The sequence below is a fragment of the Paenibacillus mellifer genome (genome assembly GCF_023195895.1).
Lineage (GTDB): Bacteria > Bacillota > Bacilli > Paenibacillales > Paenibacillaceae > Fontibacillus > Fontibacillus mellifer.
This window is the reverse complement of record NZ_JALPRK010000017.1, coordinates 1-57671: the sequence shown is the minus strand read 5'-3', so window position 1 is coordinate 57671 and position 57671 is coordinate 1. Positions and strand designations below refer to the sequence as shown.

Here is a 57671-nt window from a genome sequence, read left to right as displayed (position 1 = left end):
TTGCGGCGTAACGTACGGCTGCCTCCGCCAATTTCCTCTTCGTCCACAACACCGGTCATATTGTAGGTGCCTTTGCCCTTTTCAGCTGGAACAGCTGTCGCTTCGATCTCCAGCAATGTGCCCATGTTCGCGCCATATACGGCTAGGCCGTTGACAACGCCAACCGCAGGCTGTGCCGGGATTTTGCGGTCCGGACGCGGCGCAAGCTGGCTGCTTGTCGCCACCCATTCTAGATCCGACGCTAACAGATGGTCGCGCTTCTCGGTAAGGGCAAGACCGGCGGCCAATTGCACCATATTCACAGCTTCGCGGCCGTTGGTCGCGTATTTCTTGATGACCTCCACCGCTTCCGGACAAGGCTGGAACCCGATCCGCTTCACGGCATCGTCAGCAATTTGGGCTATTTCCTCCGGCAGCAACGGTCGGAAATAGATTTCCATGCACCGCGAACGCAAGGCGGCTGGAATCTCCTGCGGCGAGCGGGTTGTCGCTCCAACCAGACGGAAATCCGCAGGCAGACCGTTTTGAAAAATATCGTGGATATACGCTGGCGTATTTGCATCCTCTGAGTTATAATACGCACTCTCCAGAAAAACCTTGCGGTCCTCCAAGACCTTCAACAGTTTATTCATTTGAATGGAATGCAATTCGCCGATCTCATCAATAAACAATATGCCGCCATGAGCTTTCGTAACCGCACCGGGTTTGGGCTGCGGAATGCCGGCAACCCCCATAGCTCCCGCCCCTTGATAAATCGGATCATGCACTGAACCGATCAACGGGTCAGCGATCCCCCGCTCGTCAAAACGGGCGATGGTAGCATCAATCTCCATAAACTTGGCATCGGTTTTAAAGGGAGAGACCGGATTTTTCTTGGCCTCCTCCATGACGACACGTGCCGCTGCCGTTTTGCCTACGCCCGGCGGCCCGTAAATGATGACATGCTGCGGGTTGGCGCTGCACAGTGCCGCTTTAAGCGCACGCAATCCGTCCTTCTGCCCCACGATGTCGTTCATCGAGGCGGGACGGGTCCGTTCCGCAAGCGGCTTGGTGAGCGAAACGGCCCGTAGCTTGCGCAGTTTCTCCATTTCCTTGCGTGATTCCCGGTCTACCGCCATCCGGTTTCCTTTTTGACTGCGCAGCTGATTCCAGAAATAAAGCCCGATGACCACGGCAAAGAACATTTGGACCGCCATCAGGATAACATTCAAATCCATATGCGTTACGCCTCCCACACTTAGACTACTCATTGACTGATACTTGGTAGTATAGCCTTTTCGCTCCAAGGTAAAACAAGGAGTTTTAAAGTACGGCTGTACGGCAACTCCGAGAAACGTTTGGGCTTCTGATCGCTCTTGCCGCCAGGTTATTTGATCAACTAAATTCGGAATAGATAATAACCCGTACTTTAAAGAGAAAAGCCAAAAAAGCCGCAACCTGCTCGGAAAGGCAGGTTGCGGCTTTGGTTAAAATCTCACTATGCTTTCGCGTGGGCACGGTGTTCCTTGCGTCCCGGAATTTCGCCGGTCGCTTCGTACACCTCCACGATATGATCGATTTCTTTCTTCAATTCGTTCAGCAGCTCGTCTTCCGGCACTTTGCGAATCATTTCTCCGTAACGGAATAGCAGTCCTTCGCCGCGTGCACCGGCAATGCCGATGTCCGCTTCGCGCGCTTCCCCCGGGCCATTGACGGCGCAGCCAAGAACAGATACCTTGATCGGCACCTTCAGGTTCGAAATATAAGCCTCCACCTCATTGGCGATGGAGAACAGGTCGATATCCAATCGGCCGCAGGTTGGGCAAGAGACGAGCGTCGCCGCATTGGTGATCAAGCCAAACGTCTTCAACAGCTCGCGCGCTACTTTCACTTCCTCAACCGGATCCGCACTCAGCGAGATACGAACGGTTGAGCCGATCCCCATCGACAAGAGAGCACCGATACCGGCTGCACTCTTAACCGTACCGGAGAACAAAGTTCCGGCTTCCGTAATCCCCAGATGCAGCGGGTAAGGAATCACCTCAGCTGCTTTGGTGTAAGCTGCGATCGCCATCGGAACATCCGACGCTTTCAGTGAAACGATGATGTCATGGAAGTCAAGCTCCTCCAGAATGCCGATGTGGAACAAAGCACTTTCCACCATCGCTTCCGGTGTCGGATACCCGTATTTCTCAAGTAAATGGTTCTCGAGTGATCCGGCGTTGACCCCGATCCGAATGGGGATGCCACGCTCTTTACAAGCTTTAACAACGGCTTCGACCTTCTCCCGGCGTCCGATATTACCCGGATTAATCCGGACCTTATCGATACCGTTTTCGATCGCCAGCAGCGCCAGCTTGTAGTTGAAGTGAATGTCCGCGACCAATGGGATATGAATCCGTTTCTTGATTTCCTTGATCGCCGCAGCCGCTTCCTCATTGTTCACCGTCACGCGTACTAACTGGCAACCCGCTTCCTCCAACCGGAGGATTTCGGCGACTGTCGCTTCGACGTCCGCCGTTTTCGTCGTACACATGCTTTGAATGATCACTTCGTTGCTGCCGCCGATCGTCAGGTTCCCCACTTTGACCGGCCGCGTATCTTGTCTCAAGAATGTCATGTCTGGTCTCTCCCATAACGATCAAAGCTCCACCCCCGCGGGTCTTGCGCCTATTCTTGGGGCACGACATCCGCAAAGGTGGAGAACCTTGACCTTTATTTTACCGCGATAAAGCAGTTCTCCCGCTTACGCGCTTTCTTCTTGTTTCTTGTTTGGCTTAGCGGCCAATTCAGGAACGGTTTTCTCCTGAACGACCTTCTCGGTGATGACGCAGTCGGAAATATCGTCGCGGGACGGTACTTCATACATCACGTCAAGCATTATGCCCTCAATGATCGCACGAAGACCGCGCGCCCCGGTATTCCGCTTAATCGCTTCGCGAGCGATCGCTTCCAGCGCCTTCGGTTCAAACTGCAGGTTGACATTGTCCAGCTCGAGCAGCTTCTGGTATTGCTTCACCAAAGCATTCTTCGGTTCGGACAAAATACGCACCAGCGTCTTCTCATCCAGCGGCTCGAGGGTCGAGATGACCGGCAAACGGCCTACGAATTCTGGGATCAACCCGAATTTCAGCAGGTCTTCCGGCAATACCATCGACAGGTATTCGCCCGGTTTGAGTTCCTTTTGCCCGTCGCTGACCGCATTAAAGCCAATCACTTTCTTACCGATCCGGCGTTTGATCATTTGCTCCAGACCGTCAAACGCACCGCCGCAAATGAACAAAATGTTCGTCGTATCGATTTGGATAAACTCCTGATGCGGATGTTTACGTCCGCCTTGCGGAGGAACGGAAGCGACCGTGCCTTCGAGAATTTTCAGCAGCGCCTGCTGAACACCTTCGCCGGAGACGTCGCGGGTAATCGAAGGATTCTCCGACTTGCGCGCCACTTTATCGATTTCATCGATGTAAATGATGCCGCGTTCCGCTTTTTCCACGTCATAATCCGCAGCTTGAATCAGCTTCAGCAGAATATTCTCGACGTCTTCACCGACATAACCGGCTTCGGTCAAGGAAGTCGCATCGGCGATCGCAAACGGTACGTTCAGGATTTTAGCCATCGTTTGGGCAAGCAGGGTTTTCCCCGAACCCGTAGGACCCAGCAGCAAAATATTACTCTTCTGCAGCTCGACATCCTCAATTTTGCTTTGCGTGTTCACCCGTTTGTAGTGGTTGTATACCGCAACGGACAGCGATTTCTTCGCTTGCTCTTGGCCGATGACGTACTGGTCTAGAATATCGCGGATTTCCTTCGGTTTCGGAATTTCCTTGAGATCCAGCTCTTCCTCGTGGCCAAGCTCTTCTTCCACGATTTCCGTGCACAGCTCAATACATTCGTCGCATATATAAACGCCGGGTCCGGCAACAAGCTTGCGTACCTGTTCTTGCGATTTACCACAGAACGAACACTTCAGTTGTCCTTTTTCATCGTTAAACTTAAACATGTAAACACCCCTTTATAGATTAGTGGGCTTGGAGATAACCTGGTCGATAATCCCGTAGTCCTTGGCTTCATCCGCGCTCATGAAGAAGTCGCGGTCCGTATCGCGCTCGATTTTTTCAAGGGGTTGACCCGTTCGATCTACATAGATCTGGTTCAGCTTTTGTCTCGTCTTGATGATCCAGTCGGCATGGATCTTGATATCCGTAGCCTGACCGCGAACGCCGCCGAGCGGCTGATGAATCATCACTTCGCTGTTTGGAAGCGCGAAACGTTTACCCGGGGCCCCTGCTGTCAGCAGCAGCGATCCCATACTGGCCGCCATACCCACGCAGATCGTGGACACATCGGGTTTGATAAACTGCATTGTATCATATATACCCATCCCCGCGGTAACAGAACCACCCGGAGAATTGATGTACAGGTGAATATCTTTCTCAGGATCTTCGGCCGCCAGAAACAAAAGTTGGGCAATCACGAGATTGGCAACTTCATCATCAATAGCGTTGCTGAGAAAAATAATGCGATCTTTAAGGAGTCTTGAATAGATGTCGTACGACCGTTCTCCTCGATTCGTTTGTTCTACGACCATAGGTACCAGACTCATGCGACCAACCTCTTTTCCTTTTCAATTTCCCTTACGCTTACGTAAAACATTCTATCATGTTCGAAGCCCCATGTCATTTTTCGCCCCGTACAGTTTATGTTTGTTTTTACACATTATATAACCTAAGGCTTGTCCCGTGCGTAATGGAAATAAATGTATCGTTCGGAGATGAAAAATTAAGGCACGCATTTTATCATACGTGCCCTAACTTTTATCATGATGTATTCAAAGAAGCGGGTTCAAGGAAGGAGTGTATTACTCCTCGTCTTGGGCTTCTTCGGCTTCTGTTTTGTCGGCGTCAGCTTTTGATTCAGCTTTCGTCGATTTTTTCGTCGTTTTCTTTGCAGCCGGTTTAGCTTCTTTGGTCTTTGCTTCCGCTTGCTCGGCCGGAACTTCCTTGCTGTTCTCCAGCAGGAACTCAATCGTCTTGCGGATCAGAACTTCCTCGTTCAAGCTGCCCAAAGAACCGTTTGCCGCCAAAATGTTGCGGATTTCTTCCGGCGTACGCTTGTACGCTTCCGCCATATCGTTCAGTTCTTTGTTGATTTCGTCTTGAGTGACTTCAATCTTCTCAGCTTTCGCGATGGCCTCAAGCACCAGGTTGTTGCGAACGCGTTTCTCCGCGTCTCCCTGCATTTGTCCTCTGAGGTCGTCTACCGTTTGGCCGGAGAAGCCCAGGAACATATCCAGGTTCATGCCTTGCGAGCGAAGACGGTTATCAAAGTCACGGACCATGTTATCCACTTCGCCATTGATCATGGCTTCCGGAATTTCCACTTCCGCATTTTCACCGATTTTGTCAACGAGCGCACCTTCACGGGTTGCCTTGGCTTCTTGTTCTTTGCGGGAGCTCAGTTGTTTCTTCAGATCTTCCTTGAACTCGGCAAGCGTATCGAATTCGCTAACGTCTTTCGCGAACTCGTCGTCCAATTCAGGCAGTTGTTTGCGTTTGATTTCATGCACTTTCACTTTGAACACGGCTTCTTTGCCAGCCAGTTCTTCCGCATGGTACGTGTCCGGGAAAGTTACCGTTACGTCCTTGAAGTCGCCGGTAGCCAGTCCAACCACTTGCTCCTCGAACCCAGGAATAAACGTGTTGCTTCCAAGCTCCAGGGAATAACGTTCTGCTTGACCGCCTTCGAAAGGCACACCGTCTACGGAACCGTCAAAGTCGATAACAACCGTATCCCCGTTTTGGGCAGGTTCTTCATCAACCACAACAAGTTCTGCATGACGTTGTTGCAGACGCTCCAGTTCACTGTTCAGTTCCTCTTCGCTTACTTCAACGGTAACAGCAGGAACTTCAACGCCTTTGTATTCGCCAAGCTTCACTTCAGGTTTAACGGTGATTTTTGCTTTGAACTTGAAAGGTTGTCCTTTAGCAAATTGCTCAACGTCAACTTCTGGACGATCCACAGGGAAAATATCCGTTTGGTCGACAGCTTCGCTGTACACTTCAGGCAGCAAGATGTCGATGGCATCTTGATACAAGCTTTCCACGCCAAAACGCGCTTCAAAAATCGGCCGAGGCACTTTACCTTTACGGAAACCAGGTACGTTTGCTCTCTTTGCTACTTTTTGAAAAGCTTTATCCAGTGCGGCGGCTACACGGTCCGCCTCCACTTCAACCTCGAGAACGCCGAGGTTCTTCTCTATTTTTTCCCAAGTTGCTTTCATTTTATGCCTTCCCCTCCAAATTTCACATATACTTTAAATACTGAAACCGAATCGCGAATAAAGCAGCTATTTCGAGGCATCTTGCATTAGGGTTCCAGTATAGCTGTCTCTATGAGCACGATCAGAATAACCATTATATTATAAACAACAAAACATCTTTTTACAAGAGCGGATCCTCAGCCAGGTATTGGGTGAGACGAACGCATTTTGCAAGCTTCATAGATTGATCCTTTTAAGGTTCCATCCGCTATATTCCGCGAAGCCGACCCGAAGCGACGAATTTGCCAAGCGACCGGCAGATCTGCTCATAACGAAGCCGCAGCCCGTCGGTAATCCCGTACATCGCGCGAATCTCCTCATCGGTTTGACTGCCGGACAAGCTATCCGCCACCATCTGATGTAAAGCCGCAGCCCAAATATCGATCACCGTATCTTCCTCGCTAAGGAGCGAGCGATAATCCACCGTTCCGTATAAAACCATCACGAACTGCGACCATAACTCTTGGGCAAAATAAAAAAGAGTCGGATCGTGAACCTGCGTCTGATCTCCTACCCGGTCCAATACGGACTGTACAGCTGGGGGGAAGTCATCGGGCTTTAGCGGGACGGCTTCAATCTCCACTTCCACCCGTTCCCCTCCGCGTGTAAACACCAGCGTTCCCGTCGTTCCGCGGCGCCGCAGCGTTTGCAGCACCCGGTATTGGAGCAGCGGGTGAAGCTCTTCCCGGGTAATCCATCCGATCAGTGCATCGTCGACTTCTGGCCGATCCAGATAGGCGAGCTGTTCGAGAGCTAAGAACGTCTGCTCAGACAGCGGTTTATCCCTTACGGTATGTAATAATTTGTCCGCATAACCCGCATCTTCAGCCAATTTGGCCTCCGCGAGCCGGCGTGCCAGCATTTCTTCGGTTTCATCCTCTTCCTCGAGACCTTGTGAGTCCGACATGCCGTTCTTCAGCGCGGGAAATGCGCCGATCAGCCAGTCAAGCAAAGCCTGCCATTCCTCATAATGGCGAGGATCCTCACCTTGGCATTGAAGCAGGAATTGCAGAAGTTCTACGGCCTCCCCGTATCTTTCCGTCTCCAGCATGCGGGTTAATTCGATCTGATAGTAATCCAGTGTTTTTGGAAACAAGACGATGTTGTCTTTCTCATCGGGTCGTGAACTGCTAATAAGGGCACCTCCTTTCCTCCGAATAGCAATTAATTGAGATTATAGCATAGTCCCCGGCGAAGACAAAAACCCCCGGTTTGGGTGCCTAACCCTGACGCTTAGATTATTCATTTGTAACGCTCTTGCCAATTTTATCATATGGGTTATTGATCCCGAACACTTCCTATGATATAATATTTTTTGCTTGTGTTTTTCATATTTAAGGTGTCCCAGTAGCTCAGCTGGATAGAGCAACGGCCTTCTAAGCCGTCGGTCGGGGGTTCGAATCCCTCCTGGGACGTAACAAAAAGCACTCTCCTAATGGAGAGTGCTTTTTTGCGTTCCCATGGAGGGCGAGAACCCCCGATGGGGGGGGGGGGCGTCGGAGCGAGACCGCCCGCGCCAGCAGGGTGGTCAAGCGGAGCCTCGTGCGCTGCGAGAGTCCCCCGACTGGGACGACTCTCCAGAAACGTTGAGGCAACCAGCGATTTCGTCATACAGGGCGAAATGTATACGAAATTTCATATATATTGAGGCTTGTACGGCTAATAACGCGAATTCTATTCGATATTTCATATAGATTTCGGACTTCCGACCTCCGTCAGGCCAAATAGGTATGAAATTTCAGATATAATCCACCCAAAGTGCCGCAACCAAGCAAATTCTATTCGATTTTTCGCATACAATTCGAACAAAACTTCTTGGCTACCCTACTCGCCCCGCGTCCACCACTATCTCGATACACACACCGTTTCGCAGAAGGGCTAAGCGGAAGTAACCGGCTATTCGCCATCGTTCGGATATAGCCTATGGAGCAGCTCAACCGACTGCCGGATCAACGTACGCAGCACGTCCACATCAATGTCGCTGACTTTATTGATATAGACGCATCCCTTCCCTCGTGTGTGCTTCCCGAACGATTCGAGCAGGGCATCCCAACCCGGATCGTCCAGCGCGAGATAAAGACTGATCTTCGCCTTCCGAGGCGAGAAGCCAACCAGCGGCGCATCGCCTTCATGGCCGGAGGCGTATTTGTAATGATAGGAGCCGAATCCGATGATGCTGGTGCCCCACATACGGGCCGGACATCCGGTCGTTTCCGTAAAGACGTCGAGTAACCGATAGGCATCCTCCTTCTTCTTGGCATCGGCCACCTGTTCGATGAATTCGATGACGCTATTGTCGTTTTCTTTGGTCTTCAACTCGTACATTCCGGAACAACTCCTTCAAGAACCTTAACCGTTCGCCAATCTAGTCCCTGCGTAAGGCTAACCAGTCGCAATACATCCATTATTCCTTATCTCTATCTTCCTCAATCCGGTCCAGCCACTCGTTCATCAACGCATTAAACGCGCCTTCTTGTTCAATTTGTAAGTTGTGCCCCGCTCGATCCATGACGGCAAACGTGCCGCGAGGATACTGTTCCAATAGACGGAGCGCATCCGCGTAACCGACCGCCGCATCCTGCCTGCCGAGCAGGAATAACGAAGGAGCGCCAAACTCTTCTAGGTCGACCGGAAAAGAAAACCCGTACCGCGCCCGGATCTTGTCCAAAAAAGCCGCATCCGCCAGACGGCACCCGGGTACGATCTCGTTTGCATAACGCGTCCAGGTGTGTTGAGTCAAAACAGCTCCCATCGCGCGAAAATCCTCGTACTCCTCGGGTTGCAGTTCGACCTTCAGCGCAGGATCCTCATGCACGACTTTATGTATCGGCAGATCTCGTTGGTCGTTCTCCGCCACGATCATCGGACAAATGAACGCAGCCCCCTCGACTCGTTCAGGATTACGCGCTATGATTCCCCTCGTCAAGTACCCGCCGTACGACTCGCCGGCAACCGCAAACCGCGATTCCGGAACCAGCTTGTCGATCAACTCCAATACTGCTTCCAGCATCCCGTCCGTACTCTCGATATCCGCATAACTGCGAGAACGGCCCATTCCCGGCAAATCAAGGTAGATTCGCCGCCACCCCGGCCGTTCCTGGAACACCGGTTCCATACAGCCGCTCATCAGCCGGTGATCGGGCGTAAACCCGTGAATTAGCACGATGGGGTAGCCCGAACCGATTTCTTCATAGTACAATTCCGCTTGGCTAACCTTGCAATAAGGCATACAACCACTCTCCCTTACATCTTCTTCTCACATCATAAATCGAATGTATGTTCCTGTACAGACCTTTTTTCCCATCTCCATCCATTCAGGTCATCCCCTGCTTTGCATCCATCTCATATAGATCCGGGCGTTGAATCCAGCCTGCTTCCGAAAACAGCGCTGCGGCTTTCGCCGAAATTCGACGAACCCCAGTTTCTCGTACAACCGGATTGCAGCGGTATTGGTGTCGACGACCTCCAGAAAATAATCCTCATATCCCAAACGGGTTACGAGCTCGTCGTTCAACCGGCTGGCCCCCCCCCCGCCCCCGCGCTTCCTTCGCCGTTGCGACCGCCTCAAAATAGCACTGGCGATCCGCTAAATCCAATGGTTTTTCCAACTCTTTCCGAACTAAGTTATAGAACAAGGTCCCCCTAAGCCAGCCAAGCTCGCGCCGGAGCATCGCCCGGTGAAACCGAAAAGGGCGTTTCCGTCCCGCTGAATAAGCGAAGATTCCCAGCACTTTTCCCTCTTCCAGCGCAACGAAAAACTGTTCCCTGACCATCGCATGCATCAGCGCCTTCGCCAGCTTACCGGAATCCGCAGAGAAAATGCGCAGCGAGTCGTAAAATCCCTCCACAAAGATATCGGCCGCCTGCCTGGCCTCCTCGTCTCCCAGCTCCGCCAAGTTAGATATCACGAAGTCCCCCATCATTCCCGAGCCTCCTGCGTTTTTTTCTACTATATAATGAGGCGGTATGCCTGCAGAACCTTCTGGAGGATGAATTGACGCTCCTTCCCGAAACGGATCAACGATAAAAAGAGCACCGGTCCATTTGGACCGATGCTCTTGGGCCGCTTAACCGCCGGCAGCCTTGCGTTAAATGTGAAGACTGGCGATCGCCGTCTTCAGGATATCGCAGGAATGCGTGAATTTGCGCTGTTCCTCCCAGGTCAAATTCAGCTCCAGCACCTCCTCGATCCCCCCGTCCCCGATGATGGCAGGCACGCCGGTGCAGACGCCCGTCTGCCCGTATTCTCCCTCCAACACAGCGGAGACCGCGATGATTTTATGCTCGTCATTCAAAATAGATCTGACGATGTAGGCGAGCGCATTGCCGATCCCGAACTGGGTATTGCCCTTGCGCGTAAAAATCTCCCAGCCTGCGTCTTTGGTCTTCTGCGCGATTTCATCCAAGTTGACGTGGTGAAATCGCTCCTTGTGCTGCTCCAGAATGTGCAACAGCGGCTTTCCCCCGATCGTAACATGCGACCAGGCCACAAACTGCGATTCGCCGTGTTCGCCCATGGCGTACCCGTTAACACTGCGCGGGTCGATCGAAAATACCTCGGACAGCAGCGTTTTCAACCGGGCCGAATCGATCGAGGTGCCGGTACCGATTACACGATTCCGCGGAAACCCCGACACCTCGCGCACGATGTACGTTACGATATCGACCGGATTTGCGGCTACGACAAACACGCCGTCAAACCCTCCACCCACAATGCGGCTGACGATATCCCTCGTGATTTTCTCCGCCTCTTCCAAGACGTCCAGCCTCGTTTGACCTGCCTTAGGATTGGCTCCCGCCGTCAGTACAACCACGTCCATATCGCGGCAATCCTCTAGCCGGCCAGCCGAAACCTTCGTACGAGCCTGCGTAAAATCCATGCAATGTGACAAATCCAGCGCATGCGCCACCGCGCGATCGTACGTCCGGTCGATCATCATGATCTCGTCACAGACCGATTGGTTGATCATGGAATAGGCGCAAGCCGTGCCGACCAGACCGGATCCGACGATCGTCACTTTTCTAGCTTTTCTGGCCATCCCGCCGCCTCCTCATCCTTACTACTCTCTTTATCTTACGCCTAAATTATACCTGCAAAACTTAGAGCCGTATATTAGGCACAGCACACCAAAAAAACTGCCGGGATATACCTCCCGACAGTTCAATTAGGTTAATTTTAACTTTTCATCCGCGGATCCAGCGCGTCGCGCAAACCGTCGCCCATCAAGTTGAAGGCAAGCACGGTCAACATGATCGAAACCCCCGGGAAAATAACGGTCCATGGGGCGGTGGCGATAAACTGCCGCGAGTCGGACAGCATCTTGCCCCATTCCGGCGTTGGAGGCTGCGCACCTAGACCGAGGAAGCCCAGCGCGGCCGCTTCGATGATCGCGGTGGCGATACCTAAGGTGCCCTGCACGATAATCGGCGTCAAGCTGTTGGGCAGGATATGCCGCAGCAAAATGGCGCTGTTCTTCATCCCGATCGCACGAGCTGCGGTAATGTACTCTTCGTTCTTCAAGCTCAGCACCTTCGCCCGGACCAACCGTCCATAGGTCGGAATGTTAACGATCGCGATGGCGAGAAGCGCGTTCTGCAGAGACGGGCCAAGAATGGCCACGATCGCAATCGCCAACAGAATGCTCGGGAACGCCAGAAGGATATCGAACAGGCGCGAAATCACCATATCGATCCACTTTCCATAAAACCCCGCCAGAATCCCCAACAATGTCCCCAGGATAATCGATCCCACTACGGAAAAGGTCCCGACCCATAAGGAAATGCGAGCCCCGTACAGTACGCGGGTAAACAGGTCGCGGCCGAGATCGTCCGTCCCGAACCAATGAGACGAGGACGGGGCTTTCAAACGATCGCGCAGTGCCTGCGTATCGTATTCATAAGGAGCGATGACCGGGGCCAGCAGCGCGATCAGAATGAAGAATCCGATCATGACTAGGCCGACCATCGCAATTTTATTCTTGCGGAAGGTTCTCCACGCATCGCGCCAAGGTCCGGAAACCTTCTCGACGGAGACAGAGGTACTTCCGTTTGATGTTGCCGTAGTTGCTTGTGCCATGGTTTCCCTCCTTTATCGGTAACGGATGCGCGGATCCACCGCTGCGTACAGTAAATCCACAATCAGATTAATAACGACGAACAGAAAAGCAATAATCAGGATACCGGATTGAATGACCGGATAATCACGCGAGCTGATTGCCTCGTAGATGTACCGCCCTACGCCCGGCCAGGCGAAGATTGTTTCGGTCAGAACCGCGCCGCCAAGCAGCGCGCCTGTTTGCAGGCCGATGACCGTCAGCACGGGAATAAAGGCATTTTTCAACGCATGCTTATACACGACGATGAATTGCGACAAGCCTTTGGCTTTGGCCGTTCGAACGAAATCCGAGTTCATGACTTCGAGCATGCTGGATCGCGTCATCCGGGCAATGACCGCCATCGGAATCGTACCCAGCGCCACGCTTGGCAAAATCAAATGCTTGCATACCGTCCATAACTGATCCCAGCGCCCCGCGATGAGACTGTCGATCAGATAGAGATTGGTGACAGCTTCCACAGGATCCCGTTGATTCATGCGCCCGATCGAAGGCAGCCAATGGAGCTTGAGTGAGAAGATCCACTGTTCCATCAGCCCCAGCCAGAAGATCGGCATCGATACCCCAATGAGCGCGATCAGCATACAGATGTAATCGAACCAAGAGTTCTGCTTCCAGGCACTGATAATGCCGGCGTTCACACCGAAGAAAATCGCAAACGCCATGGCTGCCACGGTTAATTCCGCTGTTGCCGCCAGATACGGAGTGATCTCCTGGGTAATCGGCACTCTCGTGCGAATCGATTGCCCCAGGTCACCTTTCAGCAAATCCCCCATGTACGCGAAATACTGCTGATACCACGGATTATTCAGGCCCAACTGCTCGCGAAGCGCCTCTTTGGACTGCTCGGTCGCTTTCTGCCCCAGAATCGTTTCCGCGGGATCACCGGGAATCGCATGAATAATGGAAAATACGATAATCGTCATGCCGATCAGGACAGGAACCATGATGAGTATTCGTTTCAAAACATAAGCTTTCAAGATGAGGTTCACCTGCCAGAGGCGTTAAGATACCGCCTGTTATTCGAAATAGATATTGCTGTAGTACTCCGTACCTGTTGGCGCCGGAACATAACCTTTCAGATTTGCTTTCGCTGCCAGGAGCGGTGTCGTATGCACGAGCGGAATCCATGGTGCGTCGGCTTTGATAATTTCTTGAGCTTGTTTATACAATTCTTCGCGTTTCGATTGCTCGGTTTCTTTTTGCGCAGCAACCAGCAATTCATGCAGCTCGTCATTTGCATAGTAGCTGTAGTTGTTGGACGGAATCGCGTCTTTGTCCAGCAACGTGTACAGGAAGTTGTCAGGGTCACCGTTATCGCCGGTCCAGCCGAGCATGTACAGATCGTCTTTCTCGCCTGCTTGCGCATCGTCCAGATAAGTGGCCCATTCCGGAGACTCGATGACAACCTTCACGCCAACGACTTCGAAGTTCTGTTGAATGACTTCGGCAACTTTCTTGCCGTCTGGCATGTAAGGACGGGATACTGGCATGGCGTAGAAGACATATTCCCCTGGCAGGCCATTCGGATAACCTGCTTCCGCCAGCAACGATTTTGCTTTTTCCGGATCGAATTCGTAATCAGCAATGCTGTCATTGTAGCCCCACAGGGATGGCGGCATCGGGTTCTTGGCTGGTTCGGCTTGACCGGCGAAGAAAGCGTCGATGATCGCTTGCTTGTCGACCGCATAGTTCAGCGCTTGTCTTACTTTCACGTTATTAAACGGTTCCTTCTTCGTGTTGAAGCCGACATAACCAACGTTGTTGGAAGGACGTTCGATCTTTTGCAGATCCGGGTTGGCTTCCAGCGTCGCCAGATCGTCCGGGCTCAAATCTTCCATCAAATCGATTTCTCCGCTTTGCAAGGCGTTAAAGCGCGCAGAGTTGTCCGGAATCGAACGAACGATGACTTTGTTCAGCTTTGGAAGCCCTTCTTTCCAGTAGCTTGCGTTCTTTTCCAACGTGATCGAATCGTTACGTTTCCACTCTTTGAATACGAATGGGCCTGTGCCGACCGGTTCGTTCTTGAAGTTCTCCTTCTTCTCCTGGATCGCTGTCGGGCTGGCAATCCCGAAAGAGGTCATAGCCAGGTTTTGCAAGAACGGAGCTTGCGGTTGGTTTAACGTCATTTCTACCGTGCTTGGGTCAACGGCTTTCACTTCTTTGATGACGCGTTTGCCGTCCGGACCAAACATGGAATCATAATAATCGAAGGAGTCGCCTTCGAATTTGAATTCGCTGCTTGGATCTGTCCAACGGTTGAAGTTGAATACCACCGCGTCAGCGTTAAAATCAGTACCGTCATGGAACTTCACGCCTTGACGCAGCTTGAACGTGTATTTCAAACCATCGTCGGACACCGTCCAGCTCTCAGCCAGCGAGCCTTGAACCTCTGTTGTTCCTTCTTTATACTCCAGCAGGGAGTCGAATACTTGGTGCGCGATTTTCAGCGATTCGCCGTCTGTAACAATCGCCGGATCCAGGGAAGCAGAATCCCCGCCGCGACCAACAATCAAGGTGTCTTGGGCAGAATTAGCCGGAGCGTTCGCTTCCGAATTCGTCCCCGTGTTTGTTCCGCCAGTGTTGCTGCCACCGGCATTGTTTCCTCCGCAACCCGTTAAGGCAACGGCTGCGCTAAGCATCATGACTAAAACGACACTACTCCATCTCTTTGCTTTCATATTGTGGCTCCCTTCTGAAATAACGAAATATAATTTCTTGTTTATAAGAAGCCGGGCTTAGTTCCCAGCTATAAACCAAAGTAGTAGTTACGCTAAACCCGCGCTTTCTGCCGCCTTCGCGTCCGTGAACAGGTGGCAGGCCGTCAGATGGCCGTTATCCGTCTCGGCCAGCTCAGGGCGGTGCGTCCGGCAGACTTCCATCGCCATTGGACACCGGGTGTGAAACGCGCAGCCGACAGGCGCATTGGCCGGGCTAGGCACTTCACCCTGCAGGATGATCCGCTCCGACTTCTTGTCCGGATCAGGCTCCGGAACGGCGGAGAGCAACGCCTGCGTGTATGGATGTTGAGGCGCCGAATACAACTTGTGCTTATCGGCGATTTCAACGATTCGGCCGAGATACATCACCGCGACCCGGTCGCAAATATGCTTCACGACACTCAGGTCGTGGGCGATAAAGATGTACGTCAAGCCGAATTCCTCCTGCAGATCCTGAAGCAGGTTCACCACCTGCGACTGGATCGACACGTCAAGCGCCGAGACCGGTTCGTCAGCGACAATCAGCTTCGGCTGCAAAGACAATGCCCGAGCGATGCCAATCCGCTGCCGCTGTCCGCCGGAGAATTGATGCGGATATCGCTGCAAATGACTTTGCGTCAGACCCACGACATCAATCAACCGGTCGATCATAGCTTTCCGCTCCTTGGCACTCCCCACACCGTGCACAATCAACGGCTCTTCGAGGATACGCTGTACGGTGTGCCGGGGATCCAGCGATGAGAATGGATCCTGGAATACGATCTGCATATCTTTGCGTTTCTTACGCAGCGCTTCCGGAGACAATGCCGTGATATCTTCCCCTTCGAACAACACTTTCCCGCCTGTCGGTTCGATTAACCGGAGCAAGGAACGACCGGTTGTTGATTTGCCGCAGCCGCTTTCTCCCACCAGACCAAATGTTTCACCCTTTTGCACGGTAAACGAAATGTCGTCTACCGCTTTGACGAATTGCTGCGACTGGCCAAACCATCCGCTGCCGATGGGGTAGTATTTTTTCAGATGTTCTACTTGAAGTAATGGTTCACTCATACGACTTCCTCCTGTGGCGTTTCATGGAGCCAACACCGGCAGCTATGCGCCGCTTCGTATTCCTTGAGTTCCGGCAGTTGTTCCAGACAAATCGGCATCGCATGCGGACAGCGTTCGGCGAATCGGCAGCCCTTCATCTCCGTGTTTAAGATCGGTACGTTACCCGGTATGGAGAACAGGCGCTTGCGTTCTTCGTCCATGCGCGGCACGGACTTGATCAGCCCTTGGGTGTAGGGGTGCAGTGGATTTTTAAAAATATCATGGACACTGCCTTCCTCTACGACTTTACCGGCGTACATGACGGCGACCCGGTGGCACATCTCAGCAACGACCCCAAGATCGTGGGTAATCATCATCACGGCAGTACCATTCTCTTCGTTCAGGCGCCGAATCAGATCCAGGATCTGCGCCTGGATAGTCACGTCGAGCGCCGTTGTTGGTTCGTCGGCAATGAGCAGCTCCGGATTACAGGAGATCGACATCGCGATCATGACCCTCTGCCTCATCCCGCCGGACAGCTGGTGAGGATACTCATCGATGATCGCTTCCGGTCTGGGGATACCCACCTTTTTCAGCATGTCGATCGTATGCTCACGCGCTTCTTTTTTACTGAGCCCTCTGTGCAATCGAACGGTTTCCCCGATCTGCTGACCAACCGTAAACAAGGGATTCAACGACGTCATCGGCTCCTGAAAAATCATCGAGATGGAGTTGCCGCGAATCGATCGCATCTCCCGCTCCTTCATAGGGACGATATCCTGGCCTTTAAACATAATCGACCCGCTGGTGATCTTACCGGGAGGCTGTGGGATTAGCTTCAGGATCGATAAGGAGGTCACGCTCTTACCGCAGCCCGATTCTCCAACGACGCCGAGTACTTCTCCGGGATTGACATACAGGTTCACGCCATCCACCGCAGGGATTTCGCCTCGATCGGTAAAAAAGTGGGTGTGCAAATCCTCAATCTGCAAAATGGGTTGAATCATGTAACAGCCTCTTTTCCTGTAAAAATAGAATCTCGCAGTCTCGACATTGTCCGCCAACAATAGACAATTGTGCAAACGCTCTATCTCGCTGTGATTTGCTAAAGTGACAAGCTATACATCTACCTTCCTACTCTGATTAACGGGGCGGCGAACGCCGTCAAACTGTCCCTTTAGAGTGGACGAATGTATATTTGCACTCCCTCACTGCAACTAATTAAAGTCGAAATGTGCGCGAAGATGATGATCAGTGCGATATATGATAAATCACATTTTGTTGCCGTATTTTCACTAAAAGTGACGATTAATCGAACTATGGTCAATTGAAATGTTAAGTTAACTGACACAAACAAGAAAAATGTTTGTTTGATAAGTTACTTTACAGCATTTTCACAGGATAGACAATAGAAAATTTCTTAATGGAAGGTCTATGACAGCTATTCTTAAAGCGATTCAAATTTGAAGTATCGGAAACTATTGGAGTAGAATAGATGTAAACGTTATCCATTCTTACGAGAGGTGAGGTTATGAATCCAGAGACAAAGGGCATCTACGAAATCAAAGTCCGTACCATCACAGGAGAAACAACAATGCTTGCTTCTTACCGCGGCCAAGTGCTGCTGATCGTCAACACCGCCAGCGCTTGCGGATTGACACCGCATTATGCTGGACTGCAACACGTGTACAGTGAATACAAGGACCAAGGCTTCTCCGTCCTTGGATTTCCTTGTAACCAATTCGCCGAGCAAGAGCCCGGGACCGAAGCGGAGATCAAAGCTTTTTGCGAAACAAATTACCAGGTCACCTTCCCGCTCTTCGCCAAAATTGACGTAAACGGTGAGCAAACTCACCCGTTATACCGATACCTGCGTGAGCATACGCCAGATCCTTACGATACCGGTGATATCGAATGGAACTTCGTGAAGTTCCTTGTGGACCGGGAGGGAGCGATCGTCAAGCGGTACGGTGCCCGCACCGAGCCCGCGGAAATCGAGTCGGATATTCGGGATCTGTTGACTCGTCCGGCAGCAAACCACGGTGCTTAAGAACTAACCTGTATACCGCCAAAATAAAGCCGCAGGAGCAAAACGCTCCCGCGGCTTTTCAAGTTTTCTATCCTGCATCTGGCATCATCTTTTTAGCTTACGGTTATTGAACCATAGCGGCACACGGAATACCAAGTTGATCAACAGCACGACGAACACCAGTACCGCGGCTGATTTGTCAGCGATCTCCCGGGCATCCTCTACGATCGCCTCCGATTGGACGTACCAGAGATGAACCGCCAAGGTCTCTCCGGGGGAGAAGAGATTGAAATCCCACATTTCGCCCGAAGTGCTGAGCCCCGCCGTCAAAATGATCACGGCCGATTCCCCGAAAGCACGGCCCGCTACGAGACAAATGCCGGTAACGATCGCCTGCATCGCCACGGGGATGACGACCGTGCGGATCGCCTGAAAATGGGTGGTTCCCAGTGCGTAAGCCGCATTTCTAAGATCGTTTGGCACGGCACGAACGGCCTCTTCTGTCACCCGGGCCAGCATGGGTAGATTGAGGAATGCCAGGCTAACCGCCCCGCCAAGAATCGTGAGGCCGATCCCGAAATATTCCGCGAATATCGCCAAGCCCAGCATGCCGAAGACAATCGAAGGCACGGAGGACAACGATTCCACGCAAATACGCAGCACCTCTGTAAACCGATTATTGGGCGCATATTCCGCCATGTAAATGCCCGCGCCAACGCCAATCGGAATCGATATGAATAGCGAAAGGAAGAGGACATAAAAGGAATTGAACAGCATCGGACCGATACCACCGCCGGCATCGATCTCTTCCGGCAGCTTGATCAGGAAACCCCAGGAAATTTGCGGCAGCCCTTTGCTCAGGATCGTAAACAACAGCCAAGCAATCAACAGCAAGATCAGTACTCCCAATCCGTAAAAGACACCGGTGGCAGCGCGGTCCCACAGCAAAGAACGGCTAAACTTCCGTGATCTTTGAAATCCGTTCATTCGCTACACCTCTCTCTTTCTTCCGACGTAGCGGATGAGCAATATCAAGGCGAAGGAAATGAGCAGCAGCAAAAACGCCATCATATGCAAGCTATAATTCCAAGTAGACTCGAATTCCACGTTGGAGATTTGCATGACGATGTTGCTCGTCAACACCGATGCGGGTGCAAACAGCGACTTTGCCAGCTGCGGCGTATTCCCGATGACCATCACTACAGCCATCGTCTCGCCGATGGCGCGGGTCATCCCTAAAATGATAGCGGCAACGATCCCTCGTCCGGCCGCTGGCAGCACGGCTTTAAAGATCGTCTGCAACCGAGTCGAGCCCAAAGCGTAGGAAGCGTCGCGATACTTCTTTGGTACGGCCGAGATCGCATCGTCGCTGATACGGCTAATCGTTGGCAGAATCATAATTGTCAGGACCAATGCGGCGGCCAGAAGCCCATCGCCCAGCCCTTCGCCGCTCAATTCGCGGAGGAAGGGAAGCAGCACCGTCAACCCGAGATACCCGTATACAATCGAAGGGATGCCGACCAGCAAGTCCAGCAGCGGACGAATGATTTTTTTGAGCCAATTGGGAGATATCTCCGCCATCAGGATCGCCATACCTACGGAAATCGGAACCGCGATGACCATAGTCAAGGCGGTTAAGGACAGCGTGTTGATGATAAACAATGCGGCGCCGAACTGATCCTCCTCCGGCGTCCAATTGAGGGAGAAGAAAAATTCAGCCAACGAAACCTCCCCGAAGGTCAGAATCGCGGTCCTGCCGATGAAGAAAACAACCATCGCAAGTACAAGGCATAAGGCTAAAATACTGAACAGAAAATAGTTCTTGAATAACCGGTCCATCAACCGTGCCCGTTTATTCCCGGCGGTCAGGCCATGCGGGTCACGTTGGGGTTTGGATGCCGCTCCGGCGTGCGAAACGGTATGTTGAGCAGGTAAATTCACCCTGGTTCCTCCCATGCGTAAGACCAGCCCCGTAGGTGATTGGGCTGGCCGGGTTAATGCAAGCTTCCGTTTATTTCATTGCCGAAATCGGAATGAATTTCAATTTTTTCAGGGAACCTTCTTGGAACTTCTTACTTTGAACGTATTCGATAAAGGCTTTTGTCGCGCCGGTTGGTTGACCCTTCGTCATGTAATAGCCGTACGACCAAATTTTATATTTGCCATTGATGACATTCTCAACCGAGGCTTCAACTCCGTTGTGCTTCACGGCTTTGATGTCTTTCCCGCTGATATAAGTTAAATCGATGTAGCCGATCGCATTCGGCGTCGTGGCTACGGCTGTTTTCATGTCGCCGCTGGAGCCAACTTCCTTGTAGTTCTTTTCCTTCTTCACGATATCCCCGCCGCCAAGCGCTTTCGCTTGGTAGTTGACGCGTGTACCCGAGCCGAACGAGCGCGTAATCACCACGATGTCTTCGTCGTCGCCGCCAACCTCTTTCCAGTTGGTGATTTTACCAGCGAAAATCCCCTTCAATTGCTCGGTCGTCAGGTTGTCGACGCTCACGCTCTTGTTGACGATGGTAGCGAATGGAATCACCGCAACTTTATTGGCTACTTGCCCGTCGAACGCCTTAAATCCAGGAACGTCCGTGCTGGCATCCCAGTCGCAAGCGCCGATTTGCGCGATCCCCTTCTTAACCGCCTGAGGTCCAGTTACGGAGCCTTTACCGGAAGCAGCGATCTTCACTTTCGGATGCAGCTTTTGAAACTCCTTGGCGGCTTGCAAAGTCAGAGGAAGCAACGCTGTCGAGCCGTTAACCGTAATTTTGCCCTTAAGGTCATCCTTCGCCCAAGCAGAGCCCGAAATCGTTGTCGACAGCAGGACTGCCGAGGCTACCGCGACCAATGATAATTTTTTCAACCAGTTCATTCGAATAAACCCCTTCCGAATCCGATTATTTTGTCAGTTCTGTCGATTTGCCGCTTTGAACCAAGATTACCTTGCCGTCTTCGATAAGTACGATCGTTCCATTCTTCGCCAAGGCCCATTCGGAAACGGACGCCTTGGTGCTGTACATCTCCGTTTTCGCGCCGGTTGGAGCCACTTCAAACAGATGGCTGCCGTTGGCATCTTCAGCAAGAATGACCAGCTTCCCATTAACTGCGCGGCTCGATACGACGTCTACATCGGCCACCAAATTACTAATTTTAGTACCGTCTGCCGAAATGAGCTTCAGCACACTACCGTCTGTCGCCCCATCCGGATCAGCACTGATATAAGCCGCGCTGCCGTCAGACAGCAGGGAAAGATACAATTTGTTGTCCAGCTCTTTCGTCAACTGCACCGGTTTAGCGTCTTTCTTGCCCAGCTCCAGGGAGTATACTTGCGTCCCTGCTTTAGAGTAATCGATGGTCAGCGATTCCTCCGTGCCTTCTTTATCCGTTTCGGCTTTGCCGGTCACGTTAACGAAATACACCAACTTCTTCTCGTCCGGAGACACTTGTACCTCGGCTTTGTTCTCCACTTTATCCGCCAGCACTTCCGTCACTTGAGCGGTATCCAGGCTTATGTATGCGATCTTCTCCTGTTTGTCGCCTTGGATGAAATAGATTTTCTTGCCGTCTGCCGACCAGGTTAGATCCGTCTTCACCGTGGTGTCGGAGCCAAGCTTCTTCACGATACCGTTCCCTGTATTGATCAAGAACAAAGCGCCATTTTCATCCGTAAAGGCCGCTGTGCTAAGGTCAGGCGACAAGGTAGCCCCGATGAGATTCCCATTATCGGAAAAGAGTTCAGATTGCCCGTTGCTCCCCAATTTAAAGAGCTGCGCAGTTTCCGCATCGTCTTGGCTGACAATGACATTACCGGCTGCGTTGAACCATGGAGAGGAGAACTGGCCGCTCAAACGTCCCGTGCTGCGAAGCTCGCTCGTACCCGGAAGCACTTCGCCTCCCAGTGCATCAATCACTGCGGTTGGTTCTACGTAAAGCGAACCTTGTACAGATTGCGGGGCAACTGTAAACTGAGCGTTAACTCCATCAACCTGATACCCTTTGGAGCCGGCCTTTAAAGTGACCGCGTGCATTCCCTGGCTGTCGGTTACGGTCAATTCGGCACCGGATTGCTTAATGCTTGCCCCAAGTCCACGGGCCAAATCGCGAAGCGAATACAAGACTACTCTGTTAACCGAAACGGTTTTCAACGACACTTGGGCACCGTCGATAACAACGCTTTGGTTCACTACCTTCAACTGACTTACGCTAGTTTTGGCCGCGGCCGTCTTGTGGCCGGCTTCGGCTGCTGCACTTGGTGCCATCGCCGTCGTCGCTACGACCACGGAGGCCAAAATCATCCCCAATACCTTACTCGTCTTCATTCATTTCACCCTTTTATATTGGCATATGTAACTACGATTTGATTGTCGTATACTATTGTTAAATCAATTCTCGTAGATTGTAAGGTTATGTAAAAATGTAAAAAAAATTTGCTCCTTCAAATGAATCGAAAATACATGTTTTCATTTCGACAAATTTCGCTATAATCTTATTTATGACAACGACAAAAAGAACTGAACCTTTCCGTTACACCTTACAACCGCCGATTGAAGCCTCGCTTGAAATCCTATCCATCAATGGGCAGGCGTTGTCCTGCAAGCCTGCGCAAATCGACCTGATTGATATCAACAAATCAGGTTGCCAGATTCGTACCGAGCTGGATTTGCATGCGGCCTCTCACGCCATACGCATACTTCTGCATGTGCGTTTGACCGAGGAGCTACATACCTATCCTGGGGAAATTCGCTGGCAAGGCGAGCCGGACCCTCCGTACCATCATTACGGACTACACCTTGAACTTAACGACGAGAAGAAGGAGAACCTAAACATCGAGCTGAGAGGGATGGCGGCCGCCCGAAAAATCATAGTCAAATAATAAGAATCAAACCCCAACCGGTAAATCTTGGCGGGGCTTGATTCTCTTCTTGGTTCGCGTTATAATATTTCTTGCTTAGCTATTGCGGGTGTAGTTCAATGGTAGAACGCCAGCTTCCCAAGCTTGAGGCGAGGGTTCGATTCCCTTCACCCGCTCCATAATCTTTTAACCTCCAAACCCTTTGTTGCTAAAGGTTTTTTTTGATTTTTAGAGGCGGGAAAGAATTAACTGGAAAACCGAACGTTAATTTTCTGCTTTCCATACGGGGCACGCAATTAAGTGGAAATTCTACCGTTAATTTTGATAATTTCACGTTCAGACACCATTTTGAGCTAAATTAACTGTAGGATTTACCTCTAATTCATCCATTTTGCCCAAGAAAAGCGAAAATAGATGTAGAAAATACAGTTAGGTCGGGTCCGCTCCGACGAACCCCTGATGGGGTTCTCATCCCAGCCTGGGAACACAAAAACACTCTCCATTTGGAGAGTGTTTGTCGTTACGTCCCAGGAGGGATTCGAACCCCCGACCGACGGCTTAGAAGGCCGTTGCTCTATCCAGCTGAGCTACTGGGACACAAGTATGAAAAAAGGATGCGTTAATAATTATAGCGCATCCTTTTTGTTTTTTCAAAGCGCTTTTGGCAAAAAGTTGGCGTGATCTTAAGTAAGCAGTTGCTCCAGTCGGGTGGCAATCTGCTCATTGGCGAGCAGGTTCTGCAGGAACTCCTTACGTTGAGCTTCCGGCTCTGGCCATCCCCGGTCCCCGAACTGGTCTTCCGGCAATTCAGCGAACGCCTGATGCAGGCTATTGTCGTACCAGTCGATCTCCAAGTCTGCGTCGCTGCGGATCATTCGGATGATTTCATACCCGTTCCCTGTCTGGGCACGAGCCACGTAAACAAATAGATTGGGGTCGCCCACCGCCCCAGGATGCACCTGAATCACCGCGCAGGGCCGGTCTTGATGCTCGTCCATCCGCCGAAACTCAGCGTCCTTGATATAATACGTCACAGGTGATGCTCCCTTCAGGTGGAATCCAAAGAAACTACAGCTGAGCCGCGAAACCGGAACGTTCCATTTGCGCCCGAGTCTTCACCGTTCCCAGCCGGTAAATTTCACGGTACAGCGCATTCAAATGGCTATCGTAACTGCGGTTCACATCACCCTCCGGCGTATCCGGCCAAGGGTACGTGAAAGCTAGAAAGCCGCTTTCCTCCTTCTCCCCCAACTGCTCGAGCATATGGCTTAGAGTATCCGCCTCCTGGCGGGTTGCTTGAACCTCCCATTCGTACGCCGCAGCTCCAGGATCCTCCAGCAGCGAGCGCCCTTGAACAGACACGTAAAATGTCCTCTTTTCCAAGTCAACTCCTCCTTTCTATAGCTTGTATTTACCTCGCGCTTGCTGCCCTCAAGCCATAGTTTTCCATAATGGACAGACATTTTATGCCCTCGTTCGGCATAATTTGTTAATACTTTTCACCCGGTCGGCAAGCGGGGACTGTAAAGCAATGCGGAGAGGAGATAGCAAAAATGTGCGGAATAACCGGCTTTATCGAATGGAACCGGGATTTGACCAAAGAATCGGATCTGGTGTTATCCATGACGTCCTGTCTGGACAAACGAGGACCCGATGCCCAGGGAACTTGGATTTCCGGCCCGTGTGCTTTCGGACATCGGCGCCTTAGCGTCATGGACCCCGAGAATGGGGCTCAGCCGATGATTATTCATGAAGAAGATGCGGTGTTTACGATTGTATATAATGGGGAGATTTATAACGCTCCGGAACTGAAAGCAGAGCTGCAGCGGAGAGGCCGTAAGTTTCGTACCAACTGCGATACGGAGGTGCTACTGCAATCGTATATCGAGTGGGGGCCGGATTGCGTGTACCGGCTAAACGGGATTTTTGCCTTTGCGATTTGGGACAGCGTTCGCGAGCATGTCTTTTTTGCCCGGGACCGCCTCGGGGTAAAACCGCTTTTCTACAGTGAGATTGACGGCACCTTGATCTTCGGTTCCGAGCCGAAGGCGATTTTACGCCATCCGAAGGTGGAACCCGTTGTTGGACCCGAAGGTCTTGCCGAAATTTTCGTCATCGGTCCGGCTCGGACGCCCGGCCATGGCGTATATAAGGATTTGAAGGAGCTGCGTCCGGGCCACGTGATGATCTTCAGCCGCAGCGGGTTGCGCAAATACGCTTACTGGAAGCTCGAAGCCGAGCCGCATACGGACAATGCAGAAGAGACTGCAGCCACGATTCGCAAACTGCTGCAGGATACGATGGATCGCCAGCTCATCTCCGATGTGCCGGTGTGCACCTTGCTGTCCGGAGGTCTGGACTCCAGTGCGCTGACCGCGCTGGCCGTTGATTACTACAAGCGGACCGGCCAAGGGCAAGTGCATACGTATTCGATCGATTACGTCGACAACGACAAACATTTTCAGGCCCACAGCTATCAGCCCGGCGCGGATGGTCCATGGATTAAGCGTATGGTGGAGGAATTACAGACCGAGCATCACGCAATCCAATTCGATACCCCCGAGTTGGTCTCGGCTTTGCCCGATTCGACGATCGCCCGTGACCTGCCCGGGATGGCCGACGTTGACGCTTCGCTGTTGTTATTTTGCCGGGAAATCAAAAAAGGGGCGACGGTCGCCATCTCTGGCGAAGCCGCGGACGAAGTTTTCGGCGGATACCCCTGGTTTCACCGCGAAGAGCTGCTGAATTCGGGAACGTTCCCATGGTCGGTGGCGACGGGACTGCGCGCCGATTTGCTGTCACCGGAAATCCGCGAATGGATTAAACCGGAGCAATACATTGGGGATCGCTACAGCGAAGCGGTAGGGGAGACGCCGAAGTTGGAAGGGGAGACGGGGGAACGGGCCCGGATGCGGATCATGTCGTACCTGAATATCACGCGGTTCATGCCCACATTGCTCGACCGTAAGGACCGCATGAGTATGGCCGCAGGACTGGAGGTTCGCGTTCCTTATTGCGACCATCGTCTGGTGCAATACGTTTGGAACATTCCATGGGAGATCAAAACGACGGGGAACCGGGAGAAAGGGATTCTGCGCAAAGCGCTCGAAGGCATCCTGCCCGAAGACGTATTGTATCGCAAAAAAAGCCCTTACCCCAAAACGCATAATCCGAATTACCTGACTGCCGTGCGGGATCAGATGTTGAAGATTCTCGACGATCCGACCTCACCGATCCTGCCGTTGATCGATGCGGACAAAATCCGCGCAATTGCCGCATCCAAGGAATCGTCGTCCAATTTGCCGTGGTTCGGCCAGTTGATGAGCGGCCCGCAATTGTTCGCTTATTTGTCGCAGGTGAACTTCTGGCTGAGCACCTACAACGTGATAATACGCTAATCTCAAGCGCAAAAAAGCAAGCCGGATCCCGGTGGGGACTCTGGCTTGCTTTTTCTGTGCTGAATGAACTGGAAAATCCTAACCTACTTCCCGGCTTCCGTCCTGCTCAGCTTCTCTGCCAATGCCCGCAGCGCCGCGCCGCGATGGCTGACCGCCTGCTTCTCCTCCAGCGTCAGCTCGGCGTACGTCTTGTCATAGGCCGGCAGATAAAACAGCGGGTCATAACCGAACCCGCCGCCGCCCGCTGGATCGGAAGTAATCCAGCCTTCGGCCTCGCCGGAAGCCTCGATAAACTGCCCTTGAGCCGGATCGTATAAGGCCAAGTGGCAGACAAAACGCGCTGTACTCAGCAGCGGCTGTTCCGTATCCTCACCGAGGCGCTTCTTCTCCAGCTCGGCAAGCAGCTTCTCGTTATTGTCCTCGTCACTGGCGCCTTCTCCGGCATACCGTGCCGAGTAGACGCCCGGCGCGCCATCCAACTGGTCCACGCAGAGCCCGGAATCATCGGCCAGCACAGTCCGGCCGAGTGCATCACCGACCGTTTTGGCTTTCTTGCGGGCGTTCTCTGCGAACGTTGTCCCATCTTCCACAACTTCCGGGGCCTCCGGATAGTCGGCCAAGCTCTGGACCTCTTTACCAAGCGGCGCCAATGCATGGGCAAATTCCTTCACTTTCCCGGCATTGCGGGTCGCAACGATAACCACCGGTCCTTCGATCATGCTTACACCGCCGATCCGGGCTGCCTGCTGCTGATCTGCAGTGCAATGGGTCCGAGCGCTTCACGCTGCTGCTCGATCATCTCCCGAATCCCTTTCTCAGCTATCGCCAGTAAGCCATCCAATTCCGAACGGGAGAACGGATTCTCCTCACCGGTTCCTTGTACTTCAACGAATTGACCCCGCCCGGTCATGACGACGTTCATGTCCACCTTGGCTTTGGAATCCTCTTCATAATTGAGGTCCAGCAGCGTATCTTCTCCGACGATACCTACGCTGACGGATGCAAGAAAATCGGTGATCGGAAACTTCGGCAACGCATGCTTCTGAGCAATCTTGTGCATCGCCAACGCCATCGCTACGAACGCCCCGGTAATCGACGTTGTCCGCGTTCCGCCGTCTGCCTGCAGTACGTCGCAGTCGATTGTAACCGAACGTTCGCCCAGCGCTTGTAAATCAACGACCGAACGCAGCGAGCGTCCGATCAGGCGTTGGATTTCCATTGTCCGACCGCTCAACTTGCCGCGGGCGGATTCCCGCTGGTTACGCGTTTGGGTTGCACGGGGCAGCATCGAATATTCGGCCGTCACCCAGCCTTTCCCTTGGCCTTTCATAAACATCGGGACCTTCTCCTCGACGGTTGCGGTACACATCACCTTCGTATCGCCGACCTCGATGTAAACGGAACCCTCTGCGTATTTATTAATATTAACGGTTAAATTCATCGGCCGGCGATCGTCCGCCTGACGTCCGTTGCTTCTCATCATCACTGCCTCCTACGGTTTCTTGCTGTCTATATGCTTTCCCTATTCTACCAAAGTGTGGTCATAAAAGCATCTTTCCATTCGGCGAAAAAAAAGAACCCTGCATCATGCAGGGTTCCGCTTTATGGCAGCTCTGCTCACCGCGGAAAATCGCGGGTTACAGTGGAATTTCGTTAATCGTCTCCGGCCGCATCACCGGTTCGCTGTAGGTTTGGTTGTCCATACCAACGACCTCTTTCTGCCCGTTCAGCCAAATGCGCACCTTGCTGTCGTCCTTATTCTCCGTAACTGTAAGCACCAGTGATTGCAGCATTTGTGCGGGCAGCTTCTCGCCTGCTTCAAACATGTCGTCCGTGAGCGCGACGGTAACGACGCCGTCTTTCGAGACCTCAACGCTGTCCAGCTTGGTGTTATCGGTGACGACCCGCTCCAGGCCATCGCCTTGTTGCGGCCCCTTGAGCAATTCGCCTAAGGCTGACTTCACCTGATCGCCACCGGCGGGTACAAATCGGGTCACCGGCACGAAATATTGTACGCCATCTGGTGTCGCCGCCGAGAAATACACGATGACCGGGCTAAGTTGAGACAAGCCGGATTCCGCTTTTAATTCGAGATTGATCCCGAAATTGCGGTTGAGCGGCCGATCCAGTGGCGTACCGTTGACCGGCATCTCGTTTAGCTTCTCCCCTTCCACCCACAGCTGAACCTTCTCCACGTCCGGCGTTCCCGTCAGGGTCCAGGTCAACGCCTCAAGGATTTTGCGCTCATCTGCGGCTTCGTAGCCGACGAACGCTTTATTGAACTCGACGATGGCCAGCTTCTCGTCCTTTTTGACGGTAACCGCCTTGACCTCGCTGCCCGCTGGCAGGATCCCGTTAAATCCAGCCGGGAGCAGGCCTGCATACTTGCCGTCCTTCACCAGCAGCTCCAGCATCCGGTTCAACTTCAACGAGGCTTCCCCTTCGGGCAGATGCAAGGCTACCGGAGCCAGCTTGCCATGCTCGTTCACCAAATAAACCGTAGAAAGGGTTTCCTCTTGGGAAAAGCTTGTCTGTTCTACAGCGTCAAGTCCTTCCAACATCCGGGTTTCCATATCCGTGGGCGGAGGATCAATTTGGGCGGAGCTTCCTCCAAACAACCCGCAACCCGACAGCAGCAGCGGAAGCGTAATTACCCCGGCGGCAGCCGTATTTCGTATTCGGCTATTCCATTTCATTTTTGCTCGAGCCTCCCTGAGTTTTTCATTTGGCTAAGGTTTGTATTACTATATATACGAGCCCTGTCCCGAAAAATAACTATATTTTTCCGGGAACTGGACAAACTGCTTCATATCTTGTCATCCAATTCAATCACAAGGAGTAGAGTGTATGGGGATGGAACATCCAAAAGCCAAAACGCCTTACAGCCTGAACAGTAAGAAGGTCGCCGACGCCACCAAGGCATGGTTGCATAAACGCGGTGTCACCACGGAGCAAATCGCTGAACTCGTTCTGTTTTTACAGCAAAAATACTACCCAAACCTGACGATGGAAGAATGTATACATAACGTGGAGCAGGTGCTGACGAAACGCGAGGTGCAAAATGCGGTACTGACCGGTATCCAGCTGGATATTTTAGCGGAGCAGGGGATGTTAATCCCCGAGCTTCAGGACATGATCGCCAACGACGAAGGATTGTATGGGGTTGACGAAATTTTGGCCTTCTCGATCGTTAACGTTTACGGCAGCATTGGCTTTACCAACTACGGTTATGTCGACAAGCTGAAGCCGGGCATTCTGGAGAAGCTGAACGATAAATCTCTGGGACCGTGCAACACGTTCCTGGACGATATTGTCGGTGCGGTCGCGGCCTCGGCCAGCAGCCGGATCGCCCACCGCAAACAAGCGGAACGGGAGAAGGAACGCGGCGAAGAGTCACTGGACTCCGAACGTTAAGTGCGATGCAGGCAAAATAAAGAGGGCGGCAAAAGATGCCGTCCTTCTTTGTTATTCAACATTCACTTAACCGGTGCAAACCGGATGACCTCGCCTCCGCCATCTCCCGGCGATTGCTCTTCAGCCCTCCCTTGCCGAACCAGCTCCACCAGGTGTGCCAGCGTCTCTGACATCGCAAAGCGCATTTGGTGAATGCCGAGCTCCGTGCCAAACAAGGCGGCGCAAACGTCGAAAGCCGTCTGCGGCCGCTCCCGCAGCAAGCCTTCAATACGCAGAAGCCGCTCTTCATGGTGCTCAAGCAACAATCGGATTCGCTCCGCGAAATAATCGAACGGGTTGCGGTGTCCCGGATAAGCGGTCGCCACCTCGTAGCCGTTAAGCTTCACGAGCGAATCCAGGAACGATCTCAGCGGCTGCGGGTCGCTGCCAGGCAGGAAGCTGATATTGGGGGAGATTTGCGGCAGCACCGCATCCCCGCAAACCATCATCTTCTGCACGGCATCGTAAAACGACAGATGCCCCGGGGCATGTCCGGCCGTTTCAATCGGCAACCAGGCTCGTCCACCCATCCAAATCGGTTCTCCCTCACGGAGGAACGTCACCTCAGGAGCCGGAGTCACCTGAGCAACAAAGCTATGTAAATGCCCAGGCAATTGACCGCACCACGATTCTGGCATCCCATGTCGCCGGAACAATTCGGGCAATGCCTCGTGCATTCGGCTGTCTGTACCCCACATCAGCCGAGTCTCCTCATAGGCCCGCGGGGACATATGTACCATTGCCCCGGTGATTTCCTGCAAATATCCCGCCAAACCGTAATGGTCGGGATGATGATGAGTCAGGACGATCTGGGTGATGTCGCGAGATGAAATCCCAAGCTCCTTCCAGGCTGCCTGCCACTCCCCAATCGTCTCGTCCGTCCGCGGCCCTGGATCGATGATCGTAATTCCCTCTTCTCCTCGCAAAACGTAACTGTTCACCCGGCGAAGGGGAGGGGCCATGGATATGGGTACACGGGCTAAGAGCTCCCGCTCCCAAAGCTGAATATCCGGAAGCAGCGTCATGGCCGCACCCCCACTAGGATCATGCGTCGTGACGTGTCCGGATCATATGTTTCTTCGTTATAATTCCCATGAACGTTCTGTAATTCCAACCCGGCCTCCTTCAACATGCGCCGAAAATCATCCAACCCGTATAACTTGATCCGTTCGAGGTAATGCCTGGGTTCCCCGCCAGGGGCTGTAACGGCGATATCCTTCATGACATACCCGTCTTCGATCCGCCGCCGTTCCACGATCCGCTGTCCCTCATCCTCTCGTTCCGATTGCGGAACAAGATGGACCGCCGTATAAGCGGGATTCAGGAAATCGAGGAGAAAGCGACCGCCCGGCTTCAGCACGCGCCTTGCTTCTTGCAGCACCTTGATTTGCTCCACATCCTCCCTAAAATATCCGAACGAAGTAAACAAGTTCACCACGGCGTCAAACTCTCCGTGTTCCAGCGGCAGTCGGCGCATATCAGCCTGGCGCCAAGTCACCTGGCCTCGGGAGTCGAGGCGTTTCGCCTCGCGGAGCAGCACCTCCGACAGATCCACACCGGTCACCCTGTAGCCGGCTTCTGTTAACGCCAGCGAATGGCGTCCCATGCCGCAGCATAAATCCAGCACCTTCGCTCCGGGAGCCAGTTTCAACCAACTGATCATCCGATGCACCTCATGTTTGGCGCCCTGCGCGTCGCGGTGCTTATACACCAGCAGATAGTCTTCTCCGAAACTTTGCTCATACCATTCCGTCATTTACCTCTGCCTCCAAACCATCCATGCCGATCAGGTACGTCTTGAACCCCTGCTATTATCCCCATTGTACCGCCTGACTCCACGAAACACAAAGACACTATGCCACGATCTCCACAACATAAAAAAACCGCCGAAGCTTCTGCTCCGACGGTTCCAAACGGCTGCTTCAGGGCTTTTCTTACTCGGCCGCGGACGCATCCGTTAATGTATTGGTGATCTTCGCTTTGCCCCGCACATCCTCCAACCACGTTCCCGACATGCTGGAGACCTGTTGGGAGACGAGGCCTTTGCGGATCTCTTCCTTCTTCTCTTCCAACGTAGCCGTGTGAGCTTCCTTCTTGTCGGTTACTTTGATGACTTGGTAGCCTTCGGTTGTCTTCACAGGCTCGCTGATCTCGCCCTTCGCCAGCTTGAAGGCCGCGGTTTCCACCGCTTCTTCCTTCTCTCCGCGAGCAAAGAAATCCGTATCGCCGCCTTGCTCCTTCGTTGCTGGATCCAGTGATTTGCTCTTAGCCAGTTCCGCGAAGTCCGCGCCTTCATTTAACTGCTTCACGATATCCTTCGCTTCCTGCTCGGTAGCTACCAAAATAACGGAGGTGCGAACTTGTTCCGGCGTATTAAAGGAATCCTTGTAGGATTCGAACGTTTCCTTGATTTGCTCGTCAGTTACCTTGATTTGCGGCTCCAGCAGCTTGGTCAACTTGAGTTCCATCACAACCTGCTTGCGCAAGTCATCCAGGGTCATGCCGTATTGCACCAAGGCCTGATTCAAGGCATCCTCTGAGCCGAACTGGGTTTTGTAGCTTTCGATTTCGGCGTCGATATCGGCGTCCGTTACCGTGATGTTTTTCTTGGTCGCCTCTTGGTTCACGAGCTCCTGGTTAATGAGGTTCGTCAGCGCTTGTTCCCCGCCGCTGGCCGCTAATTCATCAAACAGTCGATCCTTCGTAATTTCCACGCCGTTGACCGTAGCCACGGCCTCCGCTTTGTTGGTGGCAAACGGGGGTTTTATCAATACAACGATCAGTAAGGCGGCCAGGATCAATGATACGATCGGCCATACCTTGCTGCCGGATTTGGAGGAGGTTTGGACCGCCGCGGCTTCAGACTCCTCATCCTGGGAGACCATCACCGGTGTAGAATTCGTGTCGGTTTCGGCGATAAAATCCGCGTCGTCCGCCGGATCGTATTCAGCTTCCTTCGGCTCGTCCGCTACGGCGTCCGCCGGTTCGGTTTGTCCATTCGATGTCCGGGTTTCCTCCTCAGCGGCTCCGGTTTCGCCCCCGGTTACCTCCAGCTCTTTTTTGTCCTTTTCTTCCATATGTCTTTGCGACTCCCTTCTTCTGCACCATTCATTATTGATTTCAGTGTACTTTCTTGACTTTACCAGAAATTGTCCAGCCTTACCTTAAATATTCCTAAAAAAAGCTTGGCTGTTTTTAAGAAGAATTTAAGGTAGCTCCAGAAACCTTGGCGATCAACGTGAACCCCGTCATTCGTGTTCTCGGCAAAAAAGGTGTAGAATATACGGGAAAAACTAGTTCGAGAGGAACGATTTGACGATGGATTATCAAGCTTACTTTTCTACGAACCGCGAACAACATTTGAAAGAACTTGGCGACCTGCTTCGGATTCCCAGTATCTCTGCTTTGTCCGAACACAAAGGCGATGTGCTGAAGGCCGCAGAATGGATCGCCGAATCGCTGCGCCAAGCGGGTATGGAAGCGGTGGCGGTCCATCCAACTGCAGGGCACCCCGTCGTTTATGGGGAGCATTTACATGCCCCGGGCGAGCCAACCGTTTTGGTCTACGGCCATTACGACGTCCAGCCGGTGGACCCGCTGAATCTGTGGGAAACCCCGCCTTTCGAGCCGTCCATCCGGAACGGCAAGCTTTACGCTCGCGGGGCGACAGACGATAAAGGTCAAGTGTTTATGCATATCAAGGCGATTGAGGCCATTTTGAAGCAGGAGAAAGAGCTTCCGATCAACATCAAGTTCTGTATCGAAGGAGAAGAAGAAGTCACGAGTCCAAACCTGCCCTCCTTCCTGGAAACAAATCAGGAGAAGCTGGCCGCCGACGTTATCCTGATCTCCGATACCGCGTTGATGGCACCGGGCAAACCGGCCATCTGCATCGGTCTTCGCGGCTTATGCGCGATGGAGGTATCGGTCTTCACCGCCAACACAGATCTGCACTCAGGTACGTTTGGCGGCGGTGTGCCTAACGCATTGCATGCACTCGTATCGCTGCTCGCTTCTCTGCATGACGAGCAGGGCCGGGTAACGGTCGAGGGCTTCTACGAAGGTGTTCATGAATTGTCCGCGTTGGAGCGTGAGGAGTTCGTCAAACAACAATTTGATGAAGAGAAGCTGAAGCGTGATCTCGGCTTGACCGAGCTTTACGGCGAGACGGGCTACTCCTTCGTCGAGCGGACGGGGGCCCGGCCAACGCTGGAACTCAACGGGGTCTACGGCGGATTCCAAGGTGAAGGGACTAAGACGGTCTTACCGAAGGAGGCCCACGCTAAGATCACTTGCCGCCTCGTCGACGACCAGGACCCGCAAGCCACAATCGACCGCATTGAGCGTCATTTGAACAAGCACCTGCAGCCGGGGGCGACCCTGAAGGTTAGAGCAACCGAAAAGGCAAGGGCTTTTACGTGCAACCCGGAAGATCCGATGCTGCAAAAAGCGGCCGACGCCTACGAATCCGTTTACGGCACCCGGGCGCTGTTCACTAAGGATGGCGGTTCGATTCCGATCGTCGAGACCTTGTCCCGCGTCCTCTCCGCTCCGGCTGTAATGATGGGCTTCGGGCTGCCAGACGAGAACCTGCACGCGCCTAACGAGCACTTCAACCTGGAGAACTTCGACAAAGGGCTGCTCACGATTGTTCATTATTTGAAGTCGCTGTAAGTCATTGAATAGTAAAAACCTCCGGCACCCTACTAAGGGGGTCGGAGGTTTTGGTTTGTACGGGTCTATTGGCAGCAGAGCACGCCTTCCCCAGACTCGATCTCGCTCTTCAAACTGCCGAGCACCTGGTTCCAGGCGGCTACATGCCATTCCTTGGCTTCCGACCAGACCGGCGAGGAGCCCCAACCGGAGTGGGTCAACTTAAGGTTTGTCGTTCCCTGTACCGCTGAAGTAAATTCAACGCGGACTACAGTCAGCTCCCCTTCTTGGTTCATCCATTCGGCAAAATCATCCGGGCCTTTCCACTCAAAAACAAGCAGCCGCTGTTCCTCCAACTCGCGAATTGTACAGCCTTTCGTCCCCATGCGCTCCGGGTTCGACGGATCGAAGAACAATTCGAACTTCCCGCCGATGCGAGGGTCGACGTTCGCCATCGGTGCGAACCACTGCGTGATTCGCCGTTCTTCCAGCCATGCTTTCCATACCAGCTCCAAATCCGCCTCGATGGCGATTTCTTTGACAATAACCTCTGACGACATGTCCTGCCCCTCCTTTTTTCTCCATTGTAAGGGAACGATACCCGGTTTTTTTATCCTGGATTGCTCATTTGCCAACGCTTGCTCCAGAAATTCTGCAGCAGATAAAGCGGAGAGACGGCGATGGGCGGATCGGTCACCAGCGGCGGCCTAAGATGGATCCGAACCAGCCCATGCTCCGATCCCTGGCGAACGGACACCGGCAAGTGGGCCCGGCCGCGTAATCCGTGAGAATTGGAGAAATACGACGAGGATATCCATGGGAACTCCAGCGCAAGCGCAAATGCATAATATTGTCCGTCGGCTACTCCGGTTAACGTGAACGGGCATGCTTCCCGCAGGAGCGTGCAACTTAGCGGAGCCCCCTTCGGCGCGGGTTCTGCAAACAAACCGATGAGAATCAGTCCTTTCACGGGCCTGTCGGCCGTCACCACGCCAGAAATGGCGGAACCTCCGCCGATTCCCCCGGGCGCGTCGGGTCTTGAGCTCATTTGCGGGACGATGGCACCTTCCAGGTCCCGGTACATTTTGCGGAACACGTTTGGCTGAATCCCGACATATTCCTTAAACGTCCGGGAAAAGGTGCTGACGCTGGCATAGCCGACCCTTGCGCTGATATCGCCGACGGATTCCCGGGAGTACATCAATAGTTCCTTACTTTTTTCGATCCGGACCAAGGAGAGGTATTGGGAAATGCTTAAGCCGGTGCGACGCTGAAACAATCGTTCCGCATGAAATTTGCTGTAGGACACATGTGACGCCAGCTCCTCGAGGGTCAACACCCGGTGATATTCGGCATCGATCCGCTCGATTATCGCTTGTACCGCCGATTTGTGGGGGGAAAACGTCATCATTCCTTCACCGCCTTCAGAAGTAATTCCGATGAAGATGTTATTCGCACCTCCTCACAAAAAAACCTCCTCTCCCCCCCTTACGGGGTGAAAAAGAAGGTTTGCGGCTTTCTACGCACGCGTAGGCTACCGTCAGATTTTCAGCTCCCCAAGCTTGATCAGCTCGACAACCGCCTGCGCGCGACCTTTGACATTCAACTTTTGCATGACGTTGGAAATGTGGTTACGGACGGTTTTCTCACTGATGAATAGTTGCCCGGCAATGTCGCGCGTCGTTTTATCCTGCACGAGAAGTTCGAAGACCTCCCGTTCACGATGAGTTAACAGAAATTTGCTGTTACGATCGCTGCTCTTCAAAATGCGTCACCCCTCCTTGCTCGGGTTTTGTGGTTTTAACAAGGTTCAGGGATACAGTCAACACATCTTATGAAAGAACAGGGGCAATGGTGCGGTACCGTAAAGAATTGGGCGCTCCGTTATTTAAAGGCCATCGCGGCATGAACCGCTTTCAGCCATCCTTGGTAGAGCGCTTCGCGTGTAGGTTGTGACATGGCCGGGATAAACCGGCGCTCCAGCCGTTTGCACTGCGAAATATCATCTAGATGACTCCAGTAGCCTACTGCCAGCCCCGCCAAAAAGGCCGCTCCCAATGCCGTCGTCTCGCCGATCGCCGGACGTTCAACGGGAACCCCGAGGATGTCGCTCTGGAATTGCATCAAGAAGCCGTTTGAAACAGCGCCGCCATCTACTTGCATGGACCGCACGGCATACCCGGAGTCCTGCTCCATCGCGCGAAGGACATCTTTGGTCTGGTAAGCGAGCGCCTCCAGCGTCGCCCGAATGAAGTGCTCCTTCTTCGTGCCCCGCGTCAGACCAAATACGGCCCCGCGTACATCGCTGTCCCAGTAAGGGCTGCCGAGGCCAACGAAGGCGGGAACCACATAGACGCCTTCTGTCGAGGCGACGCGCGAGGCGTATACCTCACTGTCCTTCGCATCCCGGAAGAGACGCAGCCCGTCGCGCAGCCACTGGATGGCCGAGCCGGACACGAAAATGCTGCCCTCCAGCGCATATTCCACTTTTCCGTTTACTCCCCAAGCCAACGAGGTGATCAACCCATGCTCGGACACGACAGGGGTGGAGCCGGTATTCATGAGCATGAAGCAGCCGGTTCCGTAGGTCGTCTTGACCATCCCCGGTTGGAAGCAAGCCTGCCCGAACAACGCGGCTTGCTGGTCCCCCGCCGCTCCCGCGATCGGCACCTCCTCCCCGAAGAAATGATACGGAATGGTCGTGCCGTACATCTCGGAGGAGGACTTGACTTCGGGCAGCATCGCTTTCGGAATGTCCAAAATCTCGAGCAGCTCGTCATCCCAAGCCAACTCGTGGATGTTGTACATCAGCGTCCGCGAGGCGTTAGAGTAGTCCGTTACATGCAGGTGCCCGCCGGAAAGCTTCCAGATCAGCCACGTATCGATGGTGCCGAACAGTAATTCTCCGTTTGCGGCCCGCTCACGCAAGCCTTCGATATGATCAAGGATCCACTTGACCTTGGTCCCGGAGAAATACGGGTCCAGCAGCAGGCCGGTTTTGGCCCGGAACAGGGCGTCATGACCCGCTTCGCGAAGCTCCTCGCAGATCAAAGCGGTCTGCCGGGATTGCCAGACGATTGCCGGATAAATCGGATGGCCGCTCTCTTTCTCCCAAACGACTGTGGTTTCCCGCTGGTTCGTAATCCCAATACCGGCGATTTGTCTCGGCTTGATGCCGGATTCCGACAGGCAGGAGGCGATGACCGATAGAATAGATCCCCAGATTTCATTTGGATTTTGCTCTACCCAGCCGGGTTCGGGAAAATACTGCGGAAACTCGCGCTGCGCGGAGTGGACGATGTCCCCCTGCCGATTGAACAAGATCGCCCGCGAACTCGTCGTGCCTTGATCCAAGGCCAAGATATATTTCTCCATCGATTTCCCCCGTTTCAGTTGGTGAAGTAACGCTTACATTCCTACTTCTATCATAACCCGGCAAGCCTCAGGCGCGCTATCGGCTTCGCAAAAGTAGGCACAAGAAATAAACAAAGAACCACGGGGAATTCATCCCCGTGGTCGGTCCTTCACTACACGCCAATCTTACGTTTTGTAACTCTTCGAGAGCTTCTCCAAGATCGTGATCATCATTTCCAGCTCCTGCTGGCTGAGTACGGATAAATGCGATTTCAACACTTCTCGCGACTTCTTCCGGGCTTCCCCGAGAACCTCAGCTCCACGCTCGCTCACCGAAAGTAACACCGCCCTCCGGTCCTGCTCGTCGTGCCGCCGCTCCACGTACCCGTTTTGGACCAAGCGATCGATCATCACCGTGATCGCGCTGGGCTTCACCTCAAGCTTGTCGGCCAAGTAACTGACATTGCACGTTTTTTTTCGATTAATCAGCGTTAGCATATGAAATTGCGGGCCGGTCAGGCCAAGCTCATGGTGATGCATTAATTCGCTTTTCATTTTGCGAAACGAATTGGACCATACTAAATCGATCCGATCTATGTAATTGTCGAGATCAAAGGTCAACCAAACCATTCCTCTCTCCGAAAAATAACGCTATTTTCAGTTTAGTATGCAACCCTCGAAAATACAAGGAATCTGTCACCAAAAGGCGGGTTACCCTACTTGAAAAAGCTCTGGAAATCCCTTATGATGATATCGAAAATCAAAATTATTTTCACCGTTTACACAGATTTAATAAAAATAATTTTCTTAATGCATGAATTTATAAGCATTACTTTCGAAGGGAGATCCCACTTATGACACCCATACTCCATGCCGTATCCAGCCATCTGGAGACGTTACCGCCGCAGGAGCGCAAGCTCGGCGAGTACATCTTGGAGGCGCCTGCCTCTGTTGTTCACCAGGGTATCACGGAGTTAGCTAACGCATGTGGGATCAGTCCGTCGACGGTGACAAGGTTCTGCAAAACCTTTCACTTTAAAGGATTCCCCGATTTTAAAATGAAGCTGGCCTCCGAACTGGCCCATAAGCCCGCGGAGAACCACTATCAGGACATCATCGCCGGCAACGACTTGCTGAAGATCGTCGAAGCGATGGAAGCCAACCACGTCGCCTCCATTACAGACACCACCCGATTGTTGGACATGAATCAGCTGTCCCGGGCCGTCGAGGCGTTATGCCGCGCCAAGCGCATCGACCTGTATGGCGTCGCAACCTCCTCCATCGTTGCCCAGGACTTCTATCAGAAGCTGGTTCGTATCGGCAAGAACTGCACCGCCTTCGCCGATTCACATATGCAGATTACCTCGGCTTCTTCGCTGGGCGAAGGTGATGTCGCATTGGCGATCTCCTATTCGGGGGAAACGCCCGAGACGATCGACGCCCTGCGCTGCGCCAAGGACAGCGGAGCGACCACGTTGTCGCTTACGCAGTACAGCAGCAACTCCCTTGCTTCGCTGGCGGATATCTCTTTATTCTCTTCTTCATTAGAGGAAGGCATGCGCCGGGGGGACATGGCCTCGCGGATCGCGCAGCTGCACGTCATCGATATTTTGTTTACAGGCATGGTCAGTCTCGAGTTTCAGGACTTCATTCCGAAGCTGGAAAGCTCGTACCAGAATGTTCAAATTTACCGTAAAATCCAAGGAGGTCAACACTAATGCTGAATATCATCAAAACAAACAGCGAACAGCAGTTCAATGAAACCGGGGCAGGTATCATCGCCAGTCTCCTGCAATCCAATCCGCGGGCGATCTTGGGCCTGGCTACGGGCAGTACGCCGGTTGGGGTGTACGAGAAACTGATTGAGCTTTATAAGGAAGGCAGCGTGAGCTTCAAACAAGCCAGCAGCTATAATTTGGATGAATATATCGGATTGCCGGTCGATCATCCAGAGAGCTATCGCCGCTTCATGGACGAGAAGCTGTTTAACCATATCGATATTTTGTCCGAAAATACGCATGTGCCATCCGGCGCCGCGGCGAACCCCGAGCAAGCGGCCAAGGATTATGCGAATCTGCTGGACGAAGCCGGCCAAATCGATTTGCAATTGCTGGGGCTCGGTCATAACGGGCATATCGGCTTCAATGAACCAGCCGAAGAGCTAACAGGACCGCCGCATGTCGTGAAGCTGGAAGAACGCACACGCCTAGCGAACGCCCGCTTCTTCCCATCCATCGATGAGGTGCCAACGCATGCGCTGACGATGGGGATCGGCTCGATCCTTCAGGCCAAACAAATCCTGTTGATGGCCAAAGGCGAAGACAAGGCGAAGGTTATCGCCAAAGCGTTAAAAGGTCCGATCACGACAAAATGTCCGGCATCGCTGCTGCAAACCCACTCCAACGTCGTGGTAGTCGTCGACCAAGCCGCAGGGAGATATCTGTAATGAGCGGTAACAGTCGAACTTTCAACCTCGTTCATGCCGAAGTTATTACCCCCCGCGGGACGTTCCATGACGGCGCTGTTGCGGTTGAAGATGGCGTAATCACTTACGTCGGCACGACCGACGGATTACCGAAGTCTCACACCGCCGAGGCCGAGACCATCGATGCAGGAGGCCGTTACGTGCTGCCCGGCTTTATCGATGTGCATGTGCATGGCGGAATGCTGGAGGATTTCTCGAAACCAAGCAAGCAAGGTCTGGACGCCATCACCAAACTGCATTGCAGCCAAGGGACTACCTCGATGCTGGCAACCACGATGACCCTCCCTAAGGCGATGATCGACAACGTGCTGGCGGAAGTCCATCATTATATGGTCGGAGAGATGCCTTATGCCCAATTGGTTGGCGTCCACCTGGAAGGGCCGTTCATCAGCCCGAAATGGCGGGGGGCACAAAATCCCGAACACATCGTCCCCCCGAACTGGGAATGGGTGGAGGCTTGGGATCGGCAATATCCGGGATTAATCAAGCAGGTGACGTTTGCGCCCGAACGAGAAGGGGCACATGAGTTGATTCGCTATTTGCGGAAGCAAGGAATTGTCGCAGCCGCAGGCCATACCGATGCCACCTATGAAGAAATCATGTCCGCTTACGAGGTGGGCTTAAATCACTCCGTGCATATGTTTAACGCCATGACGCCGCTGCATCATCGCAAACCGGGCACCGCGGGTGCGATCCTGAGCACGCCGGGAATCAGTGCGGAAATTATCGCCGACGGCATCCATGTCCATCATGCGGCGATCCAGCTGTTGGCCAGCGTGAAGACCGGTACAAACCTTATCCTCATCACTGACGCGATGTCGGCAGCAGGACTCGGCAACGGCGATTACATGCTGGGCGATTTGCCGGTTGTCGTCAAAGACAATGTCTGCACGTTGCGAGACAGCGAAGGAACACTGGCCGGCAGCACCCTAACGATGATTCGAGGCTTCCGCCATCTCGTACGCGAGGTCGGATTATCGGTGGAGCGTGCGTCGGAAGCCGCCAGCGGCAATCCGGCGAAGCTCATTCGCATCGATCATCTGACCGGCTCGGTAGAAACCGGTAAGCATGCGGACTTGTTGTTGGTCGATCGAGATTTGGAGCTGCAACAGGTTTGGGTCAAAGGACGTTCTTTCCGCGAGAACGAATAAGGTGACACCTCCATTCAAAAGAAAAAGCGCGAGCAGCCGGGATAATGAACCTCCCGCTTCTCGCGCTTTTTGTGATTCGTGTGAGCCGCTATTAGCGGGTCGTTCCGCCGGTGAAGCCGGCATTCGTCCCTCGTGCGCCAGTACCGGTTGTCCCCATATTGCTTGTGCCGTTGCCCATACCGGCATTAGGACCCGTCGGCGCATAGCCGTTTGGACCGGTCATAGTTCCCGTGCGTCCGGGAAACACGCGATTGATCATCGTTTCGAAATCGCTGATGAAATTGTTCAGTGTTCCTCCGCCTCGGGACTGTGTCCCGTAATCTCCGATGCGGGAGACGAAGTCGGAATCGCCGGACACATAGACATTGCGGATGTGCGGTGCCGATTGCTTAATGGCGGCCGTAATCCGGTTCTTTACATCCTGGGATACGTTATCGGTACCCGCCCCCAAGGCTCCATTTCCTGTGGTAAAGCCGGTAGGGGTGTTGGTGTTGTTCATCGTCCCGCCATTCGTACCGGTTCCATAAGCCGAAGTTCCCGTACCGCGGTTTACGCTAGACATTCCCATATTGCCCCCGGGGTACATCGAACCGAAGCGGTTGCCGGTTGTTCCAGTACCCAGCATAGAGCCGTTGCCGCTGCGGGAACCGTTCGTTCCGTTACCTAGCATGGAGCTGTTGTCGCTGCGGTTGTCATTCCCCGCCCCAAACAAACCGCCTCGTCCAAAATCAAAGAGACTGCCTCCGGTGCCGGTACGGCCAGTACCTCGTGCCAATCCGTTATCCATTGCACCACGGGTCCCGTAGTCCCCGCCATAAGGTCCACCGACATTGGTTGTCCCAAGACCGATACCGTTTGGACGCTGCATTCCATATGCGGTAGTGCGGCCTGTCATTTGATTTCCGTGGAACGTGACGCCGACGTAAGCATCACGGTCGGTAACAACGACATGTGCCGTTTGAACGTCACGAAGCTGTGCGACTTTATTGCTCAGCGCGGGACTGTATCGCAGGGAACGGATCCGCTGATCCTGCCCGTTGCCGGCGCTGCGGGAGAACAGGCGATTACCCTGGTTTAGGGAATTGACGTCATAGTTGCGATTATTGCCCCGCAAGCTTTGCGTACGCACATTATTATTGTCGTTCCCGTCACCACAACCTGCCACCAAAGCAACCCCGGCAAGCAACGCTGCGGACAACGATAAGTTAACGACTTTCGCTCCTCGCATGTAGTCATCCTCCATCCGTAATAATTATTGTATGAAACAGGACTTATCATGCGCTAAATCCCATTGTCGTCATACAGGTAAACATAACCGAGCGACCCACCAACCGCCTGCCCCTCGGCGGCTGATGGGGGGAATTTACCCACACGTCCGATTCGGACGACGCGTAAACTAATCCTAAGACGCTCATTAACTTCAAGGGGTGCTAGCCCATGAAAGTACTGTTTACGTTCTATGTTCCGAGCGGAGGGGTGGAGACCTTAAACCGGTTGCGCTGCGATGCGCTGAAAAGTCGGGACATCGAGGGTCATATTCTATATTTACGCTCCGGATCGGGGCTCGTGAATACTCAATTAGCCAACATCCCCGTCATGGTGGGGCCGGGAGATGTCGAACTTAAGCAACGTCTTCCGCAGTATGATGCAGTAGTAGCAACCTCAGATTTCTGGATGCCGGGTAGACTGCGCCGCCTCGGTTTTCACAAGCCGATTATTTTTGAGATTCAGGGTCTGGGCACACGGGAACAAGCCGAGCAGTCGCTTCGAGAAGGAACTCAGGAAATTCTCCGTCATTGCCAAGCTTCGCTGATGCCGCCAACTCCTCACCTGCAAGAGCTCGCCTCCATCTATTACCCAGCGCTGCCCAAGTTCGTGTTCCCAAATCCCCTGGATACGCAGCACTTCCATTACAAGGCCCAATCGAAATATCCCGTACCGATCATCGCTTGGGTCGGACGGCTGGAGCCCAATAAAAATTGGGAGTTGTTCTTAGAAATTGCCGCCGTGCTGCATCGACAGCGCCCACAGATGGAAATATGGATGTTTCTCGATTATCAGTTGCCCACCGAGGATACCAAAAATGCGTTTTGGCAGTATGTCGGCCGGCTTGGACTTCAATCCAGCTTAAAGCTGTACCCGAATACGCCAAACCGGGAAATGCCTTATTATTTATCGCGGGTCGGTGATTCCGGGGGGTTGCTAATCTCCACTTCGACCCTGGAAGGATTCGGCTATGCCGTCGCCGAGGCGCTGGCTTGCCGTTGCCCTGTCCTAAGCACCGATTCCGACGGCGTCCGACTCTTTATTAAACATAATGAAACGGGGAAATTCTTCGCTTACCCGCAGGTCGGCCAAGCGGTTGCCGGCGCGCTGGAGCTCATGGACCATCATGCGCAGCGGGAGAAGATCCGCAACTTAGGACAACAGCTTATCCATCAGTGGTTGTCGCCGCAGCAATACGCCGACTCGTTCCGCCAAATGCTCAAACGTTTAGGGGTAAACTGAAGAGAACGTCAGAAGAACCTCCAGGTCGCTGGAGGTTCTTTGCACGGCAATTTTTTTTGTAAAAATACATATACTATTGGGGAGGCGCCGCTTCTAAAGCCTGCTTCAGTTTTTTGGCGTTCTCGAGAAGCCCAGGGTCGTCTGGCAAATACCGAAGCGCTTCCTGATTATGCTCATAGGCCTTTCTTAAATGGCCAATCCGGGCATAACACAAGCACAGCCGACTATGCGGGAGCCAGGTCCGGGACGCCGCATGTACGATAGCCGTCCAACTGCCCCCATGATTCGCGTTCTGCAGGGCCTGGACGTACCAATAAACAGCCAGGGTCCATTCCTGACGGTCCTCCATACATTTACCAATAGCACAACAGATTTCCGGCTGTGGAATTTCAAATTGGAACGTTTGCAGCAGCATCTCCAGCTTCTCCCGATCCCGGCCCAAATGACCATAACAATCGCTTAAACGGGCGCAGGTCAGGACCAGATCATCCCGATTCGCCTTCGGGTCGAGGAGGAACTCCGCAAAATGCGGCACCGCCTCCTCATATCGTCCCGCATCGGCTAGTTCACATGCCAAATGAAAACGCAAGCGTCCCTCCAGCACGCCGCCGGAAGCCAAATAATGTTCGATGATCTTCAAATTCCGGCCGGAATGGTTTCCTGTTCCGCGATGGGTCACGGCGATATCCATGAATAGCTGTTTCCCATCCGTGACATTCAGATATTCGTGTACAATGCCGATCCAGCGATAGTTTCGGCTTCGTTTGACCAACCGATTCCGCCGAGTCAAAGCTAGCGGCTCTCCGGTCTGCTCCTGCTCACGGAGCACATAATTCATCAAGACCGCGTCGATATCAGTCGTTAATTCTTGCTTCAACCGCTGAAGTTTGACGCGATTCGGTTCGGCAAAGACGTCGTCGGCGTCCATCCAGAGAATGTAATCACAGGTTGCTTGAGAAAAGGCGTAATTCCGCGCGGCGGCAAAGTCATCCCGCCAGGCAAAATCAAAGATTCTCGCCCCATATTCCCCCGCCACCTCCTTGGTGCGATCGGTCGATCCCGTATCAACAATGACGATTTCATCCACCAAATCAGCGACGGACCTAAGACATCTGGGGAGATGGGCCTCTTCGTTTTTGACGATCATACATAAGCTGAGGGTGATCAGTTCAGGAACCCTCCCTCCCGCAACAGTTCGGCAACCTCTGCTTTATCGAGCAAAGACGCATTGGAATGGTATTCGGAGAACAGGTCGCGGGGAAGATGAGCATAATGAGCGACAAGTTCCTTAGAGCCTGGAGGAAGGATGACGTAATATTGATCGCTATATTTCAGGGTGTAAGGTGCCTCGTACCGGGAAACCAACACCTCATGCAGCTTCTCCCCGGGCCGGATCCCGATTTCCTGAGCAGGAACGCTGTGCCCGAGATAATGCTCCGCCAGCACCTCGGCGATATCGACGATGCGGCAGGCCTTCATTTTCATCACGAACGTTTCGCCCCCGATGGCCGTCGTGGCCGCCTTGAGGAGCAGATCGATCGCCTGAGACAAAGTCAGGAAAAAACGGGTCATCTCCCGAACCGTAAGGGTTAAAGCTTTGCCCTCCCGCAGCTGATTGATGAATAACGGAACAACGCTGCCGTTCGTTCCAAGCACGTTCCCCCCGCGAATACAAGTAAACCGGGTATGTTCGCTTAAATCGTTCGCGCGAATCATTAATTTTTCCCCGATCGCTTTGGTCATTCCGTACGTGTTGGTCGGGTCGACCGCTTTGTCGGTGGAGACGTCGATCACTTTAATGACCTTATGCGCAATACTCGCGCGAATAATATTTTCCGTTCCGAGCACATTGGTCTTGAGCGCTTCTTCCGGCTGATATTCGCAGACCGGCACATGCTTAAGCGCGGCGAGATGAAAGACATAATCGACTCCTTTACAGGCCGCATCCACCGCTGCGTAATCGCGAACATCGCCGATCAGATACCGCAAGGAGGAGTGCCCGCCAAATTCCCGCTGCATCAAGACCTGTGCGTATTCGTTTCTCGAGAAGATGCGGATTTCCCGTGGCCCCTCCTGCAGCAGCCTCCTTGTCAACATTTTCCCCCAGGATCCGGTTCCCCCGGTAACTAGAATGGTCTTGTCTTTAAACATCTCTTTACCTTCCTTTCGGACTATATTCATCTCAATCTTCCCGTTGTTGGAACCGGCCTAACGCTTTGCGGGTCCCGATTTCCCGCCCCCCAGCGTAACAATTCGCGCGTTGCCATGTAAGCCAGCCGTAGCATTTCGCGTATCAAAGACTAGGGGGGCGTGATGGACGATGTCCTGCAACGGTAATCCGTGGTGATGAACCGCCAAGATCACACCATCCGAAGAGGCCAGTCGCTCCTTCGTTAATTCCACCGAACGCATCTTGGCTCCGCCGACCTCCGCTTCCGGAATTAGCGGATCATGATAATCAACCTTCGCCCCTGCGTCCCTCAGCAGCTGCAGAATTTCGATCACGCTCGATTCGCGGATATCGGCAACATCTTCTTTAAACGTAATGCCAAGTACCAGAATTTTCTTGCCGGCAAGGGATGTAGAGTTCAGCTCTTCTTGCAGCCGGGAAACGATGTAGGCCGGCATTCCGCGGTTGATTTCCGAGCTGATCTCAATAAACGAGCTGGCCGCCCCAACCTGCTGAGCTTTCCACTGCAGATAGATCGGATCAACCGGAATGCAATGCCCGCCAACGCCAGGGCCAGGGTAAAATGCTTTGAAGCCAAACGGTTTGGACGAAGCTGCCTCTATCACTTCCCAAACGTTGATGCCCAGGTTATCGCATAGTAATGCAAATTCATTGATGAAAGATATATTGACGAAACGAAACGTGTTTTCCAGCAATTTAGCCATTTCTGCCGTCTCGGTTGAGGAGACCCGCACAACAGTTTGGAAAGCTGCGAGATACAGTTCCTCCGTCCGGTCGGTGCAGGCGTCCGTAATTCCGCTGACGATCTTGGGAATATCCCGCAGCGAGTAGCGGCGGCTTCCAGGATTAACACGTTCCGGAGAGAAGCCGACGAAGAAATCAATTCCTGGGGTAAGTCCATTTTTTTGCAGGAGCGGTAAGATGACTTCCCGGGTGGTCCCGGGGTAAGTAGAGCTTTCCAGTGCAACCAATTGTCCGGGTTGAAGATGTTCCCCTATCTTATCAGCGGCATCAATCAGATAGGTCATATCCGGTTTATGTTGGTCCGTCAATGGGGTCGGAACACAAATAATAATTGCCTCCGCGCTCGATATCCCGCCGAAGTCCGAGGTTACTGTCAGTTGCTGTGTTTCGACATAACGTTTGATTTTTGCTTCCGGAACGTCTGCGATGTAACTTCGTCCCGCTCGTAAGAGCCCCAATTTATTCTCGTCCTTGTCGAGGCCGATCACGCGAAAGCCCTGGTCCAGATACGTCTCGGCTAACGGCAAACCGACATACCCCATACCGACGATGGCGATGATACGTGTCAAAATTCATCTCCCCTTTCGCATTGAATTGTATGAGCAAAGGACATTCCTCGAGTTATTCCTCTCAAGGAGCTAGGCCAAGATCGAACCTATCATTTCAAGAAGCTGCAGGGTACGAACCGAGGTTGTATGTTTCTCTCGGACAAACTCATAACCTTGCCGGCTGATCTTAACCCGTAATGATTCGTTCTTCGGGTGCAGATAGAAATGAATTTTGGCCAGGAAATCCCGCTCGGTCGCAGCGACATAATGGACGTCGTGCTTGAACCCGAGTCCTCGCAAATCGGCATTTTCGGAAGCAAGCAGCAGCGTATTACACGCAGGCACTTCGAAGTATTTGCGCAGCGGATAGTGGTATATCGAATCACAGGATAAGAAGATTTTGGCTCGGTTCACTTCAAGCGCAAAGCCGTGCGCCACAAGCGCTTGGGGTTCGGATCCGAAATTCGTATACCCGGGGTGATTATGGGATACGAAGCTGGGATGTCGAGACAAAGCCGTTTTCATCTTATGGCGAAGCGGGTACACCTTAGGGTTAGTTGCTCCCATGAGCAGGATATTGATGTTCTTCCGGCGCTGGTAATCTCTAAACACGGTTGGCTCTACAAAATGAGGGAGCCAAAACAAACGACCCTTGAATTCGGGGTACCGTTCCCGGAACGCTTGCCGATACATCACAAAGAGGTTTGCTGACGGGAATCGCCGCATAAACTCCCGGCGTTGTTCTGGCCTAGCATGAAGATCGTGCATGACCATACCCCAGGGCACCTTCAACTGGGCAAGCCCATGAACCGGAGGACAATGTGAGGCATGAAATATGTCGTTAAACAGAACGAAATCGGGCTGAAAGGGGGCCCGCCGAAGAATTGCTTGCACCTCTCCGCCCTTATGATCTAAAGCCACATCGGCATGTTTTCGTAATTCCAATTGCATGTAGTGATAATTCCGTTCCAGATAGTGACTGAAGTCCTTCGTCACAAACAAAATTTTTAACCGCTTCATCCCTTCAAATCCTTTACTATAGGAGGTCTTCATCACGCATTTAGCAGAAAACCTGCCCGGGACAACCCGAGGCAGGTCTTCTGGGCATAACCTAACCCTGTTGGGCAATGCCTGCAAATGATTCCGGACCATTACGGATTGCTGTTGTAGCTCCGGAAATATAGGACGTATATATCGTTTCAGGAGCGGCAGGAGCCAGCAAATCGGCAGCTACGAAGGACGTGACCTCCGTCGACGTGGCACTATTGACGACGCCATCGAGGGTAAAAATGACATTGGCTGGAGCAAACGTCAAACCGCGGACGATTTCGATCGTAAACGTATCGCCGACGTCTCCCAGAACTCCAACAGATCCTGACAGAATGACGATTGGATTCGGAACATTCTGCGTCTGCAGGCCGATAACCCCGAACAATGCGGGAGTATCTGTAAGCGGAATCCCAGGAAAACCGGGCTGGTTGGAGTTTACGGAGCTTCTGGCATCAAGAAAGACACCCATCTCTTAATCACCACCTTCTTTTAATCTAGTTCAGGTTATGATCAGAGTACCGTTTTGGTATAGACAACTTGATCAAGATAACCGCTTATTTTGTCTCTCTTCCGATCAAAGTCCACTTCAATGGCTTAAGAAGTAGCGATGAGATGAGTCAGTGCATCACGATAGCGGTTCTGAAGGAAAGCAATCTCCGCCGTGATCGCCGCCTGATGGCGCAACGTTCCCATCCCCGAATGGCGACGGTAAGACACTAACGGCACGTTTAAATAAGGAAAGGCGGCTCGGGACAGCAGCACCCGATGCCACAAATCGTAATCGTGGGTGTACGGCAGGGCCTCATCAAACAGACCCACGCGTTCAATCAAACTGCGACGAATCATTACGGTACAGCCGTTAACCGGATTACCGCTGTACAACGTGTTCGCCAGCTCCCGCATCCCCAAAGGCTGCATGCCTGCATTGTATTGGGTGATTCGTCCATATTCGTCGATATAATGGAAGTTGGTATGGGAAATCTCCGCGCCTTGCTCCCGCATGAAATTCAATTGAACCGCAACCTTCTCCATTGAGAACATATCGTCCGAGCTAAGCCAAGCGATATACTCTCCGGAGGCATGACGGATTCCGTGGTTAAGGGCGGAGGCGGTCCCTCCATTGGCTTTGCCCAGATAATAAATATGTCCGCGATACGGAGCGAGCCGCTCGGCGTGAAGGGTCGAACCGTCATCGACGACGATAATCTCCGTATGCGGATACGTTTGATTCAGCGCGCTTTGCACCGCCTGCTCAATATACGGACAGTTGTAGAACGGAATAATAATGCTTACACGTGGATTCATGACGAAGCGCTTCCCTCCTTGCGATAATAGTCCAGTACCTCCAGCAGAGATTGTTCCCAAGCCAGGCTTGCGCGCCAGCCCAGAGCCCCAAGCGCTTCGGGAAGGAGCGGCTCGGAGCTAACAAGAAGTTCGCCTCCTGAAGGGGAGCCGATCTGTATATTCAAATCCGAGACTTCCGTCAGCTTCGCGAAATCCTCCGCCAGTTCAGCCAAGCTCTTCTCCCGCCCCGAACAAACCGGATATACCTCACCAACTTCACCTTTACGCAGCAAAATTTCGTAGGCGTCCACCGCGTCGCGCACATCGAGGAAATCGCGCCGGGCCTCCCCGGACGACAAGAAGAAGGGGGGAGGAGACTCCCCTCGCTCTAAACGGACGATATGCCGGGCAAGCAGAGAGCAGATGCCCGTGGATGGCCCGGCTCCGATTAAGTTGCCCGGTTCGGCTATCATAACGTCAAGACGGTACAGCTTCCCCCAGACCAGCGCCGCAGCCTCTTGCAGCGATTTGCTTAATCCATAAGGGTGCGTTGGGTGGAGCGGCCTCTCCAGTCCGAATTTGAGTCGTGAGCCGGCGACAAGAACGCGGGTATCCCGCAAACCGAAAGCCTGCAGGGCATCCAGCAGGTGCAGGGTTGTCATCAAGTTGCTTTCAATATAAAGAAGCGGTTCGCTCCAGGAATCCGGGACCGAGTTCTTGCCGCCCAGGTGCAGTACGAACTGCGGCTGAGTCTGATCTATGATGCGTTTGACTCCCGCTTTGTCTGTCAAATCGCAAATGAGGTACTCGACACCTTCGATGACAGGAAGTCCGGCTTCACTTCTCACTAAGGCAAAGACCTTATATCCCTTGGCGGCAAGGCGGCGGCTGGCGTGGCGGCCGGTAAACCCGCCGGCCCCCGTGACCAGAACCCCCGCCCCGTCACCCATGCCGTCTCATCCATTCGGCCATTTCCTCCAACATCTGCTGGAATGAAGGAAGGGGGACCGCCGCGTCCGGACGGGTGTTCACCAGCGTCCGATCGAGGGCGGGACCATCGTCCGGTTCGATCTGAATGTTGGTTTTCCCCCAGATCTCTTGAAATAGATGAAGCATCTCAAATTTGCTGACCACTTCCGGATGAGCCAAATGAACCAAACCGGATACTGGACGATCCAGCAGCCCTTCGATCGTCTTGGCCAACTGCACCGTGGTCACGCCGTTCCATTTAACCCGGCGATAACCGGATACCTTGCCCTCCTGGCTCATAAACCACTGGAATAATCCGATGCCCTGACGGCGGATTTCCGGTCCAATAATCGAGGTTCTGATCGTCAGGTGACCTTCGTCTCGCACCTCTCCGAGCGCTTTGGTCAGGGCATACGTCGTTACGCCATCCGGTTGATCATCCTCCCGATATGCGCCGCGGTCGCCGCGAAAGACGCAGTCCGTACTGATGTGAATCAAGCGCGCGCCTGTTCTATCCGCCAAATGCCGCAATCGATGGGGGAGAAAGCCATTGATATGGTAGGCCATGATTTTGTCTTGATCGGCAAACTGGTTCAGCACCCCAACCGCATTAATAATGACTTCGGGACGAACCAGTTGAACCGCCTGATCAACAGCAACGATATCACCGGCATCCAAGATCAGCGAGTCCGGGTCCCCGGGATCGCGAGAGGTATAAAACACCTGATGTCCCCCCTGCTCTCGGAAATGCCGTACCAGGACATGACCCGCCATACCGTGGCCCCCGAGGATCAGCATTTTCATGAAAGAAATCCTCCTTTATCCAGCATGCTGTGGATCTCTTCCATGCTCATCAACTCATGCTCCGAGCTCAACTCGCCGAAGGAGACGAGCGGCAAGTGTCCGTACCGCTCCTTCAAACCCGCGATTTCCAGCGCAGGCAAGATGACCAGGTACTCCTTGTCATAAACAACGGTCGAACGGCTTTCGTATTCGCTAAGCAGCAGCTCGTGAATGCGTTCCCCGGGCCGAATCCCTGACTCCGTAATCGATACGTCCGATACGCCGGAATCTTCGATCAGCACCTTCGCCAGCTCCACGATCCTGCAGGTCGGCATCAGCATGACGAAGATTTCGCCCCCCACGCTTTCCCGAGATGCTTTAAACAGAAGCTGGATCGCTTCCGGCATCGTCAGGAAGAACCGGGTCATTTCCATATCGGTGATTCGGACCTCTTTCTTCTCACGGATTTGCTGCTTGAACAGATGGATCACACTGCCGTTCGTGCCCAGTACATTACCGCCCCGAATGCACACAAACCGGGTTTCTTCCTGGAGAAGATTGGCATATACGACCAGCTTTTCGCCGATGGCTTTGGTCATCCCGTAGAAGTTAGACGGATTGGAGGCTTTATCGGTAGAGATATAGAGGACTTTCTTGACTTTGTTCTCAATGGCGGCTTCGATGACGTTTTGCGTGCCGACTACATTCGTTTTCAGCGCTTCGCCCGGTTGCTCCTCGCAAATAGGCACATGCTTCAAAGCAGCCAGATGATAAACGATGTCCACGTTCCGGCAAGCCGCCGTCAGCGCTTCCTTGTCACGGATATCCCCAATTCGAAACGTAAGACGCTCGTCGCCAAAAGCTCGGCTCATGGCGACCTGGGCCGCTTCTCCCCGGGAATACACAATGATCTCCTTCGGCGCCTGAGGGAGGAGCTGACGGATCAGCTCATATCCCCAGGAACCCGTCCCCCCGGTGACCAGAATCACTTGATCTTTAAACATTCAATTTCCCTCCAAGCACGAATTTGACCACTTTTTGCGAAACCTTCTCCTCCAGATAGCCTTCGGGACAAGGCCAAGAACGCTCCATCCCCGCCATCATCTCCGCCGCTTCAGCGATTCTGCGGGCGTCCACGCCAGAAACGACGTTACTGCCACAATCCACCGTTTCCGGCCGCTCCGTGGTTCGGCGAATCGTTACCGTAGGCACCTGCATGATGCAGCATTCCTCTTGAACCGTACCGCTGTCCGTCAACGCGCATAACGCATGTTTCTCCAGCTTCACGAAATCGAAAAATCCAAACGGCTCATAAAACTCGACCAATGGATGCATTCCCAGCTTCAGATCACGTTCAATCCGCGATCTCGTGCGGGGATGAATGCTGCAAATCAACCGCTTGGAGGAGGCGGCCGCTACCTGGTTCAATCCCTCCATAATCGCGTGCAGGGAAGCCGGCCGATCGACGTTCTCGGCGCGATGGGCTGTTACGAGATAATACTCTCTATCTTGTAGACCCAATCGCTGCAAGATATCGCTCGCTTCAATCTGCGGCTCGTAATACTTCATCACCTCATAAATCGGATTACCGGTCAGTACGATGCGGTTACTTGGAACGCCCTCAGCGAGCAGATGAGCTTTGCTCTGCGGGGTATAGGGCATATTGATGGTCGACACCGCATCGATGGCTTTCCGATTCTTCTCCTCGGGAACCTCCAGGTCAAAGCAGCGGTTACCCGCTTCCATATGGATCGCCGGGTACCCCAGCCGCTCGGCCAGCACAGCGCATAGTGCGCTGTTCGTATCTCCCAGCAGCAGTACGCGATCCGGGCGTTCGATATCCAATATTCGCTCCAGCTGGGCAAACATGGCCGACAGCTGGCTGCCCAGCGTCGTTTGATGATCTTGAAAGATATAGTCCGGTTGTCTCAATCCAAGCTCTTGGAAAAACACATCACTGAGACTGGCCGTAAAATTCTGCCCCGTGTGCACCAGCACATGGTTGTCGGCCCACCGGTCCAGCAGCGGGATGATCCGGCTAAGCCGGATGATCTCCGGCCGGGTTCCCAATATGGTCATGATCTTCACGGTCTCATCTCCTTGCCAACTTATGGCGCCCGCGCACGCGTTTCGTACGGGCTCTTGCTGTTCTCCGGCCAGACTTGCGGCGGTGACGGACCAATTTGCGAACGCGCCCTTTCCCGCCGCGCCGAGCGGACAAGCTTCTTCCTACACCGGATCTTCTCCTACGCAATCGTTTGGCTCGCTTCAGCTTCATCCTTCTCCGGCGTCCGGCTCTCTTGACAGATACCGAAGTTGCAGTTGGTTCGGGTTCGAGCGGCAACACCTCTGAGTCCGGAAAATGGAAATCCACTGCGTCCGGGGACGGCTCCGCCGGTTCGGGCAGGGGAACCACAACACCCGAAAGCCCTTGGATGCGCTGAACCAACCCTAGAAGCCGCGAATCATAGGCTGCCGGGCCGAATACCGCTTCCACTTGAGCCCGATTTCTCTCTCCCACACTACGAGTCAATTCCATGGAAGACAGCATCTCCGCGCATTTATCCGCGAGGCTGACGCTGTCCCGTGTCGGTACCAGGTAAGCCCCGCTGCCCACCGCCTCCAGAATCTCGCGTAAACCGCCCGAAGCATAAGCGACAACCGGTTTGCCGAAGACCATCGCCTCCAGCGCGGTTAACCCGAACCCTTCTGGCAGAATTCCCGGGACGACGACGATATCCATCGCGTTAAAGGCGGATTCCACATGGTCTTCAAAGCTCACGAATCTAAATCGATGCGGATACGCCGACCCCTGGACCGCCCGTTTTAAGTCCCGGTAATACTCCGACTGAATCTCCGCGCCAATGATGACGAACTTGACCTCCGGATATTGGCCTGCCACACTTAACGCCGCGGCGATGAAATGATCGGCCCCTTTCTCCGGAATCAAGTAAGAAGAGATATAACCCACTAGAACTTCCGTCGATTTGACTTTCCACGCGGCTCTCTTGTGCCAGCGCTGTGCCGGCCAGATGTCGGGGTGAATATCCTCGGGATTCCACGAAGGGTATAGCAGCGCCGTTTTGTCAGCCGCTTGCGTTCCCAAGAAGGGGAGCAGCACAGAATCGGAGATCCCGATGATCAGATCGCTGTATCTGTCGATCAAATTCACTGCCTCCGCGGTGAATTCGTTTGATGCAATGACTTCCGTGATCTGCCAAACAACGGGAATGCCCAGCTGTTTGGCGGCGATCGCCGACGAAACGTTGACGCTGGTATTCACAAGCACGGCATCCGGCCGCTCCTTATTCAGCAGCTCGACCGTTCGCCGCACCTGTTCGCTCCAGGCAATTGAGTGGAACTCCCCGGCCAGGTTGCCGTGCGGGGCACACATGCTGTAAAGCAGCCCGTTTTCGCACAAGAGGGTCCGAATGCCGTAACGTTTGGCCAAAACGGACAAACTGCCCTGCCGGGGAACTACAATCGTACAGTCGTAATAAGCCGATAGCTTCCTCGCATTGAACAACAACAATTTCTCGGCACCGGTTACGTTTCTGGAATTGCACACATGCGAAAACAGCAGCAGCTTCTTCTTCTCCGGCACGATTGCCCCTCCTTTCCTTGCGCGATTTCCGAGCGTTCCGGAACACGGGTATCAGCTGCAGGAATCACCCGAAAATCACAGACATCAGTTGATCCAACCGATTGGCGTAGGTGTGATCCCGCAAGGTTCGATCCAGTGCGCGCAGAGCGATTTCCCGCCGTTCTTCCTCGTGGGTCAGGTAATAACGCACTTTGTCGACCAATTCCTCCGGCGAGGAGAAGGTTTCGATCTCCACACCCGGACGGTAAAACGAAGTTAAATCGTCGCGCGCATCAACCAATTGGAGCGTGGCGCAGGCCGAGATTTCAAATGTCCGCGGATTCGGCGATGCCGCCGGAATACCTGCCTTGTTGTTATTGACATACTCCTCGGACGGGGAACGATGCAGGTTCAAGACGATTTTGGACCCGCTGTATACTTCGGAGGTCTCTACCGGCCCCATCCACTTGCCCAGCTCGATGCGGTCCGCATAAGCCGGGAACTCGGGCAGGCGATCCCACCAGATGCCGTTAATCAATAAGCCTTGCTCCATGAGCGCAGGAAGGACGGGTTGAAGATAGATCACCCGATTCCAGTAAGCCGAGCCAATAAAACTTAAATTACGACGGTGCGGGGAAGGAATTAAGGTTGGCCGGTAGTGTTCGGGAAACGCTGCAAACGGCAGATAATGAACCTGGCTGCAGCCGGCAGCGCGATAGGGTTCGACGCAGTTTCGTTCGAGCGTAAATACATAGTCGTAGTGAGCGCTCAACGGAATCGTCAGGTCCGTGTAATAAGGATCATCCGTAAACCAAACGGCGGTCGGAATCCCCATCGCCCGCACGGCGTTCAATTGCTCCACAGGGAGCTCCAGCCCGTCGAGAGCGAGCAGCAGATCCGGTTTATGCTGCGCTGCCAAATCCGAAATCGGGTCGCCCGGCACAGCGGCGATCAACTCTGTTGTTAACGTGCGAAGCGTGGAAGATACCGCCTCGTCGAGCGGAGAATACGGAAACCCTTTCCCCGAGCTGACGTATAACACTTTCACTTTGCGGACCGGAAAAGCCGGCCGCGGTTGACTCACAATATAGCTGGCTCTCCCTCTTAGGTACCCCTCGGCGTATCCGTCGCGGAGCCCGTTCTTTCTTCCGCTCTCAGCTGGGTCCAATACGATTGAAGTCATCTGTCCAGCCGCTTCCTCAATAAACATAATGTCACTCCTTTTAGGGTTGGTTCTTGAACCAGCTTTCAGCAATTGCGTCCAGCAGACGACTGACCCGATCCGAATAGGTATGGGCGGTCGTCGTCGTCCAGAGAGAGCGCCAGCCGATCAGCCGCCGTTCCTCCTCGTGTTCAAGGTAATAACGGATCTTCGCCTCGAGCTCCACTTCATCCCGGAACGTCTCGATGTCATAACCCGGTTGGTAATAAGAGACCAAATCGCTGCGGATGTCCGTAATCTGGAAAGCACCGCAGCCGGCGATTTCATAGGTACGCGGATTAATCGATCCCCCCGGGGTATCCCGCCCGTTCCGGTTATCTTGGCCCGCTTGTGTAGGGCGGTGGATGTTGAGTACGATTTTGGAGGCGTTGTAATAACGAACCGTCTCCTCAACAGGAATCCAACCCGGGCGGATAAATCGCGACAACAGTTCGTAACGGGGCAGTCGGTCCCAATGAAACCCGGCGATCAGCACCCGTTTGTCCTGCAAGAACGAACTTAAGCGGTCGAATAAGCCAACTCGGTTCCAAAAAGCATTGCCGATAAAACACACGTCATAGCGATATTCCGGTTTGGCCGGAAGGGGCCGGAATTGACGCGGATTGGCAGCCAGCGGAAGATGGTGAACGCTTCGAATTCCGAGGGACCGATAGAGCGGCACGCATTCGATTTCGTGCGTAAACACCACGTCGTAGCTTAAAGCCAGCGAGATCGAATCGTCGGTAAAGTAAGGGTCATCGACGAACCAAACCGCGGTACGTATACCCATACTCCTGATCTGTGCTAATTGCGAGACATGGTCAGGCGGAAAGACATGCAGCGAATTCATCACCAGCACCAGATCGGGATGAACGCGCAGCGTCTCCTGCAGCATCATTTCCGGAGAGGCGACGACGCACTCGCGTGCAAGCTCTGTGAGCGCCGCTTGAACCCCCGCGTCGATCGCGTCGAACCCCTGGGGCACGTAGAGCACCCGCAGATCCACTTTCGGCCGGGAAACCGGCGGAATTCGTTCGAGTACGGCCTGGCACCCGCCATACCGAATCCCTTCTTCGTATCCGGCTTGATAAGCCTCGCCGTAGCGGTTTTCCTTCACGTTCTCCAAGATTCTTCATCCTATCTTCGTGGAATTCTATCTTGCGTTCCTGGGTCTTAATAAATATATGCTGAGGGGACACGTGCATCATGGACGACTACCCGCCCGCCTGATAAATTGGCGAATGCCGCCGCCCGCCGCCGAGATGCGAAGAC

The 57671-nt window shown here is 53.3% G+C and carries 56 protein-coding genes and 3 tRNA genes (1 of these 59 running past the window's edge); 11 read left to right on the top strand and 48 right to left on the bottom strand.

Annotated features, from left to right (window positions below; translation table 11 throughout):
- From lonB to M0651_RS16925, 6 genes are all read right to left on the bottom strand, one after another.
- Positions 1–1217 carry the 5' portion of an ATP-dependent protease LonB gene (gene lonB / locus M0651_RS16950; RefSeq protein WP_248552910.1) on the bottom strand. It extends 502 nt beyond the left edge of the window, so the window shows 1217 of its 1719 coding nt (coding positions 1–1217); it begins with the start codon at positions 1215–1217; its stop codon lies beyond the left edge, outside the window.
- 260 nt (positions 1218–1477) lie between these two features.
- Positions 1478–2599 (bottom strand): flavodoxin-dependent (E)-4-hydroxy-3-methylbut-2-enyl-diphosphate synthase, encoded by a 1122-nt coding sequence (ispG, locus tag M0651_RS16945; RefSeq protein ID WP_248552909.1) that lies wholly within the window; start codon positions 2597–2599, stop codon positions 1478–1480.
- 126 nt (positions 2600–2725) lie between these two features.
- Complete coding sequence (gene clpX, locus M0651_RS16940) at positions 2726–3982, bottom strand: ATP-dependent protease ATP-binding subunit ClpX (protein WP_248552908.1); 1257 nt, start codon at positions 3980–3982, stop codon at positions 2726–2728.
- A 12-nt stretch (positions 3983–3994) separates the two neighbouring features.
- Positions 3995–4585, bottom strand: a complete 591-nt coding sequence (gene clpP / locus M0651_RS16935; protein ID WP_248552907.1) for an ATP-dependent Clp endopeptidase proteolytic subunit ClpP — start codon at positions 4583–4585, stop codon at positions 3995–3997.
- A gap of 255 nt (positions 4586–4840) precedes the next feature.
- On the bottom strand, positions 4841–6262 hold the full coding sequence (gene tig, locus M0651_RS16930) for a trigger factor (protein WP_248552906.1): 1422 nt from the start codon (positions 6260–6262) through the stop codon (positions 4841–4843).
- A 247-nt stretch (positions 6263–6509) separates the two neighbouring features.
- Positions 6510–7397, bottom strand: coding sequence for a hypothetical protein (locus M0651_RS16925; RefSeq protein WP_372490980.1), 888 nt, complete (start codon positions 7395–7397; stop codon positions 6510–6512).
- A gap of 245 nt (positions 7398–7642) precedes the next feature.
- Between M0651_RS16925 and M0651_RS16920 the strand changes: the two genes are divergently transcribed.
- Positions 7643–7716 (top strand) — tRNA-Arg (locus M0651_RS16920).
- A gap of 481 nt (positions 7717–8197) precedes the next feature.
- Here M0651_RS16920 and M0651_RS16915 read toward each other — a convergent pair.
- The 10 genes from M0651_RS16915 to M0651_RS16870 form a co-directional block, all read right to left on the bottom strand.
- On the bottom strand, positions 8198–8626 hold the full coding sequence (locus M0651_RS16915; RefSeq protein ID WP_248552905.1) for a DUF1801 domain-containing protein: 429 nt from the start codon (positions 8624–8626) through the stop codon (positions 8198–8200).
- 79 nt (positions 8627–8705) lie between these two features.
- Entirely contained in the window at positions 8706–9530 is an 825-nt protein-coding gene (locus tag M0651_RS16910; RefSeq protein WP_248552904.1) for an alpha/beta fold hydrolase, read from the bottom strand.
- Between the two features lie 90 nt (positions 9531–9620).
- Positions 9621–9815 carry a GNAT family N-acetyltransferase gene (locus tag M0651_RS16905; RefSeq protein WP_248552903.1) on the bottom strand — a complete coding sequence of 65 codons (195 nt, stop codon included), beginning with the start codon at positions 9813–9815 and terminating at the stop codon, positions 9621–9623.
- Positions 9781–10224, bottom strand: coding sequence for a hypothetical protein (locus tag M0651_RS16900; RefSeq protein WP_248552902.1), 444 nt, complete (start codon positions 10222–10224; stop codon positions 9781–9783). The genes M0651_RS16905 and M0651_RS16900 overlap by 35 nt, the downstream gene beginning before the upstream one ends.
- 165 nt (positions 10225–10389) lie before the next feature.
- Positions 10390–11340, bottom strand: a complete 951-nt coding sequence (locus M0651_RS16895; protein WP_248552901.1) for an L-lactate dehydrogenase — start codon at positions 11338–11340, stop codon at positions 10390–10392.
- A gap of 137 nt (positions 11341–11477) precedes the next feature.
- Positions 11478–12377, bottom strand: a complete 900-nt coding sequence (nikC, locus tag M0651_RS16890; protein ID WP_248552900.1) for a nickel transporter permease — start codon at positions 12375–12377, stop codon at positions 11478–11480.
- Between the two features lie 12 nt (positions 12378–12389).
- Positions 12390–13394 (bottom strand): ABC transporter permease, encoded by a 1005-nt coding sequence (locus M0651_RS16885; RefSeq protein ID WP_248552899.1) that lies wholly within the window; start codon positions 13392–13394, stop codon positions 12390–12392.
- A gap of 39 nt (positions 13395–13433) precedes the next feature.
- On the bottom strand, positions 13434–15095 hold the full coding sequence (locus tag M0651_RS16880; RefSeq protein ID WP_248552898.1) for an ABC transporter substrate-binding protein: 1662 nt from the start codon (positions 15093–15095) through the stop codon (positions 13434–13436).
- Between the two features lie 87 nt (positions 15096–15182).
- Positions 15183–16184, bottom strand: coding sequence for an ABC transporter ATP-binding protein (locus tag M0651_RS16875; protein ID WP_248552897.1), 1002 nt, complete (start codon positions 16182–16184; stop codon positions 15183–15185).
- Entirely contained in the window at positions 16181–17170 is a 990-nt protein-coding gene (locus tag M0651_RS16870) for an ABC transporter ATP-binding protein (RefSeq protein WP_248552896.1), read from the bottom strand. Before M0651_RS16870 ends, M0651_RS16875 begins: the two co-directional genes overlap by 4 nt.
- 524 nt (positions 17171–17694) lie before the next feature.
- Between M0651_RS16870 and M0651_RS16865 the strand changes: the two genes are divergently transcribed.
- A complete protein-coding gene (locus M0651_RS16865; RefSeq protein WP_248552895.1) occupies positions 17695–18213 on the top strand; it encodes a glutathione peroxidase in 519 nt (172 codons plus the stop codon).
- Between the two features lie 84 nt (positions 18214–18297).
- On the opposite strand, the gene pstA is transcribed toward M0651_RS16865, so the two are convergent.
- From pstA to M0651_RS16845, 4 genes are all read right to left on the bottom strand, one after another.
- Entirely contained in the window at positions 18298–19179 is an 882-nt protein-coding gene (pstA, locus tag M0651_RS16860) for a phosphate ABC transporter permease PstA (protein ID WP_248552894.1), read from the bottom strand.
- Positions 19180–19182: 3 nt separating this feature from the next.
- A complete protein-coding gene (pstC, locus tag M0651_RS16855) occupies positions 19183–20061 on the bottom strand; it encodes a phosphate ABC transporter permease subunit PstC (RefSeq protein ID WP_248552954.1) in 879 nt (292 codons plus the stop codon).
- Positions 20062–20203: 142 nt separating this feature from the next.
- Positions 20204–21064 carry a phosphate ABC transporter substrate-binding protein gene (locus tag M0651_RS16850; protein WP_248552893.1) on the bottom strand — a complete coding sequence of 287 codons (861 nt, stop codon included), beginning with the start codon at positions 21062–21064 and terminating at the stop codon, positions 20204–20206.
- 25 nt (positions 21065–21089) lie between these two features.
- Positions 21090–22511 (bottom strand): stalk domain-containing protein, encoded by a 1422-nt coding sequence (locus tag M0651_RS16845; protein ID WP_248552892.1) that lies wholly within the window; start codon positions 22509–22511, stop codon positions 21090–21092.
- Positions 22512–22684: 173 nt separating this feature from the next.
- Between M0651_RS16845 and M0651_RS16840 the strand changes: the two genes are divergently transcribed.
- Both M0651_RS16840 and M0651_RS16835 read left to right on the top strand, forming a co-directional pair.
- Positions 22685–23065, top strand: coding sequence for a PilZ domain-containing protein (locus M0651_RS16840; protein WP_248552891.1), 381 nt, complete (start codon positions 22685–22687; stop codon positions 23063–23065).
- A gap of 84 nt (positions 23066–23149) precedes the next feature.
- Positions 23150–23223, top strand: a tRNA-Gly gene (locus M0651_RS16835).
- 344 nt (positions 23224–23567) lie between these two features.
- Here M0651_RS16835 and M0651_RS16830 read toward each other — a convergent pair.
- The 3 genes from M0651_RS16830 to M0651_RS16820 all read right to left on the bottom strand — a co-directional run bounded on the left by M0651_RS16830 (position 23568) and on the right by M0651_RS16820 (position 24427).
- A tRNA-Arg gene (locus M0651_RS16830) sits at positions 23568–23641 on the bottom strand.
- Between the two features lie 86 nt (positions 23642–23727).
- Positions 23728–24078 carry a hypothetical protein gene (locus M0651_RS16825; protein ID WP_248552890.1) on the bottom strand — a complete coding sequence of 117 codons (351 nt, stop codon included), beginning with the start codon at positions 24076–24078 and terminating at the stop codon, positions 23728–23730.
- 34 nt (positions 24079–24112) lie between these two features.
- A complete protein-coding gene (locus tag M0651_RS16820) occupies positions 24113–24427 on the bottom strand; it encodes a hypothetical protein (protein WP_248552889.1) in 315 nt (104 codons plus the stop codon).
- A gap of 170 nt (positions 24428–24597) precedes the next feature.
- Here M0651_RS16820 and asnB point away from each other — a divergent pair, with 170 nt between their 5' ends.
- Entirely contained in the window at positions 24598–26442 is a 1845-nt protein-coding gene (gene asnB / locus M0651_RS16815) for an asparagine synthase (glutamine-hydrolyzing) (RefSeq protein ID WP_248552888.1), read from the top strand.
- 83 nt (positions 26443–26525) lie between these two features.
- Here asnB and M0651_RS16810 read toward each other — a convergent pair whose 3' ends face one another.
- The 3 genes from M0651_RS16810 to M0651_RS16800 form a co-directional block, all read right to left on the bottom strand.
- The gene (locus M0651_RS16810; RefSeq protein ID WP_248552887.1) at positions 26526–27161 is read right to left on the bottom strand and encodes an XTP/dITP diphosphatase; all 636 of its coding nucleotides are present in this window, start codon (positions 27159–27161) and stop codon (positions 26526–26528) included.
- Positions 27162–27163: 2 nt separating this feature from the next.
- Positions 27164–27922 (bottom strand): ribonuclease PH, encoded by a 759-nt coding sequence (gene rph, locus M0651_RS16805; protein WP_248552886.1) that lies wholly within the window; start codon positions 27920–27922, stop codon positions 27164–27166.
- A 157-nt stretch (positions 27923–28079) separates the two neighbouring features.
- Entirely contained in the window at positions 28080–29138 is a 1059-nt protein-coding gene (locus M0651_RS16800) for a GerMN domain-containing protein (RefSeq protein ID WP_248552885.1), read from the bottom strand.
- 151 nt (positions 29139–29289) lie between these two features.
- Here M0651_RS16800 and M0651_RS16795 point away from each other — a divergent pair, with 151 nt between their 5' ends.
- On the top strand, positions 29290–29856 hold the full coding sequence (locus M0651_RS16795) for a phosphatidylglycerophosphatase A family protein (protein ID WP_372490979.1): 567 nt from the start codon (positions 29290–29292) through the stop codon (positions 29854–29856).
- Between the two features lie 62 nt (positions 29857–29918).
- Here the strand turns inward: M0651_RS16795 and M0651_RS16790 are convergent, their stop codons facing one another.
- The 3 genes from M0651_RS16790 to M0651_RS16780 all read right to left on the bottom strand — a co-directional run bounded on the left by M0651_RS16790 (position 29919) and on the right by M0651_RS16780 (position 32972).
- Entirely contained in the window at positions 29919–30920 is a 1002-nt protein-coding gene (locus M0651_RS16790; RefSeq protein WP_248552884.1) for an MBL fold metallo-hydrolase, read from the bottom strand.
- Positions 30917–31651 carry a class I SAM-dependent methyltransferase gene (locus M0651_RS16785; RefSeq protein WP_248552883.1) on the bottom strand — a complete coding sequence of 245 codons (735 nt, stop codon included), beginning with the start codon at positions 31649–31651 and terminating at the stop codon, positions 30917–30919. The genes M0651_RS16790 and M0651_RS16785 overlap by 4 nt, the downstream gene beginning before the upstream one ends.
- Positions 31652–31829: 178 nt before the next feature.
- Positions 31830–32972, bottom strand: coding sequence for a peptidylprolyl isomerase (locus M0651_RS16780; RefSeq protein WP_248552882.1), 1143 nt, complete (start codon positions 32970–32972; stop codon positions 31830–31832).
- Between the two features lie 241 nt (positions 32973–33213).
- On the opposite strand from M0651_RS16780, the gene M0651_RS16775 reads away from it, so the two are divergent.
- A complete protein-coding gene (locus M0651_RS16775) occupies positions 33214–34569 on the top strand; it encodes a dipeptidase (RefSeq protein ID WP_248552881.1) in 1356 nt (451 codons plus the stop codon).
- Between the two features lie 65 nt (positions 34570–34634).
- Here M0651_RS16775 and M0651_RS16770 read toward each other — a convergent pair whose 3' ends face one another.
- The 5 genes from M0651_RS16770 to M0651_RS16750 all read right to left on the bottom strand — a co-directional run bounded on the left by M0651_RS16770 (position 34635) and on the right by M0651_RS16750 (position 38532).
- Complete coding sequence (locus tag M0651_RS16770; RefSeq protein ID WP_248552880.1) at positions 34635–35108, bottom strand: SRPBCC family protein; 474 nt, start codon at positions 35106–35108, stop codon at positions 34635–34637.
- Positions 35109–35158: 50 nt separating this feature from the next.
- Positions 35159–35959, bottom strand: a complete 801-nt coding sequence (locus M0651_RS16765) for a helix-turn-helix transcriptional regulator (RefSeq protein ID WP_248552879.1) — start codon at positions 35957–35959, stop codon at positions 35159–35161.
- A gap of 129 nt (positions 35960–36088) precedes the next feature.
- Entirely contained in the window at positions 36089–36313 is a 225-nt protein-coding gene (locus M0651_RS16760; protein WP_009225122.1) for a helix-turn-helix domain-containing protein, read from the bottom strand.
- Positions 36314–36432: 119 nt separating this feature from the next.
- Complete coding sequence (glpK, locus tag M0651_RS16755; protein WP_248552878.1) at positions 36433–37923, bottom strand: glycerol kinase GlpK; 1491 nt, start codon at positions 37921–37923, stop codon at positions 36433–36435.
- A gap of 165 nt (positions 37924–38088) precedes the next feature.
- Complete coding sequence (locus M0651_RS16750) at positions 38089–38532, bottom strand: MarR family winged helix-turn-helix transcriptional regulator (RefSeq protein ID WP_248552877.1); 444 nt, start codon at positions 38530–38532, stop codon at positions 38089–38091.
- Between the two features lie 224 nt (positions 38533–38756).
- Between M0651_RS16750 and M0651_RS16745 the strand changes: the two genes are divergently transcribed.
- The 3 genes from M0651_RS16745 to nagA are packed head-to-tail and all read left to right on the top strand — an operon-like array spanning position 38757 to position 41538.
- Entirely contained in the window at positions 38757–39620 is an 864-nt protein-coding gene (locus M0651_RS16745; RefSeq protein WP_248552876.1) for a MurR/RpiR family transcriptional regulator, read from the top strand.
- On the top strand, positions 39620–40348 hold the full coding sequence (gene nagB / locus M0651_RS16740) for a glucosamine-6-phosphate deaminase (protein WP_248552875.1): 729 nt from the start codon (positions 39620–39622) through the stop codon (positions 40346–40348). The genes M0651_RS16745 and nagB overlap by 1 nt, the downstream gene beginning before the upstream one ends.
- On the top strand, positions 40348–41538 hold the full coding sequence (gene nagA, locus M0651_RS16735; protein ID WP_248552874.1) for an N-acetylglucosamine-6-phosphate deacetylase: 1191 nt from the start codon (positions 40348–40350) through the stop codon (positions 41536–41538). Before nagB ends, nagA begins: the two co-directional genes overlap by 1 nt.
- Positions 41539–41629: 91 nt before the next feature.
- Here the strand turns inward: nagA and M0651_RS16730 are convergent, their stop codons facing one another.
- Entirely contained in the window at positions 41630–42766 is a 1137-nt protein-coding gene (locus tag M0651_RS16730; protein ID WP_248552873.1) for a YhcN/YlaJ family sporulation lipoprotein, read from the bottom strand.
- 209 nt (positions 42767–42975) lie between these two features.
- On the opposite strand from M0651_RS16730, the gene M0651_RS16725 reads away from it, so the two are divergent.
- Entirely contained in the window at positions 42976–44046 is a 1071-nt protein-coding gene (locus M0651_RS16725) for a glycosyltransferase family 4 protein (RefSeq protein ID WP_248552872.1), read from the top strand.
- 73 nt (positions 44047–44119) lie between these two features.
- Here the strand turns inward: M0651_RS16725 and M0651_RS16720 are convergent, their stop codons facing one another.
- The 13 genes from M0651_RS16720 to M0651_RS16660 form a co-directional block, all read right to left on the bottom strand.
- Entirely contained in the window at positions 44120–45193 is a 1074-nt protein-coding gene (locus M0651_RS16720) for a glycosyltransferase family 2 protein (protein WP_248552871.1), read from the bottom strand.
- 17 nt (positions 45194–45210) lie between these two features.
- On the bottom strand, positions 45211–46197 hold the full coding sequence (locus M0651_RS16715; protein ID WP_248552952.1) for a polysaccharide biosynthesis protein: 987 nt from the start codon (positions 46195–46197) through the stop codon (positions 45211–45213).
- A 57-nt stretch (positions 46198–46254) separates the two neighbouring features.
- A complete protein-coding gene (locus M0651_RS16710; RefSeq protein ID WP_248552870.1) occupies positions 46255–47550 on the bottom strand; it encodes a nucleotide sugar dehydrogenase in 1296 nt (431 codons plus the stop codon).
- A gap of 69 nt (positions 47551–47619) precedes the next feature.
- The gene (locus M0651_RS16705; protein ID WP_248552869.1) at positions 47620–48549 is read right to left on the bottom strand and encodes a glycosyltransferase; all 930 of its coding nucleotides are present in this window, start codon (positions 48547–48549) and stop codon (positions 47620–47622) included.
- Positions 48550–48640: 91 nt separating this feature from the next.
- Positions 48641–49048, bottom strand: a complete 408-nt coding sequence (locus tag M0651_RS16700; RefSeq protein WP_248552868.1) for a hypothetical protein — start codon at positions 49046–49048, stop codon at positions 48641–48643.
- Positions 49049–49173: 125 nt separating this feature from the next.
- Positions 49174–49884 (bottom strand): glycosyltransferase, encoded by a 711-nt coding sequence (locus M0651_RS16695; RefSeq protein WP_248552867.1) that lies wholly within the window; start codon positions 49882–49884, stop codon positions 49174–49176.
- On the bottom strand, positions 49881–50813 hold the full coding sequence (locus M0651_RS16690; protein ID WP_248552866.1) for an NAD-dependent epimerase/dehydratase family protein: 933 nt from the start codon (positions 50811–50813) through the stop codon (positions 49881–49883). Before M0651_RS16690 ends, M0651_RS16695 begins: the two co-directional genes overlap by 4 nt.
- The gene (locus M0651_RS16685) at positions 50806–51636 is read right to left on the bottom strand and encodes an SDR family oxidoreductase (RefSeq protein ID WP_248552865.1); all 831 of its coding nucleotides are present in this window, start codon (positions 51634–51636) and stop codon (positions 50806–50808) included. Before M0651_RS16685 ends, M0651_RS16690 begins: the two co-directional genes overlap by 8 nt.
- Entirely contained in the window at positions 51633–52619 is a 987-nt protein-coding gene (locus tag M0651_RS16680; RefSeq protein WP_248552864.1) for a polysaccharide biosynthesis protein, read from the bottom strand. The genes M0651_RS16685 and M0651_RS16680 overlap by 4 nt, the downstream gene beginning before the upstream one ends.
- The gene (wecB, locus tag M0651_RS16675) at positions 52612–53703 is read right to left on the bottom strand and encodes a non-hydrolyzing UDP-N-acetylglucosamine 2-epimerase (RefSeq protein WP_248552863.1); all 1092 of its coding nucleotides are present in this window, start codon (positions 53701–53703) and stop codon (positions 52612–52614) included. Before wecB ends, M0651_RS16680 begins: the two co-directional genes overlap by 8 nt.
- Before the next feature lie 4 nt (positions 53704–53707).
- Entirely contained in the window at positions 53708–55219 is a 1512-nt protein-coding gene (locus M0651_RS16670; RefSeq protein WP_248552862.1) for a glycosyltransferase family 4 protein, read from the bottom strand.
- A gap of 64 nt (positions 55220–55283) precedes the next feature.
- The gene (locus M0651_RS16665; protein WP_248552861.1) at positions 55284–56408 is read right to left on the bottom strand and encodes a CgeB family protein; all 1125 of its coding nucleotides are present in this window, start codon (positions 56406–56408) and stop codon (positions 55284–55286) included.
- A 13-nt stretch (positions 56409–56421) separates the two neighbouring features.
- A complete protein-coding gene (locus M0651_RS16660) occupies positions 56422–57525 on the bottom strand; it encodes a CgeB family protein (protein ID WP_248552860.1) in 1104 nt (367 codons plus the stop codon).
- Positions 57526–57671 lie beyond the last annotated feature (146 nt).

What these genes read in the sequence shown, in the direction of transcription:
- ispG (WP_248552909.1), bottom strand. Translation starts at nt 2,599, where the DNA reads ATGACATTCTTGAGACAAGATACGCGGCCGGTCAAAGTGGGGAACCTG.
- clpX (WP_248552908.1), bottom strand. Translation starts at nt 3,982, where the DNA reads ATGTTTAAGTTTAACGATGAAAAAGGACAACTGAAGTGTTCGTTCTGT.
- clpP (WP_248552907.1), bottom strand. Translation starts at nt 4,585, where the DNA reads ATGAGTCTGGTACCTATGGTCGTAGAACAAACGAATCGAGGAGAACGG.
- tig (WP_248552906.1), bottom strand. Translation starts at nt 6,262, where the DNA reads ATGAAAGCAACTTGGGAAAAAATAGAGAAGAACCTCGGCGTTCTCGAG.
- M0651_RS16915 (WP_248552905.1), bottom strand. Translation starts at nt 8,626, where the DNA reads ATGTACGAGTTGAAGACCAAAGAAAACGACAATAGCGTCATCGAATTC.
- M0651_RS16910 (WP_248552904.1), bottom strand. Translation starts at nt 9,530, where the DNA reads ATGCCTTATTGCAAGGTTAGCCAAGCGGAATTGTACTATGAAGAAATC.
- M0651_RS16900 (WP_248552902.1), bottom strand. Translation starts at nt 10,224, where the DNA reads ATGATGGGGGACTTCGTGATATCTAACTTGGCGGAGCTGGGAGACGAG.
- M0651_RS16895 (WP_248552901.1), bottom strand. Translation starts at nt 11,340, where the DNA reads ATGGCCAGAAAAGCTAGAAAAGTGACGATCGTCGGATCCGGTCTGGTC.
- nikC (WP_248552900.1), bottom strand. Translation starts at nt 12,377, where the DNA reads ATGGCACAAGCAACTACGGCAACATCAAACGGAAGTACCTCTGTCTCC.
- M0651_RS16880 (WP_248552898.1), bottom strand. Translation starts at nt 15,095, where the DNA reads ATGAAAGCAAAGAGATGGAGTAGTGTCGTTTTAGTCATGATGCTTAGC.
- M0651_RS16875 (WP_248552897.1), bottom strand. Translation starts at nt 16,184, where the DNA reads ATGAGTGAACCATTACTTCAAGTAGAACATCTGAAAAAATACTACCCC.
- M0651_RS16870 (WP_248552896.1), bottom strand. Translation starts at nt 17,170, where the DNA reads ATGATTCAACCCATTTTGCAGATTGAGGATTTGCACACCCACTTTTTT.
- M0651_RS16865 (WP_248552895.1), top strand. Translation starts at nt 17,695, where the DNA reads ATGAATCCAGAGACAAAGGGCATCTACGAAATCAAAGTCCGTACCATC.
- pstA (WP_248552894.1), bottom strand. Translation starts at nt 19,179, where the DNA reads ATGAACGGATTTCAAAGATCACGGAAGTTTAGCCGTTCTTTGCTGTGG.
- M0651_RS16850 (WP_248552893.1), bottom strand. Translation starts at nt 21,064, where the DNA reads ATGAACTGGTTGAAAAAATTATCATTGGTCGCGGTAGCCTCGGCAGTC.
- M0651_RS16845 (WP_248552892.1), bottom strand. Translation starts at nt 22,511, where the DNA reads ATGAAGACGAGTAAGGTATTGGGGATGATTTTGGCCTCCGTGGTCGTA.
- M0651_RS16840 (WP_248552891.1), top strand. Translation starts at nt 22,685, where the DNA reads ATGACAACGACAAAAAGAACTGAACCTTTCCGTTACACCTTACAACCG.
- asnB (WP_248552888.1), top strand. Translation starts at nt 24,598, where the DNA reads ATGTGCGGAATAACCGGCTTTATCGAATGGAACCGGGATTTGACCAAA.
- M0651_RS16810 (WP_248552887.1), bottom strand. Translation starts at nt 27,161, where the DNA reads ATGATCGAAGGACCGGTGGTTATCGTTGCGACCCGCAATGCCGGGAAA.
- rph (WP_248552886.1), bottom strand. Translation starts at nt 27,922, where the DNA reads ATGAGAAGCAACGGACGTCAGGCGGACGATCGCCGGCCGATGAATTTA.
- M0651_RS16800 (WP_248552885.1), bottom strand. Translation starts at nt 29,138, where the DNA reads ATGAAATGGAATAGCCGAATACGAAATACGGCTGCCGCCGGGGTAATT.
- M0651_RS16795 (WP_372490979.1), top strand. Translation starts at nt 29,290, where the DNA reads ATGGGGATGGAACATCCAAAAGCCAAAACGCCTTACAGCCTGAACAGT.
- M0651_RS16790 (WP_248552884.1), bottom strand. Translation starts at nt 30,920, where the DNA reads ATGACGCTGCTTCCGGATATTCAGCTTTGGGAGCGGGAGCTCTTAGCC.
- M0651_RS16785 (WP_248552883.1), bottom strand. Translation starts at nt 31,651, where the DNA reads ATGACGGAATGGTATGAGCAAAGTTTCGGAGAAGACTATCTGCTGGTG.
- M0651_RS16780 (WP_248552882.1), bottom strand. Translation starts at nt 32,972, where the DNA reads ATGGAAGAAAAGGACAAAAAAGAGCTGGAGGTAACCGGGGGCGAAACC.
- M0651_RS16775 (WP_248552881.1), top strand. Translation starts at nt 33,214, where the DNA reads ATGGATTATCAAGCTTACTTTTCTACGAACCGCGAACAACATTTGAAA.
- M0651_RS16770 (WP_248552880.1), bottom strand. Translation starts at nt 35,108, where the DNA reads ATGTCGTCAGAGGTTATTGTCAAAGAAATCGCCATCGAGGCGGATTTG.
- M0651_RS16765 (WP_248552879.1), bottom strand. Translation starts at nt 35,959, where the DNA reads ATGATGACGTTTTCCCCCCACAAATCGGCGGTACAAGCGATAATCGAG.
- glpK (WP_248552878.1), bottom strand. Translation starts at nt 37,923, where the DNA reads ATGGAGAAATATATCTTGGCCTTGGATCAAGGCACGACGAGTTCGCGG.
- M0651_RS16750 (WP_248552877.1), bottom strand. Translation starts at nt 38,532, where the DNA reads ATGGTTTGGTTGACCTTTGATCTCGACAATTACATAGATCGGATCGAT.
- M0651_RS16745 (WP_248552876.1), top strand. Translation starts at nt 38,757, where the DNA reads ATGACACCCATACTCCATGCCGTATCCAGCCATCTGGAGACGTTACCG.
- nagB (WP_248552875.1), top strand. Translation starts at nt 39,620, where the DNA reads ATGCTGAATATCATCAAAACAAACAGCGAACAGCAGTTCAATGAAACC.
- nagA (WP_248552874.1), top strand. Translation starts at nt 40,348, where the DNA reads ATGAGCGGTAACAGTCGAACTTTCAACCTCGTTCATGCCGAAGTTATT.
- M0651_RS16730 (WP_248552873.1), bottom strand. Translation starts at nt 42,766, where the DNA reads ATGCGAGGAGCGAAAGTCGTTAACTTATCGTTGTCCGCAGCGTTGCTT.
- M0651_RS16725 (WP_248552872.1), top strand. Translation starts at nt 42,976, where the DNA reads ATGAAAGTACTGTTTACGTTCTATGTTCCGAGCGGAGGGGTGGAGACC.
- M0651_RS16720 (WP_248552871.1), bottom strand. Translation starts at nt 45,193, where the DNA reads ATGATCGTCAAAAACGAAGAGGCCCATCTCCCCAGATGTCTTAGGTCC.
- M0651_RS16715 (WP_248552952.1), bottom strand. Translation starts at nt 46,197, where the DNA reads ATGTTTAAAGACAAGACCATTCTAGTTACCGGGGGAACCGGATCCTGG.
- M0651_RS16705 (WP_248552869.1), bottom strand. Translation starts at nt 48,549, where the DNA reads ATGAAGCGGTTAAAAATTTTGTTTGTGACGAAGGACTTCAGTCACTAT.
- M0651_RS16700 (WP_248552868.1), bottom strand. Translation starts at nt 49,048, where the DNA reads ATGGGTGTCTTTCTTGATGCCAGAAGCTCCGTAAACTCCAACCAGCCC.
- M0651_RS16695 (WP_248552867.1), bottom strand. Translation starts at nt 49,884, where the DNA reads ATGAATCCACGTGTAAGCATTATTATTCCGTTCTACAACTGTCCGTAT.
- M0651_RS16690 (WP_248552866.1), bottom strand. Translation starts at nt 50,813, where the DNA reads ATGGGTGACGGGGCGGGGGTTCTGGTCACGGGGGCCGGCGGGTTTACC.
- M0651_RS16685 (WP_248552865.1), bottom strand. Translation starts at nt 51,636, where the DNA reads ATGAAAATGCTGATCCTCGGGGGCCACGGTATGGCGGGTCATGTCCTG.
- M0651_RS16680 (WP_248552864.1), bottom strand. Translation starts at nt 52,619, where the DNA reads ATGTTTAAAGATCAAGTGATTCTGGTCACCGGGGGGACGGGTTCCTGG.
- M0651_RS16665 (WP_248552861.1), bottom strand. Translation starts at nt 56,408, where the DNA reads ATGTTTATTGAGGAAGCGGCTGGACAGATGACTTCAATCGTATTGGAC.